Annotated in this window: 47 protein-coding genes and 2 riboswitches (1 of these 49 only partly in view); of the genes, 32 read left to right on the top strand and 15 right to left on the bottom strand. The window is 74.1% G+C overall.

Annotated elements, in window-relative coordinates:
- The 7 genes from ABZ479_RS31895 to ABZ479_RS31925 form a co-directional block, all read left to right on the top strand.
- A partial coding sequence (locus ABZ479_RS31895; RefSeq protein ID WP_500464805.1) for a serine/threonine kinase C-terminal domain-containing protein occupies positions 1-914 on the top strand: 914 nt, incomplete at its 5' end.
- A 121-nt stretch (positions 915-1,035) separates the two neighbouring features.
- Complete coding sequence (locus ABZ479_RS31900; RefSeq protein ID WP_500464806.1) at positions 1,036-2,904, top strand: serine/threonine-protein kinase; 1,869 nt, start codon at positions 1,036-1,038, stop codon at positions 2,902-2,904.
- Positions 2,905-2,985: 81 nt separating this feature from the next.
- Complete coding sequence (locus ABZ479_RS31905; RefSeq protein WP_500464807.1) at positions 2,986-4,863, top strand: serine/threonine protein kinase; 1,878 nt, start codon at positions 2,986-2,988, stop codon at positions 4,861-4,863.
- Between the two features lie 83 nt (positions 4,864-4,946).
- Positions 4,947-6,335 (top strand): serine/threonine-protein kinase, encoded by a 1,389-nt coding sequence (locus ABZ479_RS31910; RefSeq protein ID WP_500464808.1) that lies wholly within the window; start codon positions 4,947-4,949, stop codon positions 6,333-6,335.
- Between the two features lie 24 nt (positions 6,336-6,359).
- Entirely contained in the window at positions 6,360-7,874 is a 1,515-nt protein-coding gene (locus tag ABZ479_RS31915) for a serine/threonine-protein kinase (protein WP_500464809.1), read from the top strand.
- Positions 7,875-7,996: 122 nt separating this feature from the next.
- On the top strand, positions 7,997-9,598 hold the full coding sequence (locus tag ABZ479_RS31920; protein ID WP_500464810.1) for a succinic semialdehyde dehydrogenase: 1,602 nt from the start codon (positions 7,997-7,999) through the stop codon (positions 9,596-9,598).
- Entirely contained in the window at positions 9,598-11,382 is a 1,785-nt protein-coding gene (locus ABZ479_RS31925; RefSeq protein ID WP_500464811.1) for a GMC family oxidoreductase N-terminal domain-containing protein, read from the top strand. Before ABZ479_RS31920 ends, ABZ479_RS31925 begins: the two co-directional genes overlap by 1 nt.
- 523 nt (positions 11,383-11,905) lie before the next feature.
- On the opposite strand, the gene ABZ479_RS31930 is transcribed toward ABZ479_RS31925, so the two are convergent.
- On the bottom strand, positions 11,906-12,232 hold the full coding sequence (locus tag ABZ479_RS31930; protein WP_500464812.1) for a chorismate mutase: 327 nt from the start codon (positions 12,230-12,232) through the stop codon (positions 11,906-11,908).
- Between the two features lie 275 nt (positions 12,233-12,507).
- Here ABZ479_RS31930 and guaA point away from each other — a divergent pair, with 275 nt between their 5' ends.
- The 3 genes from guaA (at position 12,508) to ABZ479_RS31945 (ending at position 15,613) form a co-directional block, all read left to right on the top strand.
- Entirely contained in the window at positions 12,508-14,091 is a 1,584-nt protein-coding gene (gene guaA / locus ABZ479_RS31935; RefSeq protein ID WP_500464813.1) for a glutamine-hydrolyzing GMP synthase, read from the top strand.
- 89 nt (positions 14,092-14,180) lie between these two features.
- A complete protein-coding gene (locus tag ABZ479_RS31940) occupies positions 14,181-14,975 on the top strand; it encodes a class II aldolase/adducin family protein (RefSeq protein ID WP_500464814.1) in 795 nt (264 codons plus the stop codon).
- 95 nt (positions 14,976-15,070) lie between these two features.
- Positions 15,071-15,613 (top strand): DoxX family protein, encoded by a 543-nt coding sequence (locus ABZ479_RS31945; RefSeq protein WP_500464815.1) that lies wholly within the window; start codon positions 15,071-15,073, stop codon positions 15,611-15,613.
- On the opposite strand, the gene ABZ479_RS31950 is transcribed toward ABZ479_RS31945, so the two are convergent.
- A complete protein-coding gene (locus tag ABZ479_RS31950; RefSeq protein WP_500464816.1) occupies positions 15,551-15,814 on the bottom strand; it encodes a hypothetical protein in 264 nt (87 codons plus the stop codon). The two genes, ABZ479_RS31945 and ABZ479_RS31950, sit on opposite strands and share 63 nt — an antisense overlap.
- A complete protein-coding gene (locus tag ABZ479_RS31955; RefSeq protein WP_500464817.1) occupies positions 15,811-17,064 on the bottom strand; it encodes a PspC domain-containing protein in 1,254 nt (417 codons plus the stop codon). The genes ABZ479_RS31950 and ABZ479_RS31955 overlap by 4 nt, the downstream gene beginning before the upstream one ends.
- Positions 17,065-17,173: 109 nt before the next feature.
- Here ABZ479_RS31955 and ABZ479_RS31960 point away from each other — a divergent pair, with 109 nt between their 5' ends.
- Together ABZ479_RS31960 and ABZ479_RS31965 are read left to right on the top strand one after the other, a co-directional pair.
- Positions 17,174-18,475, top strand: a complete 1,302-nt coding sequence (locus ABZ479_RS31960; protein ID WP_500464818.1) for a PspC domain-containing protein — start codon at positions 17,174-17,176, stop codon at positions 18,473-18,475.
- Positions 18,472-19,143 carry a LuxR C-terminal-related transcriptional regulator gene (locus ABZ479_RS31965; protein ID WP_499606515.1) on the top strand — a complete coding sequence of 224 codons (672 nt, stop codon included), beginning with the start codon at positions 18,472-18,474 and terminating at the stop codon, positions 19,141-19,143. The genes ABZ479_RS31960 and ABZ479_RS31965 overlap by 4 nt, the downstream gene beginning before the upstream one ends.
- A gap of 18 nt (positions 19,144-19,161) precedes the next feature.
- On the opposite strand, the gene ABZ479_RS31970 is transcribed toward ABZ479_RS31965, so the two are convergent.
- Positions 19,162-20,229: a C40 family peptidase gene (locus tag ABZ479_RS31970; protein ID WP_500464819.1), complete on the bottom strand. Its 1,068-nt coding sequence runs from the start codon at positions 20,227-20,229 to the stop codon at positions 19,162-19,164.
- Between the two features lie 338 nt (positions 20,230-20,567).
- On the opposite strand from ABZ479_RS31970, the gene ABZ479_RS31975 reads away from it, so the two are divergent.
- Entirely contained in the window at positions 20,568-20,921 is a 354-nt protein-coding gene (locus ABZ479_RS31975) for a hypothetical protein (protein WP_499606517.1), read from the top strand.
- Positions 20,922-20,958: 37 nt separating this feature from the next.
- Here the strand turns inward: ABZ479_RS31975 and ABZ479_RS31980 are convergent, their stop codons facing one another.
- The gene (locus ABZ479_RS31980; protein ID WP_500464820.1) at positions 20,959-22,092 is read right to left on the bottom strand and encodes a C40 family peptidase; all 1,134 of its coding nucleotides are present in this window, start codon (positions 22,090-22,092) and stop codon (positions 20,959-20,961) included.
- A gap of 8 nt (positions 22,093-22,100) precedes the next feature.
- Positions 22,101-22,258: riboswitch (cyclic di-AMP (ydaO/yuaA leader) on the bottom strand.
- 250 nt (positions 22,259-22,508) lie between these two features.
- Between ABZ479_RS31980 and pcrA the strand changes: the two genes are divergently transcribed.
- Positions 22,509-24,950: a DNA helicase PcrA gene (gene pcrA, locus ABZ479_RS31985; RefSeq protein ID WP_500464821.1), complete on the top strand. Its 2,442-nt coding sequence runs from the start codon at positions 22,509-22,511 to the stop codon at positions 24,948-24,950.
- Between the two features lie 49 nt (positions 24,951-24,999).
- Here the strand turns inward: pcrA and ABZ479_RS31990 are convergent, their stop codons facing one another.
- Together ABZ479_RS31990 and ABZ479_RS31995 are read right to left on the bottom strand one after the other, a co-directional pair.
- Positions 25,000-26,403 (bottom strand): M23 family metallopeptidase, encoded by a 1,404-nt coding sequence (locus tag ABZ479_RS31990; RefSeq protein ID WP_500464822.1) that lies wholly within the window; start codon positions 26,401-26,403, stop codon positions 25,000-25,002.
- Positions 26,404-26,544: 141 nt separating this feature from the next.
- Positions 26,545-27,363 carry an esterase/lipase family protein gene (locus ABZ479_RS31995; RefSeq protein WP_500464823.1) on the bottom strand — a complete coding sequence of 273 codons (819 nt, stop codon included), beginning with the start codon at positions 27,361-27,363 and terminating at the stop codon, positions 26,545-26,547.
- A gap of 241 nt (positions 27,364-27,604) precedes the next feature.
- Between ABZ479_RS31995 and icmB the strand changes: the two genes are divergently transcribed.
- The gene (gene icmB / locus ABZ479_RS32000) at positions 27,605-28,018 is read left to right on the top strand and encodes a coenzyme B12-dependent isobutyryl CoA mutase small subunit (protein ID WP_500464824.1); all 414 of its coding nucleotides are present in this window, start codon (positions 27,605-27,607) and stop codon (positions 28,016-28,018) included.
- 88 nt (positions 28,019-28,106) lie between these two features.
- On the opposite strand, the gene ABZ479_RS32005 is transcribed toward icmB, so the two are convergent.
- Together ABZ479_RS32005 and ABZ479_RS32010 are read right to left on the bottom strand one after the other, a co-directional pair.
- Positions 28,107-29,645: a DUF5691 domain-containing protein gene (locus ABZ479_RS32005; protein ID WP_500464825.1), complete on the bottom strand. Its 1,539-nt coding sequence runs from the start codon at positions 29,643-29,645 to the stop codon at positions 28,107-28,109.
- A 55-nt stretch (positions 29,646-29,700) separates the two neighbouring features.
- Positions 29,701-31,065, bottom strand: a complete 1,365-nt coding sequence (locus tag ABZ479_RS32010) for an SWIM zinc finger family protein (protein ID WP_500464826.1) — start codon at positions 31,063-31,065, stop codon at positions 29,701-29,703.
- 164 nt (positions 31,066-31,229) lie between these two features.
- Between ABZ479_RS32010 and ABZ479_RS32015 the strand changes: the two genes are divergently transcribed.
- The 5 genes from ABZ479_RS32015 to sucD all read left to right on the top strand — a co-directional run bounded on the left by ABZ479_RS32015 (position 31,230) and on the right by sucD (position 38,278).
- Positions 31,230-32,318, top strand: a complete 1,089-nt coding sequence (locus ABZ479_RS32015; protein WP_499606525.1) for an ATP-binding protein — start codon at positions 31,230-31,232, stop codon at positions 32,316-32,318.
- Positions 32,315-34,663: a DUF5682 family protein gene (locus ABZ479_RS32020; protein ID WP_500464827.1), complete on the top strand. Its 2,349-nt coding sequence runs from the start codon at positions 32,315-32,317 to the stop codon at positions 34,661-34,663. The genes ABZ479_RS32015 and ABZ479_RS32020 overlap by 4 nt, the downstream gene beginning before the upstream one ends.
- Complete coding sequence (locus ABZ479_RS32025; RefSeq protein ID WP_500464828.1) at positions 34,660-35,844, top strand: VWA domain-containing protein; 1,185 nt, start codon at positions 34,660-34,662, stop codon at positions 35,842-35,844. The genes ABZ479_RS32020 and ABZ479_RS32025 overlap by 4 nt, the downstream gene beginning before the upstream one ends.
- Positions 35,845-36,199: 355 nt before the next feature.
- On the top strand, positions 36,200-37,375 hold the full coding sequence (gene sucC, locus ABZ479_RS32030) for an ADP-forming succinate--CoA ligase subunit beta (protein WP_500464829.1): 1,176 nt from the start codon (positions 36,200-36,202) through the stop codon (positions 37,373-37,375).
- A gap of 18 nt (positions 37,376-37,393) precedes the next feature.
- Positions 37,394-38,278, top strand: a complete 885-nt coding sequence (gene sucD / locus ABZ479_RS32035) for a succinate--CoA ligase subunit alpha (protein WP_431960236.1) — start codon at positions 37,394-37,396, stop codon at positions 38,276-38,278.
- 96 nt (positions 38,279-38,374) lie between these two features.
- Here sucD and ABZ479_RS32040 read toward each other — a convergent pair whose 3' ends face one another.
- Positions 38,375-39,355: a hypothetical protein gene (locus ABZ479_RS32040; protein WP_500464830.1), complete on the bottom strand. Its 981-nt coding sequence runs from the start codon at positions 39,353-39,355 to the stop codon at positions 38,375-38,377.
- A 112-nt stretch (positions 39,356-39,467) separates the two neighbouring features.
- Here ABZ479_RS32040 and ABZ479_RS32045 point away from each other — a divergent pair, with 112 nt between their 5' ends.
- Positions 39,468-40,862: a cell division protein PerM gene (locus ABZ479_RS32045; RefSeq protein WP_500464831.1), complete on the top strand. Its 1,395-nt coding sequence runs from the start codon at positions 39,468-39,470 to the stop codon at positions 40,860-40,862.
- Between the two features lie 30 nt (positions 40,863-40,892).
- On the opposite strand, the gene ABZ479_RS32050 is transcribed toward ABZ479_RS32045, so the two are convergent.
- The gene (locus ABZ479_RS32050) at positions 40,893-41,597 is read right to left on the bottom strand and encodes a hypothetical protein (RefSeq protein ID WP_500464832.1); all 705 of its coding nucleotides are present in this window, start codon (positions 41,595-41,597) and stop codon (positions 40,893-40,895) included.
- Between the two features lie 229 nt (positions 41,598-41,826).
- Between ABZ479_RS32050 and purN the strand changes: the two genes are divergently transcribed.
- Both purN and purH read left to right on the top strand, forming a co-directional pair.
- The gene (gene purN / locus ABZ479_RS32055; RefSeq protein ID WP_499606532.1) at positions 41,827-42,441 is read left to right on the top strand and encodes a phosphoribosylglycinamide formyltransferase; all 615 of its coding nucleotides are present in this window, start codon (positions 41,827-41,829) and stop codon (positions 42,439-42,441) included.
- Positions 42,438-43,991 carry a bifunctional phosphoribosylaminoimidazolecarboxamide formyltransferase/IMP cyclohydrolase gene (purH, locus tag ABZ479_RS32060; protein ID WP_500464833.1) on the top strand — a complete coding sequence of 518 codons (1,554 nt, stop codon included), beginning with the start codon at positions 42,438-42,440 and terminating at the stop codon, positions 43,989-43,991. The genes purN and purH overlap by 4 nt, the downstream gene beginning before the upstream one ends.
- A gap of 91 nt (positions 43,992-44,082) precedes the next feature.
- On the opposite strand, the gene ABZ479_RS32065 is transcribed toward purH, so the two are convergent.
- The gene (locus ABZ479_RS32065; RefSeq protein WP_499606534.1) at positions 44,083-44,667 is read right to left on the bottom strand and encodes a hypothetical protein; all 585 of its coding nucleotides are present in this window, start codon (positions 44,665-44,667) and stop codon (positions 44,083-44,085) included.
- Positions 44,668-44,724: 57 nt separating this feature from the next.
- Positions 44,725-45,420: an RDD family protein gene (locus tag ABZ479_RS32070; protein WP_499606535.1), complete on the bottom strand. Its 696-nt coding sequence runs from the start codon at positions 45,418-45,420 to the stop codon at positions 44,725-44,727.
- Between the two features lie 102 nt (positions 45,421-45,522).
- Here ABZ479_RS32070 and ABZ479_RS32075 point away from each other — a divergent pair, with 102 nt between their 5' ends.
- From ABZ479_RS32075 to ABZ479_RS32110, 8 genes are all read left to right on the top strand, one after another.
- Complete coding sequence (locus tag ABZ479_RS32075) at positions 45,523-46,377, top strand: bifunctional methylenetetrahydrofolate dehydrogenase/methenyltetrahydrofolate cyclohydrolase (protein WP_500464834.1); 855 nt, start codon at positions 45,523-45,525, stop codon at positions 46,375-46,377.
- On the top strand, positions 46,374-46,823 hold the full coding sequence (locus tag ABZ479_RS32080; protein WP_500464835.1) for a DUF3017 domain-containing protein: 450 nt from the start codon (positions 46,374-46,376) through the stop codon (positions 46,821-46,823). Before ABZ479_RS32075 ends, ABZ479_RS32080 begins: the two co-directional genes overlap by 4 nt.
- A gap of 84 nt (positions 46,824-46,907) precedes the next feature.
- Positions 46,908-48,125: an NADP-dependent isocitrate dehydrogenase gene (locus ABZ479_RS32085; RefSeq protein ID WP_500464836.1), complete on the top strand. Its 1,218-nt coding sequence runs from the start codon at positions 46,908-46,910 to the stop codon at positions 48,123-48,125.
- A 290-nt stretch (positions 48,126-48,415) separates the two neighbouring features.
- Positions 48,416-49,594 carry a sensor histidine kinase gene (locus ABZ479_RS32090; RefSeq protein WP_500464868.1) on the top strand — a complete coding sequence of 393 codons (1,179 nt, stop codon included), beginning with the start codon at positions 48,416-48,418 and terminating at the stop codon, positions 49,592-49,594.
- Positions 49,591-50,274 (top strand): response regulator, encoded by a 684-nt coding sequence (locus ABZ479_RS32095; protein ID WP_499606540.1) that lies wholly within the window; start codon positions 49,591-49,593, stop codon positions 50,272-50,274. Before ABZ479_RS32090 ends, ABZ479_RS32095 begins: the two co-directional genes overlap by 4 nt.
- Before the next feature lie 94 nt (positions 50,275-50,368).
- Positions 50,369-51,220, top strand: a complete 852-nt coding sequence (locus tag ABZ479_RS32100; RefSeq protein WP_500464837.1) for a helix-turn-helix domain-containing protein — start codon at positions 50,369-50,371, stop codon at positions 51,218-51,220.
- A gap of 84 nt (positions 51,221-51,304) precedes the next feature.
- A complete protein-coding gene (locus ABZ479_RS32105) occupies positions 51,305-52,216 on the top strand; it encodes a helix-turn-helix domain-containing protein (protein ID WP_500464838.1) in 912 nt (303 codons plus the stop codon).
- Between the two features lie 435 nt (positions 52,217-52,651).
- Positions 52,652-53,641, top strand: a complete 990-nt coding sequence (locus ABZ479_RS32110) for a malate dehydrogenase (protein WP_500464839.1) — start codon at positions 52,652-52,654, stop codon at positions 53,639-53,641.
- 78 nt (positions 53,642-53,719) lie between these two features.
- Here ABZ479_RS32110 and pdxR read toward each other — a convergent pair whose 3' ends face one another.
- Positions 53,720-55,201 carry a MocR-like pyridoxine biosynthesis transcription factor PdxR gene (pdxR, locus tag ABZ479_RS32115; RefSeq protein ID WP_500464840.1) on the bottom strand — a complete coding sequence of 494 codons (1,482 nt, stop codon included), beginning with the start codon at positions 55,199-55,201 and terminating at the stop codon, positions 53,720-53,722.
- A gap of 50 nt (positions 55,202-55,251) precedes the next feature.
- Here pdxR and ABZ479_RS32120 point away from each other — a divergent pair, with 50 nt between their 5' ends.
- Complete coding sequence (locus ABZ479_RS32120) at positions 55,252-55,770, top strand: carboxymuconolactone decarboxylase family protein (RefSeq protein ID WP_499606545.1); 519 nt, start codon at positions 55,252-55,254, stop codon at positions 55,768-55,770.
- 40 nt (positions 55,771-55,810) lie between these two features.
- On the opposite strand, the gene rocD is transcribed toward ABZ479_RS32120, so the two are convergent.
- A complete protein-coding gene (gene rocD, locus ABZ479_RS32125) occupies positions 55,811-57,016 on the bottom strand; it encodes an ornithine--oxo-acid transaminase (RefSeq protein WP_500464841.1) in 1,206 nt (401 codons plus the stop codon).
- Positions 57,017-57,146: 130 nt separating this feature from the next.
- A riboswitch (ZMP/ZTP riboswitch) is annotated at position 57,147 on the top strand; it runs 86 nt beyond the window's last position.

The raw sequence follows: 57,147 nt of genomic DNA on the forward strand, positions 1-57,147 counted from the left end.
ACGCGGGCCCGCTGGGGCCGGTGATCGCCGGGCTGCTGGTGCGGGAGCCGCAGGGCCGGTTGTCGGCGCCGGAGGCCGAGCGGATGCTGCGGGCGAGCGCCGCCGAGACCGAGACCGCGAGCGTCCCCCGCGAGAGCCTGACCCGGTCGCACACCGCGCCGACCACCGTCGTCCGGCCCCCGGAACCGGTCGCGCAGCCTGCGCCCCCGCACGCACCCACCCTTCCGTCGGGGGTCCCCGTCCCGGCGGAGCCCCCGCGGGCGCGGCGCCGCACCGGGGTCCGGGTGCTGCTCGCCGCGGTGCTGGCCGCCGCCCTCGCCGGCGGCGGCTTCTACGCCGCGCAGCACTTCGGCGGCTCCACCGGCACGCAGGGTGACCGGCCGGCCCCGAGCCACTCGGCGACCTCCTCGTCGCCGTCCTCCCCGGCGTCCTCCTCCCCGCCCCCCTCCCCGTCCGTTCCGGGCCCGTCGCCCGTGCCGGCCGGCTACCACCTCGCCGAGGAGCCCGAGCAGGGCTTCTCCGTCCCGGTCCCCGACGGGTGGACCCGCCAGGTGCAGGGCGAGCAGGTCATCTACGTCGACCCGAGCGGCCTGGCCGGCCTGCGGATCGGCACGCTGGACTACGCGGCGAGCGATCCGCTGGAGCACTTCGCGGAGGAGGAGCAGCAGACCATCCCCAAGGTGGCGGGGTACGAGCGGCTGCGGATGCAGAGCACCAAGTGGCGCGACCGCCCGGCCGCCATATGGGAGTTCACCTTCCAGGGCAAGGCCCGCGGCTTCCGGGCCATCGACCTCGGCTTCGGGGAGCCCGGCGGACGCGAGTTCGCCGTCTACCTCTCCGCGCCGACGGCCCAATGGGGTGATTTCCGGACGGTCTTCGACGACGCGGTGGCCGGACTCGTCGTCCACGACTAGCACACGGCGGGGCCGGGGTGGGACCACGGCCCCGAGTCAGGGATGATGGAGGTCTCCATCCCGCGGTCGCCGTTGGCAGGCGATGAGGGAGCTTCATCTTCAGCGACTGCAGAGGGAATTCATGGGCCAGGCGCACGACACCGACCAGCGGCTCATCGCCGACCGGTACCGACTCGGCGCCGTCCTCGGCAAGGGCGGCATGGGCACCGTCTGGCGGGCTGTCGACGAGACGCTCGGCCGTACGGTCGCCGTGAAGGAGCTGCGCTTCCCGCACAACATCGACGAGGACGAGAAGCGCCGCCTGATCACCCGCACCCTGCGCGAGGCCAAGGCGACCGCCCGCATCCGCAACACCGGTGCGGTGACCGTCTTCGATGTCGTCGAGGAGGACGACCGGCCCTGGATCGTCATGGAACTGGTCGAGGGCCGCTCGCTGTCGGACGCGATCCGCGAGGACGGGCCGCTCTCGCCCAAGCGCGCCGCCGAGGTCGGGCTGACCGTGTTGGACGTGCTGCGGGCCGCCCACAAGGAGGGCATCCTCCACCGTGACGTGAAGCCGTCCAACGTCCTGATCGCCGACGACGGCCGCGTCGTGCTGAGCGACTTCGGCATCGCCCAGATCGACGGCGACCCGTCGGTCACCTCCACCGGCATGCTGGTCGGCGCCCCCTCGTACATCTCGCCGGAGCGGGCGCGCGGCCAGAAGCCGGGCCCGCCCGCCGACCTGTGGTCGCTGGGCGCGCTGCTGTACGCCTCGGTCGAGGGCCGGCCGCCGTACGACAAGGGCTCGGCCATCGCCACGCTCACCGCCGTCATGACGGAGTCGCTGCAGACCCCGCGCAACGCGGGCCCGCTGGCCGACGCGATCCACGGGCTGCTCAACAAGGACCCGGAGCTGCGGCTCGACGACGCGGGCGTGCGCCCGCTGCTCACGGGTGTCGCCCACGCGCCGGACGTCCCGGTCGCCGAGGCCACGCGCACCATGCCGCTGCCGCCCTCCGACCCGCAGCCGACGCCCACCGACGCGCCCCCGGCCACCCGGGCCGCCGCCGCCGACCAGGCGGCGCTGCGGGCCGCGAAGGCCAAGCCGGAGCCCGAGGCGACCCCGGCGACCGCGTCCGCCCCGGTCACGCCCGTACCGGTGCCGGCGGCCGCCCCGGCCACCGCCCCGCGGCTGCCGCTCCTGGCGTCGATGGACGAGCGCCGCCGCCGCGCGGTGCTCTTCGCCGCGATCGTGGTCGTCCTCGTGCTGCTCGGGACGGGCATCGGCATCTGGGCCGGCCAGGGCGACGACGACCCGGGCGCCCGTCAGCCCGCCAATCCGTCCGCCCCGGCGAGCGCCAAGTCCGGTGACGACGGCGTCCAGGACGGCAAGTCCGGCGACGACAAGGGGGGCCAGGGGAGCGAGTCCGGCGACGACAAGGGCGGCGACGACTCCGGCAAGGGGAAGGGCGACGACAACTCCGGCAAGGGCTCGGACACTTCCTCCTCCGGGTCCGGCGACGGCTCCGGCAGCGGGAAGGACGGCTCCGGCGCGGTTCCGGCCGGCTGGACGACCTACACCGACTCCCAGGAGGGCTTCTCGATAGCGCTGCCCAGTGGCTGGGCCGCGAACAAGGAGCGGGCCGGCAACGGCTGGGTCTTCAACGCCCGCCGCAGCCCCCGGGTGCAGGTCGACTGGACCCACACCCCCGGCAAGAGCGCGGCGGACGCCTGGCGCCAGAACGAGGCCGGTGCCGCGGGCAGGTTCCCCGGTTACCAGAAGGTGGACATAAAGGACGTGAGCTACCGCGGCTACCGCACCGCCGCCGACTGGACGTTCACCTACATGTCCGGCGGCACCAAGATGCGCGCCGTCAACCGGGGCTTCGTCGTGGACGACGGGCACGGCTACGCCATCCTCTTCTTCGCGCCGGACGCCGAGTGGGACAGCAAGAAGACCACGGAGATGCGCGAGGCGCTCTTCAACACCTTCAAACCGGCCAAGTGAGGCCGCTCGGGCACGTATCGTGAGTCATTGCGGACTGTCCGCATCCACAACGGATCGGATCTGACGCTTTGGGGAGGCGTCGTGGACGACTACGCGGGACGCGTACTGGCCGACCGCTACCGCCTGCCGCGGCCGCCCGCCGACGAGTTCGAACTGGTGGAGACCAGGGCCTGGGACACGTTCAGCAACCAGGAGGTGCTGATACGCCAGGTCCTGCTGCCCGAGGTCGTCAGCGCCGAGCCGGGACCGCACCACGGGGACGGCGGGGACACCGCCCACCGGGCCCTGGAGGCGGCGCAGGCCGCGGCCGCGATACCCGACCACCCCCGGCTGGTGCAGGTCTTCGACATCTTCGTCGAGGACGGCAGTGTCTGGATAGTGAGCGAGCTGGTCGCCGCCCGCCCGCTGGCCGCGGTCCTCGCCGACAAGCGGCTGAGCCCCTACCGGGCCGCCGAGGTGGCCTCCGACGTGCTGACCGCGCTGCGCGTGCTGCACGCCCACGGCTGGGTGCACCGCAACGTCACCGGCCGGACCGTGCTGGTCTGCGACGACGGCCGGGCGATGCTCTCGGGGCTGGCCGTGGGCGCCGCCCAGGAGGCGCTGTGCGGCTACAACCCGGTGCCGGTACCCGCGATGGCCGGGGGCGGCGAGGCGCCCGGCGGCGGCTGGGAGGGCCCGCACTCCGCGCTGGAGCTCGAGCGCGCCCGTCAGGCCCGGCTCACCGTCGTCGGTCCCGTCACCGAGCGGTGGGCCCCCGAGCAGGCCACCGAGGTCCACGAGAACTGGCAGCTCGCCCCGCCCGTCGGCCCGGCCGCCGACCTGTGGGCACTGGGGTCGCTGCTCTTCCGCAGCGTCCAGGGGCATCCTCCGTTCCCGGAGGAGAGCACCGCGGAACTGGTCCAGCTGGTCATCGCCGAGCCGCCCGCGTACGCCGAGGAGTGCGGACCGCTGCGGCCCGTCGTTGAGTCGCTGCTGCGCCAGGACCCCGAGGAGCGGCCGGACGCCGAGGAGCTGCGCGGCTGGCTGCGCTCCCTCGTCCGCTCCGCGCCGGAGCCGGACGTGGGGCTGAGCACGGTGCCCGTGCCCGCCGACGACCCGCACAAGCTGCCCGTCGTACGCCGCCGGGGCGAACTGGTGCGCCGCCGCAAGGCCGCCGCCGACCCTGTGCCCGCCCACCCCGCGCACGGGCGCCACAAGCGCACCAAGGAACGGCGGCAGCGCTCGGGGCGCGGGCCGCGCAGCCTCGGGATCACACTGGTCGGGCTGGTGCTGCTGCTGATGGTCGCCGCCGTGGTGTACGCCGTGCTCTTCATGCCGCGCGGCGGGTCCACGGACGACGAGGGCGCGGCCGGTGCCACGCGGACCCTGCCCGCGCAGGTGCCCGGCGGTGACGAGCGGCCGCAGACGACCGCCCCGCCGCCCGGCAAGGCCACGCGCAGCTCCGCCCCGGCCACGAGTGCCCCGCCGGCCACGCGGTCGGCCCCGGCGGACGACGCCGCCACCACCGGCCTCGGCGGCGACTTCACGCTGCGCACCGACGCGGAGGGCTTCCGGCTCGCCGTCCCCAACGGCTGGCAGCGCACGCCCAGGAACGCCGACGGGCAGGTCCGCTACACCGGCGGCGACTACCAGCTGCTGGTCGTGCCCGGCCGTGACACCGTCGCCGACAAGGGCAGCGACCCGATCGTCTACCAGAACGACGAGCCCGAGCTTTCCGGCTTCCGGGCCTCCGGCTGGTCCTCGGCCTCCGGACTGCGCCGCCTGGACATGGGCGGGATCACGGCCGCGGAGGGCGAGTTCAGCTGGAGCGACGGCTCCGGGCGGCAGCTGTTCGCGCGCAACCTGGTGATGATCCGCGACGGCAGGTACCACGTCGTCCTGGTCATCGGGCCGGACGGCCGTCGCGCCGACGTCAAGCGGTACTTCGAGAAGGCCGCGGAGACCTACCGCACCACCTGAGCGCGGTGCCCGGACCGGAACCGCCCGGTCACGGCGCGCGTTGGAGAGGCCGTGGGTGCAGGGGAGTGAGCGGGAGCGGAAGCGTGCTGGCCGGACGGTACCGGCTCGGCGACGTCATCGGCCGCGGCGGCATGGGGCGGGTCTGGGAGGCCCAGGACGTCGTGCTGCGGCGTACCGTCGCCGTCAAGGAGCTGACCCTCGGCGCCCATCTCGCGGAGGACGACCGCGCCGTGCTCCAGGAACGGATGAAGCAGGAGGCCCGGGCCGCCGCCCGGATCAACCACCCCAACGTGGTGACCGTCCACGACGTCGTGGAACAGGACGGCCGGCCCTGGATCGTCATGGAACTGGTGGACGGCCGCTCCCTGGACGAGGCGGTGCGCGAGGACGGCCCGCTGTCCCCCAGGCGGGCCGCCGCGGTGGCCGCCGCCGTGCTGGAGGCGCTGCGCGCGGCGCACGCCGCGGGCGTGCTCCACCGGGACGTGAAGCCGGCCAACGTGCTGCTCGCCCGCGACGGCCGGGTCCTGCTGACGGACTTCGGCATCGCCGTCGTCGAGGGCGACTCGGCGATCACCCGCACCGGCGAACTCGTCGGATCCGTCGACTACCTGGCGCCCGAGCGGGCCCGCGGCGGCCGTCCCGGGCCGGAGTCCGACCTGTGGTCGCTGGGCGCCACGCTCTACGCGGCGGTCGAGGGGCGCTCGCCGTTCCGCCGCACGTCGCCGATCGGCACCCTGCAGGCCGTGGTGTACGAGGACCTGCCCGAACCCCGGGCGGCCGGCCCGCTGCGCCCGGTCATCGCGGCGCTGCTCGCGAAGGAGCCCGCCGCGCGCCCGCCGGCCGGGCAGCTGGCGACCACGCTCACGGCCATCGCGGCGGGCGGCCCACGGCGCCGCCGCCCCGGCGGGCGCCGCGCCGCGCTCGTGGCGGCCGCGGTCGCCGGGGCGCTGCTGGCGGGCACCGGAGGCGTCCTCGCGGTGGTCGAGGGGCGCGGCGACGGCACCGGCGACGCCACCGGGGTCCCGGCAGGCTACGTGCGCGTCCACGACCCGGCGGGCTTCAGCCTCGCCGTACCGCGCGGCTGGCAACGCCAACTGGACGGCGACCAGATCGACTACACGCCCGACGGCGGCGCCCACCGGCTCCGCGTCGGCGTCGGCCGCGCCGCGCCGGGCGTCAACCCGTACATGCACCTGCTCCAGCTGGAGGAGAGCGTGCAGGCGCTCCCCGACTACACCCGGGTGCGGCTGCACCAGAACACCTTCCGGGGCGGCGACGGCTGCCTGTGGGAGTTCACCTGGACCGACTCCAAGGAGCACCCGGGCCCGCGCCGTGCCGTCGACCAGGCGTACGTGACGGCCGACGGCCGCGAGTACGCCCTCTACATGGGCGCGCCGGCCGGTGACTGGGCGGCCTCCTCCGCCCGGTTCCAGGTGGCCCTGCAGACCTGGCGGCCGGAACCGGCCGGGTGACCGGTGGTGAGGCATCATGACCCCATGAGGGGCGACGGGGGGCGGCTGGTCGCCGGGCGGTACCGGATCACGGGGCGGCTCGGGCGCGGCGGCATGGGCACGGTGTGGCGGGCCGACGACGAACTGCTCGGCCGCCGGGTGGCGGTCAAGGAGCTGCACGCCGAGGGCGACGAGGACCGCGCCCTGCGGGAGGCACGCACGGTCGCCCGGATACGCCACCCCCATGTGATCGTCCTCTTCGACGTGGTCGAGCACGACGGCTCCCCGTGGATCGTCATGGAGCTCGTCGACGGCCGCTCGCTCGCCGACGTCCTCGCCCAGGACGGCCCGCTGCCCCCGCGCGAGGCCGCCCGGATCGGCGCCGCCGTCACCGGTGCGTTGCGGGCCGCGCACGAACGCGGCGTGCTGCACCGGGACATCAAGCCCGGCAACGTCCTCGTCGAGCACGGCACCGGGCGGATCGTGCTGACCGACTTCGGCATCGCGCGGGTGACCGGAGCGACCACGCTGACCGAGGCCGGGGACTTCGTGGGCTCGCCCGAGTACACCGCCCCCGAGCGCATGTCCGGGCAGGCCGCGGGGCCCGCCTCCGACCTGTGGTCGGTGGGCGTGCTGCTGTGCGCGGCGGTCGTCGGGCGGTCCCCGTTCCGCCGGGACTCGCTGGGGGAGGTGCTGCACGCCGTCGTGTTCGAGAAGATCCGGCCGCCGGAGCGGACCGGGCCGCTGCTGCCGGTCGTCGAGGCCCTGTTGCGGCGCGAGCCCGAGCGGCGGCCGACCGCGCAGGAGACGGAGGAACTGCTCGCCGCGTACGCGGAGACCGGCGTGCCGCCCACCGCGGTGCCCGCGCCCGCGCCGGGCACCGAGACGGAGCGCCATGACGCGCCGCTTGCCCGGCCCCGGCGCAGGCGGGGCCCGCTGGCGGCCGTGCTGGGCGTGGCGGTGCTGGCGGGGGCCGGCGTCGCGGCGGCCTCCCTGCTGCCGGACGGCGGTTCGACGGGCGGTGCCGCTCCGGACCGGACCGCCGTCACGAGCGGCGCACCCGCGCGGACCTCCCCGTCCGCCGCCTCCGCTCCGGCGGACCCCGCGTCGGCCGGCCCGTCGCTCCCCGCGGGCTTCCGCACCGTCGATGACCCCGCGGGCTTCTCGCTCGCCCTGCCGGAGGGCTTTTGGCGCTCCTTCGAGCCGCCGCGCGTCTTCTACTACTCCGCCGGCAAGGAGTTCCGCGTCGGCATCCGCACCCAGCGCCCGGACCCCCGCGGGCCCGAGGCGGTCATGCGGGCCCAGGACGCCGCCGGCCCGGCCGCCTACGAGGGTTACCGGGACGGCTTCGTCACCCCGACCACGCAGAACGGGCACCCGGCCGCGCTGTGGGAGTTCACCTGGGACGGCTTCACGCACGGCGTGCCGCGCCGCACCTTCGACCTGTGCTGGGAGGAGGGCGGCCGCCAGTACGACCTGTGGGTCTCCTCGCCGCTCCAGCAGGCCGAGCGGGGCCGCGACTACTTCGACACCGCCCGCGCCGCCTTCCGCGCGGGGTGAGCGCCCGCCCGGGGCGGGCGGGGCGCCTGTCGCGGCGTTCCTGCCAGCTTTTGCTGGCGTCATTGTGAAAACCGGCTACTGACGGGTATGCACGCGGTGTCACCGCGTCGTACGCTCCCGCCATGACGGACTCTCCTACTGCCGGTAACGGCAATCCGGTCGCCCCCTCCGGCACCAGGACCGCCGCCGACGTGGTGACCCCGGACCTCGTGGCACGGCTGACGCGAGGCGTGGCCGGCAGCGGCCGGACCGTGAACCACACACCGCTGACCGGCGAGAAGCTGGCGGAGCTCCCGGAGTCGACGCCGCAGGACGTGGCGGCGGCCTACGAGAGGGCGCGGGAGGCGCAGAAGGCGTGGGCGGCGACGCCGGTGCGCCGCCGCGCGGCCGTGCTGCTCCGCTTCCACGACCTGGTGCTGGCCCGGCAGTCCGAGGTGCTGGACCTGATCCAGCTGGAGACGGGCAAGGCGCGCCTGCACGCGCACGAGGAGGTGCTGGCGGTCGCCGTCGCCGCCCGGCACTACGGCGTCAAGGCCCCCTCGTACCTGAGGCCCAAGCGGCACACCGGCGCCATCCCGGCCCTCACCAAGGTGCGGGAGCTGCGGCACCCGCGCGGTGTCGTCGGCCAGATCGCGCCGTGGAACTACCCCCTCGAACTCTCCGTCGGCGACGCGCTGCCCGCCTTCGTCGCGGGCAACGCCGTCGTGATGAAGCCCGACACCGAGACCGCGCTGACCGCCCTGTGGGCGCGCGAGCAGTTGATCGAGGCCGGACTGCCCGCCGACGTCTGGCAGGTCGTCATCGGCGAGGGCCCGGTCGTCGGCCCGGCGGTCGTGGAGCACGCCGACTACGTGTCCTTCACCGGTTCCACCCGCACCGGCCGGGACGTGGCGACCCGCGCCGCGGCCCGCCTGATCGGCGCCTCCCTCGAACTCGGCGGCAAGAACGCCCTGCTGGTGCTGGAGGACGCCGACCTCGACAAGGCGGCCGAGGGCGCGGTCCGCGCCTGCTTCTCCTCGGCGGGCCAGCTGTGCATCTCCATCGAGCGGCTCTTCGTCCACGCCTCCGTCGCGGACGCCTTCCTGGAGCGCTTCACCGCGCGCACCCGGGCCCTGCGGCTCGGCACCGCCCTCGCCTACGGCGCCGGGATGGGGTCGCTGGCCGGGGAGCGCCAGTTGGAGACCGTCACCCGGCACGTGGAGGAGGCCGTCGCCAAGGGCGCCACCGTCCTCACCGGCGGCCGGGCCCGGCCCGACGTCGGCCCGTACTTCTTCGAGCCGACCGTCCTGGACGGCGTCGAGCCGCCGATGGCCGTGTGCGCCGAGGAGACCTTCGGCCCGGTGGTGTCCGTGTACCGCTTCACCGACGAGGACGACGCGGTCGAGCGCGCCAACGCGACGCCGTACGGCCTCAATTCCAGCGTCTGGACCAAGGACACCCGCCGCGGCGCCCGCGTCGCCGCGCGCCTGCGCAGCGGCACCGTCAACGTCAACGAGGGCTACGCCTCCGCGTACGGCAGCGTGCAGTCCCCGATGGGCGGCATGAAGGACTCCGGGCTCGGCCGCCGGCACGGCTCCGAGGGCATCCTCAAGTACACCGAGGCGCAGACCGTGGCGACGCAGCGGCTGCTGCCGATGGCCCCGTCCCTGGGCATGGACGACTCGGCGTACGCGGCCCTCATGAGCCGCAGCCTGCGGGTGATGAAGACGCTGAGGCTGCGCTGATGGAGGGGGAGCGGATGTCCTACGACTACGACGTGATCGTGATCGGGTCCGGCTTCGGCGGGGCCGTGTCGGCGCTGCGGCTGACCGAGAAGGGCTACACGGTCGGCGTCCTGGAGGCGGGCCGCCGCTGGACCCGGGAGTCGCTGCCGAAGAACTCCTGGCACGTCAAGGACTACCTGTGGGCCCCGGCGCTCGGCCTGTACGGCATCCAGCGCATCCACCTGCTGGACAACGTGATGATCCTGGCCGGCGCGGGCGTCGGCGGCGGTTCGCTGAACTACGCCAACACCCTCTACGTCCCGCCGAAGGCCTTCTTCGAGGACCGCCAGTGGGGCCGCATCACGGACTGGCAGGAGGAACTGGCCCCCTACTACGACCAGGCCAAGCGCATGCTCGGCGTGCGGCTCAACCCGACGATGACCCCCTCGGACGTCCACCTCAAGGCGACCGCCGAGCGGATGGGCGTCGGCGACTCCTTCCACATGGCCCCGGTCGGGGTGTTCTTCGGCGACGGCCGGGACGCCACGGGCGACGCGCGGGCGGTGCCCGGCGGCGAGGTCCCCGACCCGTACTTCGGCGGCGCCGGCCCGTCCCGGCGGGCCTGCACCGAGTGCGGGGAGTGCATGACCGGCTGCCGCCACGGCGCCAAGAACACCCTCAACGAGAACTACCTCCACCTCGCCGAGCAGGCGGGCGCCGAGATCCACGCGATGACCACCGTCACCGCCCTGTCGGAGAACCCCGAGGGCGGCCACGACGTCACCGTCGTCCCCACCGAGCGCCGCCGCAAGGCGGAGCCGCGCGTGCTGCGCGCCCGCCACGTGGTCGTCGCCGCCGGCACCTACGGCACCCAGACCCTGCTGCACCGCATGCGCGACGCGGGCCGGCTGCCGGGCCTGTCCGCCCGGCTCGGCGAGCTGACCCGCACCAACTCCGAGGCGCTGGTGGGCGCGCAGACCGACAGCCGCCGCTACCGCCGGCGCACGGGCGAGCCGCGGGTGGACTTCACGCGCGGCGTGGCCATCACGTCCTCGATCCACCCCGACGAGAACACCCACATCGAGCCGGTCCGCTACGGCAAGGGCTCCAACTCGATGGGCGGCCTGTCGATCCTCCAGGTCCCGCACGGCACCCGGCTGCCGCGCGGACTGGCCTACCTGGCGCACTGCGCGCGGCACCCGGTGCTGCTGATGCGGTCGCTGTCCAACCGCCGCTGGTCCGAGCGCACCATCATCGGGCTGGTCATGCAGTCCCTGGACAACTCGCTGACCACCTACCGCAAGCCCAAGGGCCTGGGGAAGGGCCTGCTCACCGCCCGCCAGGGGCACGGCGCGCCCAACCCCTCCTTCATCCCCGAGGGCGCCGAGGCCGCCCGCCTGCTCGCCGAGGAGATCAACGGCTTCGCGGGCAGCAACGTCGGCGAGTTGATGGGCACCCCGCTCACCGCCCACTTCCTGGGTGGCTGTCCGATCGGCGAGGACGCCGAGCACGGTGTGATCGACCCGTACCACCGGCTGTTCGGGCATCCGGGGATCCACGTGGTGGACGGCGCCGCGGTCTCCGCGAACCTGGGGGTCAACCCCTCGCTCACCATCACCGCCCAGGCCGAACGCGCCATGTCGCTGTGGCCCAACAAGGGCGACGCCGACCCGCGTCCGGCCCAGGGTGAGGCCTACCGGCGCGTCGCCGCGGTCGAGCCCAAGGCGCCGGCCGTCCCCGCGGAGGCCTTCGGCGCGCTGCGGCTGCCCGTGCTCCCCGTACCGCCGGTGCCGCCCAAGGCCTGACTCCGCCGGACGCCGACGGATGCCCGGACACGAGGAGGGGCCGCGCCCGCCGGGGACGCGGCCCTCGGGCCGCTGTTCCGGCCGCCGCCGGACCTCCCGGAGAGCGCCATGTGCGGCCCGACTCACTCGATCGAGGGTCGGATACCTGCTCAAGTGCCGCGAAATGAGTAGTGTGTTCCTCGCAGAGCGGCCGGTCCCGGGCGTCCCCGGAACCGACCGCCACTTTGAGGTGTGACCGGGCTGCTGTCCCCTGCCGTCCGGTCACTGATCACCGGAGCGAGGTCCCACGGCGCGACCGCATTGCTTCCACTCGCGCGGGCGCGCCTCATCGCTCCGGTGGCACCCCGCCCAGCTGCGTCTGAGCGGTGTCCACGCGTGGTCTTCGACGTCCTTGCTTCCCTGGCCCAGGGTGACCGCGCCTGGCTGGCACGGACACCGGATTCAACGAAGGCGTCCGTAGGCGGTCACGTGTCGTACGGGTGATGCCCCCCGAACGGGTCACAGGGCCGGTGCCGCGGGGGTTTCAGACCCGGCCGCGGCACAGCTCCAGCAGGGTCATGGCGAGTGCGGTGCCGGGCCTGCCCAGCGGGTCGTTGTAGCGGCGCAGGACGTCCATCTCGCGGGAGAGGTGGACACGGCGGCCACCGGACTCCATGCGGGCGCGCTGGATGCCGGCCGAGACCGTCATCCGTTCCCGCACCAGGGCGATGATCCGCGCGTCGAGGTCGTCGATCCGCTCGCGGGCGGCGGCGATGACGGCGGCGGGGTCGGCGGCCGGCGGAGCCGCGGGGTCGGTGGCGGGCGGTGCCGCGGGGTCGGTGGCGGGCGGTGCCGCGGGGGTGCTGCTCATGGGGTTCCTCCTGGGGGCCGGGCCCCCGGGCCGCCCGGGACGGGAAACGCCAGGCGCCCCGGGCCGTGTGGCCCGGGGCGCCTGGTGACGTCTGGATGCGTTCCTCGCTCAGACAGCACGACCATGGCAGCCGGACCAGCCGGTGCCATAGGTAAACGCGAAGTGCGTGCTGCTGAACATGGCGGACAGTGTGACTCCTCGGGCCGGGGAAGTAAAGCCGCGGGCCCCGGTAGAATCGGCAGGGACCCCACGTTCGACCCGCCGGAAGGCCCACCGTGGCATCAGCGACCCCAGCCGCCCCCGACACCGTTCTCGTCGTCGACTTCGGGGCGCAGTACGCCCAGCTCATCGCCCGCCGTGTGCGTGAGGCCCGGGTCTACAGCGAGATCGTGCCGAGCACCATGCCCGTCCAGGAGATGCTGGCCAAGCGGCCCGCGGCGATCATCCTGTCGGGCGGGCCCTCGTCCGTCTACGCCGAGCACGCCCCCCGGCTGGACCGTGCCCTCTTCGAGGCGGGCGTCCCCGTCTTCGGCATGTGCTACGGCTTCCAGTTGATGGCGATCACCCTCGGCGGCACCGTCGACAACACCGGCGCGCGCGAGTACGGCCGTACCCCGCTGCACGTCGGCAAGACCGGCTCCACGCTCTTCGAGGGCACCCCGGCCGAGCAGTCGGTGTGGATGTCGCACGGCGACACCTGCACGGCCGCTCCGGAGGGCTTCTCCGTCTCCGCCGCCACCGACCTGGTGCCGGTGGCCGCGTTCGAGAACGACGAGAAGAAGCTCTACGGCGTCCAGTACCACCCCGAGGTGCTGCACTCCGAGCACGGCCAGCAGGTGCTGGAGCACTTCCTCTACCGGGGCGCCGGCATCGCGCCGGACTGGACCACGCACAACGTGGTCGAGGAGCAGGTCGCCGCGATCCGCGCCCAGGTCGGCGACAAGCGCGCCATCTGCGGCCTGTCCGGCGGCGTGGACTCCGCGGTCGCCGCGGCCCTGGTCAACAAGGCCATCGGGGAGAAGCTGACCTGCGTCTACGTGGACCACGGCCTGATGCGCAAGGGCGAGTCCGAGCAGGTCGAGAAGGACTTCGTGGCGGCCACCGGCGTCCAGCTGAAGGTCGTCGACGCGCAGGAGCGCTTCCTGACCGCGCTCGCCGGGGTCTCCGACCCCGAGGAGAAGCGCAAGATCATCGGCCGGGAGTTCATCCGGGTCTTCGAGCAGGCCGCGAGCGAGATCGTCGCCGAGGCCGGCGCGCACGGCGAGTCGGTGGAGTTCCTGGTGCAGGGCACCCTCTACCCGGACGTGGTGGAGTCCGGCGGCGGCACCGGCACCGCCAACATCAAGTCCCACCACAACGTGGGCGGCCTCCCCGAGGACCTGCAGTTCCAGCTCGTCGAGCCGCTGCGCAAGCTCTTCAAGGACGAGGTCCGCATGGTCGGCCAGGAGCTCGGCCTGCCCGAGGAGATCGTCCAGCGCCAGCCCTTCCCGGGTCCGGGCCTGGGCATCCGCATCGTCGGCGAGGTCACCAAGGAGCGCCTGGACCTGCTGCGCGAGGCCGACGCCATCGCCCGCGAGGAGCTGACCGCCGCCGGTCTCGACCGCGACATCTGGCAGTGCCCGGTGGTCCTGCTGGCCGACGTGCGCTCGGTGGGCGTGCAGGGCGACGGCCGTACCTACGGCCACCCGATCGTGCTGCGCCCGGTCTCCAGCGAGGACGCGATGACCGCGGACTGGTCGCGGCTGCCGTACGAGGTGCTGGCCCGGATCTCGACCCGGATCACCAACGAGGTGGCCGACGTCAACCGCGTCGTGCTGGACGTCACCAGCAAGCCCCCGGGCACCATCGAGTGGGAGTAGCCCCCCGCGTGGGGCAGGCTTGGGGCGATACCGGGGAAACCTGGTATCGCCCCTGTCCATCTGCGGTACCTCGGGGTAACTTCCGCGCCATGACCGACACCGCGCCGCCGCAGCCCGTACCCCCCGACCGGCTCCATTTCGCGCTGCCGCCCACCTTCGAGGACCCCGCGGCCGAACGCCGCCACCGCAAGGAGCGGCTCGTGGTGGCGCTGCGCGCGTTCGCGGAGCTGGGGTTCGAGGACGGGGTGTCCGGGCACATCACCGTGCGCGACCCGGAGCTGGCGGACCACTTCTGGGTGAACCCCTTCGGCGTGCCGTTCCGGCACCTCACCGTGGGCGAGCTGATCCTGGCCAACCAGCACGGCGCCGTCGTCGAGGGCCGGCACCACGTCAACCAGGCGGCGTTCACCATCCACGCCCATGTGCACACCGCGCGGCCCGACGTGGCGGCCGTGGTGCACAGCCACTCGACCTACGGCCGGGCGCTGGCCGCGCTGGGGGAGCGGCTGGAACCGATCACCCAGGACGCCTGCGCCTTCTACGAGGACCACTCGCTGTTCGACGCGTACACCGGGGTCGTGGTGGACGAGGCCCAGGCGCGGCGCATCGCGGTGGTCCTGGGGGCGCACAAGGCGCTGGTCCTGCGCAACCACGGACTGCTGACGGTCGGCGAGACCGTGGACGCGGCGGCGTGGTGGTTCATGACGATGGAGAGGTCCTGCCAGGTGCAGCTGAGCGCGAAGGCGGCGGGCAAGCCGGTGTGGATCGCGCACGAGGACGCGATCGCCACCCGTGAGCAGTTGGGACATGATCTGGTCGCCTGGATCAACTACCAGCCCACCTATGAGCGGATAGTCCGCGAGAATTCAGAGCTTTTTGATTGAACGACGGCCGCTTCGCCTACGTATCTCCCAGGGCGCTCCTGGAGAATCGGTCCGGGAGGGAGTCCACGGCAGGTGCGTGCGAGAGGGCGGACGTCATGAGCGTGACGGGCACAACGGGCATGAACGGTATGCGGGACACGGAGCGGTACCCCAGTCAGGGTCCGTGGCGGGACACGGCACGGCGCTACGCCCTGCTGCCGCTGCGCATCTTCCTCGGCGTGACCTTCGTCTACGCCGGATTCGACAAGCTGATGTCCGACACCTTCTTCAACGACGGCGCCGCGGGCTCGCTCGTCGGCCTGCTGAACGGGATCCGCGACAGCGCCGCGATCCCGGCCATGGTCGACCTGGCCCTGAAGAACCCGCACGGGTTCGGCTACGCGATCGCCTTCGGCGAGATCGCCGTCGGCATCGGCACGCTGGTCGGCCTGCTCAGCCGGATCGCCGCCCTGGGCGGGGCGCTGATCTCGCTGAGCCTGTGGCTCACCGTCAGCTGGGCCACGCAGCCGTACTACTACGGCAACGACCTCGCCTACCTGATGGCCTGGCTGCCGCTGGTCCTCGCCGGCGCCCCGCTACTGTCCGTCGACGCCATGATCGCCGGACGGCGCGGCCGGGGACGGCGCGGCCTGGCCTGACCGCCGGGCGGCCCGCCCCCGGACCATCCGGGAGACGACCGAGCCGAGTGCCGCGAGCCCCAGACCCGCACAGGTCAGGGGCACCGCGGCCGCCGGGGACAGCGACACCTCGCCGGCCGCGTCGAGCAGGAACACCGCGGCCAGCCCCAGCAGGACCAGCCCGGTCAGCAGCGCCGAGGGCGCGAACGGATGCCTTCTCACGGGAACTGCACCACCTTCACCTGTCCGACGCCCATCTCCACGTCGAGTTCCACCGTGCCCCGCGACTTCCGGCCGTCCGCCGGGTCCAGGGTCACCTTCCGGTCGAGACCGGGGTGGACGTCGACGTCCTTCTCCTGCTCGCCCGGCAACTGCAGGTCGCCCACGCCCACCTGGACGTGCATCCGCAGCGTGACGTCCTCCGGAACCCTGACGACCAGCTGCCCCGCGCCGACCTCGGCCCGCGTCGAGACCGTGCGTCCGCCCGGCTCCAGCTCCGACAGGTCCAGCGTCGCCCGGCCGGTGCCCAGCTCGTACGAGTCCTGCACCGCGGAGAGCGTGGCGGGCGTCCAGGTGCGCTGCTTCCAGTCGGTGCCGACCGAGCGCGGCAGCGTCGTGGAGCCGACCAGCAGCGCGGCGGTCAGCAGCACCACGAAGACGGTGCCGCCGCCGAGCCGCCCCCACCAGGTGCTGACCACGAAACCCAGGCCGAAGACGGCCAGCGCGGAGCCGAGGCCGATCTGCACGCTGGTGGCCAGCGGCTCGGACGACCAGGACGCGGCCAGGCCGCCCGCCGCCGCGGCCGCGGCCAGGAAGAACACGAGCACGCCCAGCCAGGCGCCGTCGCGCCGCACCGCCCGGCGCCGGTCCCGCCACTCGCGGCGGTCGCGCTCCACGTCCGAGGGACCGTCGTCCGGTCCCCACAGGTATCCGCCCGGCCCCGGCACCGGCACCGCGTCCTCGACCGCGGTCTCCTTCCACCACGCCGACGTCGCGGGCTGCGGAGGCGGCTGGGTCGGGGGCGGCGCGACCGGCTGGGCGGGCGCCTCGGTCGCCTGCCGCCGGTGCACCGACCAGTAGACGGCGCCGGCGAAGGCCGCCAGCAGGCCCAGCGAGAAGGCCAGGTTCCCGCCGCTGCCCAGCATCGACAGGAAGAGCCCGCAGCCGACCAGCGAGACCAGCACCGCCGTCAGCGCCGTCCCCTCGACCCGCCCGGACAGCAGCCGGTGCGCCTCGCTCTCGGTCTCCCCCGCCGCGGGGACGAGCAGCCACGCCAGGCCGTACGCCACCAGCCCGAGACCGCCGGTGAGCGCCAGCACGCCGAGCACGATCCGGAAGACCACCGGGTCGATGTCGAAGTACCGTCCCGCGCCCTCGCAGACGCCGGCGATCACCTTCCGCTCGCGGCAGCGCGCCAGCCGCGGGCCCGGCGGCGACCCGGCCGTCTCCGTCTCCGTGTACTGCTCCGTCATGGGTCCATGGTGGCGGTCCCGGACGCGCGCCGGTATCCGGAACGACCCTGACCCGGCATGGGGGCCAACCCTGATACCCACCGTGCGCGAAACGTGTGACGATCGGGACATGCCAGCCGCCGGACCACCGACCAGCCCGCCCGACGGGGCGTCGTACTTCGCGTCGCCGGACCCGGCCGGATCGCCGGTCCGCAAGCTCTACCGCAGCTCCGAGGGCCGGATGATCGGCGGCGTCGCCCGCGGGCTGGCCGGGCACCTCGGACTGCCCGTGGCCTGGGTGCGCGTGGTCTTCGTGGTCCTGGCCACCATCCAGGGCCTCGGCATCCTGCTCTACGCGGTCTTCTGGTTCGTGGTGCCGCTCGGCGTCGGCGGGGTCGTCGAGGCCAAGGAACCGCGCGACGCGCGCTCCTGGCTGGCCGGACGCAGGCCCGACCGGGGCCAGATCGTCGCGCTGATCGCGCTCGCCATGGGCCTCGGCATCCTGCTGGACAACCTCAACCTCGGCAAGGCCAACGCCTATGTGTGGCCGCTGCTGCTGATCGGGCTCGGCGTCGCCCTGGTGTGGCGGCAGGCCGACAACGCCCGCCGTGCCCGCTGGGCCGAGCTGAGCCGGCGCAAGCGGCTGCTGCCCTTCGCGCGCGGCGCCGCCGGGGTGATCCTCGTCGGCGTGGGCGTGACCGGCTTCCTCGTCGTGCAGGGCTCGGTCAGCCACCTGGGCACCATCCTGCAGGCCGCGCTCGCCGTCCTGGTCGGGGTGGCGCTGATCGCCGGACCGTACCTCGTGCGCATGACCCAGGACCTGTCCGCCGAGCGGCTGGCCCGCATCCGTGCGCAGGAGCGGGCCGAGGTCGCCGCGCACGTCCACGACTCCGTGCTGCACACCCTGACCCTCATCCAGCGGCACGCCGAGGACCCGCGCGAGGTCGCGCGGCTGGCCCGGGCCCAGGAACGGGAGCTGCGCGCCTGGCTCTACCGGCCCGAGGGCAACGGCAAGGACGACGAACCGGCCACCCTCGCCGAGGCGGTGCGCCGCGCGGCGGCCGAGGTGGAGGACGCGCACGGCGTCCCCGTCGAGGTGGTGTGCGTCGGCGACTGCCCGCTCGACGAGCGCCTGGTGGCGCAGATGCAGGCGGCCCGCGAGGCCATGGTCAACGCCGCCAAGTACGGTGGGGACGAGCCCGTGCAGGTGTACGCGGAGGTCGAGGAGAGCAAGGTCTTCGTATCGGTCCGCGACCGCGGCCCCGGTTTCGACCTCGACGACGTACCGTCGGACAGGATGGGCGTCCGGGAGTCGATCATCGGCCGGATGCGGCGCAACGGCGGCGAGGCGCGGCTGCGCCCGGCACCGGGTGGGGGCACGGAAGTGGAGCTGGAGATGGACAGGGCCCAGGGACCAGGGAGGTCGTCATGAGCACGGAACGACGCGTGAGGGTCGTCCTCGTCGACGACCACCGGATGTTCCGCACGGGGGTGCAGGCCGAGATCGGCGAGACCGAGCGGACCGGCGTCGACGTGGTCGGCGAGGCCGCCGACGTGGACCAGGCGGTCTCGGTCATCACCGCGACGCGGCCCGGCGTCGTGCTGCTCGACGTCCATCTGCCCGGCGGCGGCGGGGTCGAGGTGCTCAAGCGCTGCGCCGGGCTCATGGGCGACGCGGAACAGCCCGTGCGCTTCCTGGCGTTGTCGGTCTCCGACGCCGCCGAGGACGTCATCGGCGTGATCCGCGGCGGCGCCCGCGGCTACGTCACCAAGACCATCACCGGCCCTGACCTGGTGAGTTCCATCTTCCGGGTCGACGACGGGGACGCCGTCTTCTCGCCCCGGCTGGCCGGCTTCGTCCTGGACGCCTTCGCCTCCACCGACGCCCCGCCGGTCGACGAGGACCTGGACCGGCTGACCCAGCGCGAGCGCGAGGTGCTGCGGCTGATCGCGCGCGGCTACGCGTACAAGGAAGTCGCCAAGCAGCTCTACATCTCGGTGAAGACCGTCGAGTCGCACGTCTCGGCGGTGCTGCGCAAGCTGCAGCTGAGCAACCGGCACGAACTCACCCGCTGGGCGACCGCCCGCCGCCTGGTCTGAGCCCTCGCGGCAAGGGCGTCACGCCGGACGCGTGGCGCCCGCGAAGGGCATCTGGTCGACCGGGGCGAGTTTGACGACGTCACCGGTGCGCGGGGCGTGGATCATCATGCCGTTGCCCACGTAGAGGCCGACGTGGCTGATCCCCGAGTAGAAGAACACCAGGTCGCCCGGCTCCAGTTGGGAGCGGGAGATCCGGGTGCCCGCGTTGATCTGGGTGTACGTCGTGCGCGGCAGCGAGACCCCGCCCGCCCGCCACGCCGCCTGCGTGAAGCCCGAGCAGTCGTACGCCGACGGTCCGGTGGCGCCCCAGACGTAGGGCAGCCCGAGGGCGCCGTACGCGAAGGAGACGGCGCGCGCGGCCCGCGCGTTGGGGGCGGCGGCAGGCGCCAGGCCGGTGCGGGAGCCGGTGGCGGCACGGCCGGCACGGGCCGGGTCGGCGGAACCGTGGCCGCCGGAGGAGAGCACCTCGGCGCGCTGGCCGGCGGTCAGCCGGCCCAGCAACTGCCGCGCGGAGGCCAGACGCTGCTCCACGGTGCGCTTGTGGCGGGCGAGTTCGGCGCGGGTGCCGCGCAGCTCCTCCAGCTCGGCGCCCGCTTCGGCGCGCAACTGCTCGATGTCCCGCCGCTGGGCCGACAGGGCGCGCAGCGCGGCGTTCTGGCGGCTGCTCATCCGGTCCAGCATCCCGGCGCGCTCCAGGTAGTCGCCGGGGGAGGAGGCGAGGGCCAGCTGGACGGCGGGGTCGATGCCGCCGCTGCGGTACTGGGCGGTGGCGAGGGAGCCGAGGCCGTCGCGGGTGCTGTTGAGGCGCTCGGTCCTGCGGGCGAGCTCGTCCTGGAGGCGCTCGATCCGCCCGGTGGCCGTGTCCGCCTTCTCCTTGGCGCCGTTGTACCGCTCGGTGGCCTGCTCGGCCTCCTCGTACAGCCGGTCCACCCTGGCCCTGGCCTCGTCCGTGGTCAGCCGGGGCTCCGCGTGCCCGGCCTCGCCGAACACCGTCACGGAGGCGGCGCCCGCCAGGGCGAGGCCGACGGCGGTGCGCGCTGCCGTGCCTGCGGGACCGCGGTCCCTGGGCCTTCTGTGCGACGCCACGCGCCGTCACTCCTTCCGGGCTGTCCGTACCTCCCCCCGGCGGTCCGGCGGCGGGCGGACGGGGACCGTCCACCGCCGGACCTTCGGCGGGGGCGGCCGTGCCGGGGACGGGGTCCGCGCGGCAGTGGGGATCGGCCACCTGGGGCAGGACGCTAAACCTGGACGCCGCGAGGGGGCTCCGGAGTGTGCGGGACTGGTCCGATTCGGCCGCGGACTGCCCGCGGATGACCGCTGTTCGACGGGTGACCTGGTCACTTCCGGTCCGTCCCTGACCGATGTGACGGAGAGCGGGACCTCGGTGCCGGGCGCTGGTATGGGCCTGGCTAGGGTCCTGAGCCATGGACGTACTCATCAACCTGATCGTCGGCCTGCACATCATCGGCATCGCCGCCCTCCTGGGCGGCTTCCTCACCCAGATGAAGGCCATGGGCCGCGGCGAGGCCCGTTTCGTGCCGGGCATGCTGCACGGCGCGCTGACCATGCTGGTCACGGGCGTGCTGCTGGTCGGCCTCAACCAGGCCGACGACCAGCCGGTGAACAACATCAAGATCGGCGTGAAGCTCGCGGTCCTGGTGGTGGTCCTCGGCCTGGTCTACGTCAAGCGGGACGAGGAGAAGGTGCCGGCGGCGGCCTTCGGCACCGTGGGCGCGCTGACCACCGCCAACATCTTCATCGCGGTGCTGTGGACCTGAGCCCGGCCAGCGGCCGGGCTCAGGCTCGGGCTCGGGCTCAGGTCATCCGGGCGTAGCCGTAGATCGGCATCTCCGTGATCGGGGCGATCTTCACCACGCTTCCGGTGTGGGGGGCGTGGATCATGTTGCCGCCGCCGATGTACAGGCCGACGTGCGTGATGTCGGAGTAGAAGAAGACCAGGTCGCCGGGTTGCAGCTGGTCCGCGCTCACCCGGGTCCCGAAGTCGACCTGGTCGTAGGTCACGCGGGGGATCGAGACGCCCGCGGCGCCCCAGGCGGCCTGGGTCAGGCCCGAGCAGTCGTAGGAGTTCGGGCCGGTGGCGCCGTACACGTACGGCTTGCCCAGCTGGGCCCGCGCGAACTCGATCGCCTTGGCCGCCTTGGCGGCGTAGGTGCCGGACGGGGCGGTGGAGCCGGTGGAGCCCGTGGACGAGCCCGACTCCTTGGCGGCCGCCTCCTGCGCGGCCTTCTCCTTGGCGGCGATCTCCGCGGCCTTCGCGGCGGCCTCCTCCCGGCGCTTCTTCTCCAGCGCCGCCAGCCGCGCCTTCTCCTGCGCGGTGAGGCTGTTGAGCAACTTCTGCGCCGCGGCGAGCTTCTGCTTGACCGAGGTCTTCTCCGCGTTCAGCCGCTGCTGGGCCTCGGTCAGCTTCTGCAGGCTCTCGACGGCCTCGGAGCGCTTGGCCGTCGTCTCGGCCTGCTCGGAGCGGAAGGTCTCCAGCGCGTGCTCCTGGCGGTCGGACAGGCGGTCCATCAGGTGCGCCTGGTCCAGGAACTGCTGCGGGTCGGAGGTGAGGAGGAAGGTCGTCGTCCCGTCCAGGCCGCCGCCGCGGTACTGCGCCGCGGCGTACTCGCCGATGGTGCGGCGGGCGGCGTTGAGCGTCTCGGTCCTGCGGGCCACCTGGTCCAGCAGCGCGTCGGCGCGCGTGCGCTGCCGCTCGGTCTGCTCCTTGGCGCCGTTGTAGCGCTCGGTGGCGGCCTCGGCCTGGTGGTAGAGCTTGTCGACCTGGGCCTTGACCTCGGTGATGGAGGGCTTGTCGGGTGAGGCGGGCGCCGCGCTCGCGCTCTCGCCGAAGAGGGTGACGGTCGCCAGTGCGGCGGTCGTGAGTCCCACCGCGGCCCGGGGGCCGGGGACGGTCAGCGCGCGCGGGCGCGGCTTGCGGTGCGTCGCCAAGTCAGGCGGCTCCTTCCGTGGACCGCCTACCGGGTTAGCTGTCGGGTTCGGGCTTCGGAAGGCCGCCCTACGGTGCGTACGGGCGCGCTGCGCTCGTACGGACCGATTCACCCCAAGGTCGTGGGTCCCCGGCTCCGGCGGTCGCCGGACTCAGCGGAGGCGGCCCGTGACGGCACGGTCGCCGCCGCGTGGAGCGGACCGCCTGATCCGGCACGGTAGTCAACTGCGGGGGTCCGTGGGAACCCTGGTGTTCGAATTGTCCGCAATCATTTCGTGACCTTCGTCATTCGGGGCCGCGAAAGGCCGTGACGCGTTCGCCCGGGACGGGCACCGGGCGACTTCCGGACGCCCCGGAGGGGGCGGGCTCGGGCAAGCGGCGCAACGCTGTCCGTCCCACGGCCTAGACTCGGGAGGCGATGAGCAGCCTCTTTGACGACAGCTTCCTGGCCGGCCTCGAACCGAAGGAGGAGGAGCCCCCGCCGCCTCCCGAGGAGGAGCCCGGCACGGTCCCCGACGACCTCTTCGAGGGGCGTTTCGACGCGCCCGTCGACCGGGACGCGTACTACCGGGACGGTGCCCACCGCCCCGTCGTGGACCCGGCCGCGCTGCTCGACGGGCTCAACGAGCAGCAGCGCGCCGCCGTCGAGCACACCGGCTCCCCGCTGCTCATCGTCGCGGGCGCCGGCTCCGGCAAGACCCGGGTGCTCACCCACCGCATCGCGTACCTGCTGGGCGCCCGCAAGGTCCACCCCGGCCAGATCCTGGCGATCACCTTCACCAACAAGGCCGCCGGCGAGATGAAGGAGCGCGTCGAGCAGCTGGTCGGCCCGCGCGCCAACGTGATGTGGGTCTCCACCTTCCACAGCGCGTGCGTCCGCATCCTGCGCCGGGAGTCCAAGAGGCTCGGCTTCACCTCCAGCTTCTCGATCTACGACGCGGCCGACTCCAAGCGCCTGATGGCCCTGGTCTGCCGCGACCTGGACCTGGACCCCAAGCAGTTCCCGCCGAAGTCCTTCAGCGCCAAGGTCTCCAACCTCAAGAACGAGCTCATCGACGAGGAGACCTTCGCCGACCAGGCCGAGAACCCCTTCGAGAAGAAGCTCGCCGAGGCCTACGCGATGTACCAGTCGCGGCTGCGCGAGGCCAACGCGCTCGACTTCGACGACATCATCATGACCACGGTCAACCTGCTCCAGGCCTTCCCGGACGTCGCCGAGCACTACCGGCGCCGCTTCCGGCACGTGCTGGTCGACGAGTACCAGGACACCAACCACGCCCAGTACACCCTGGTGCGCGAACTGGTGGGCACGGCGAGCGGAGACGCGCAGGAGGACGGCGAAGGGCCGGCCGAGCTGTGCGTGGTCGGCGACGCCGACCAGAGCATCTACGCCTTCCGCGGCGCCACCATCCGCAACATCCTCCAGTTCGAGGAGGACTACCCGCAGGCCCGCACCATCCTGCTGGAGCAGAACTACCGCTCCACCCAGAACATCCTGACCGCCGCCAACGCCGTCATCGAGCGCAACGCCTCCCGCCGTCCGAAGAACCTGTGGACGGAGGCCGGGCAGGGCCCGGTCATCACCGGCTACGTCGCCGACCAGGAGCACGACGAGGCGCAGTTCATCGCCGACGAGATCGACCGGCTCACCGACGCCGGCGACGCCCGCCCCGGCGAGGTCGCGGTCTTCTACCGGACCAACGCGCAGTCCCGTGTCTTCGAAGAGGTCTTCATCCGCGTCGGCCTGCCCTACAAGGTCGTCGGCGGGGTCCGCTTCTACGAGCGCAAGGAGGTCCGGGACGTCCTGGCCTACCTGCGCGTGCTCGCCAACCCCGAGGACACCGTCCCGCTGCGCCGCATCCTGAACGTGCCCAAGCGCGGCATCGGGGAACGCGCCGAGGCGATGGTCGACGCCCTCGCCTCACGCGAACGGATCACCTTCCCCGCGGCGCTGCGCCGGGTGGACGAGGCCTTCGGCATGGCCGCCCGCTCGGTCAACGCCGTCAAGCGCTTCAACGAGCTGCTGGAGGAGCTGCGCACCGTCGTGGACTCCGGCGCCGGCCCCGCCACCGTCCTGGAAGCCGTGCTGGAACGCACGGGCTACCTGGCCGAACTCCAGGCCTCCACCGACCCCCAGGACGAGACCCGCGTCGAGAACCTCCAGGAACTCGCGGCGGTGGCCCTGGAGTTCGAACAGGAGCGCACCGAGGAGGAGCCCGGCACGCTCGCCGAGTTCCTGGAGCGGGTCGCCCTGGTCGCCGACTCCGACCAGATCCCGGACGACGACGAGGGCGGCGGCGTCATAACGCTGATGACCCTGCACACCGCCAAGGGCCTGGAGTTCCCGGTGGTCTTCCTGACCGGCATGGAGGACGGGGTCTTCCCGCACATGCGCGCGCTCGGCCAGACCAAGGAGCTGGAGGAGGAGCGGCGGCTCGCCTACGTCGGCATCACGCGGGCGCGGCAGCGGCTGTACGTGACGCGGTCCACCATGCGCAGCGCCTGGGGCCAGCCCTCGTACAACCCGCCCTCGCGCTTCCTGGAGGAGATCCCGGAGCCGCTCATCGAGTGGAAGCGCACGGGTGCCTCCTCGGCACCCTCCGCCTCGGTGTCGGCGGCGGCCTCGATGCTGTCGCGTTCCCCGTCGAAGAGCGGCCCCTCCGGGTTCGCGACGCGGCGCACCCAGGACCGCCCGGTCATCTCGCTGGCGGTCGGGGACCGGGTCACGCACGACACGTTCGGGCTGGGGACGGTCGTCGCGGTCGACGGCAGCGGGGAGAAGGCGAAGGCCACCATCGACTTCGGCGACGAGCGGCCCAAGGTGCTGCTGCTGCGCTACGCGCCGGTGGAGAAGCTCTGACCGGACTATCGGGGTCCCGGTCCCGCCGTGGTGGGGCCGGGGCCGGGGCTCAGCGCGGGTCGATGCCGTGCTTCAGCATCCACTGCAGCGGGTCGATGGCCGCGCCGCCGGCCGGACGCACCTCGAAGTGCAGGTGCGGGCCCGTGGAGTTGCCCGAATTGCCGGAGTAGGCGATGACGTCGCCGGCCTTGACCGAACCCGAGCGGATCTTGGTGCTGCTCAGGTGGCAGTACCAGGTCTCGGTGCCGTCGGGGGCGGTCACTATCGCCATGTTGCCGTAGGCGCTGTTCCACTGGGTGCGCACGACGCCGTCGGTCGCGGCCATCACCGGTGTGCCGTAGTTCACCGGGAAGTCGATGCCGGTGTGGACCGACATCCAGTTCACGCCCGCCTGGCCGAAGTAGGCGCTCAGCCCGTGCTGCTTGACCGGGAGCAGGAACTTGGGGCGCAGCTGCTCCTTGAGGGCCGCCTCCGCGGCCTTCTTCGCGCGCTCCTGCGCCTGGCGCTCCTTGAGGTCGATGCGTTCCTGGTTGCGGCTGGCGCGGTCGGTGAAGTCGTCGACGTCCCGGTTGACCCCGGCGAGCTGCTGGTCGAGCTTGCTGGTCGGGACGTCGACCGCCGCCTCCGGGGCGCCGTCTGCCTGGGTGCGGCTGGTGTCGGGGTCGTCGGTGTTGACGGTGACGGCGGCCGCGCAGGCGACGCCCATCACCGCGACGGAAGGGACGGCGACCGTGAGCAGGGCCGAGCGCCGGGCCTGCCGCCGCCTGCGGCTCCCGCCGCCGCTTCCCCCGCGCGGGCGCGGCAGTGCGGCCACGGGGGCGCTCTCCTCGGAGTCGTGCTCCGGTTCCGCCTCCGGCTCGGTGTCGTCGTAGGCCTCGGGCTCGTACGCCTCGGGCTCGTAGCTGCCGGCCTCGTGGGGCTCGGCGTCGTGGGACTCCGGCTCGTAGTGCCCGGCCCGGTAGGGCTCGGCCTCGTAGGGGGCGGCCGCGTAGTGCTCCGGGGTGTGGGCCTCGGCCCCGTACCGCTCCGGATGCTGCTCGTAGGCGGCGGCCTCGGGAGCGGGAGCGTGGGCGTGCGCGGCCTCGGGCTCCTCGTAGGCGGCGTGGACGGCCGTGTGCTCGTAACCCGTGTAGTCGTACGCCGCCGTCGCCTGCGTCTGCGAGGGGTCCAGGTACCAGGTGCCGGTGGCCGCGCCCGTGTGGTCGGCGTAACCCGGGGTGCCGGTGGTCTGCCCGGAGGGCCAGTAGCCGGTCGCGGTGCTGTCGGCGGTGGCGTCGTAGGGGGCGGTGGCGTAGGACCCCGTGTCGTAGGCGGGGTAACCCTGGCAGGAGCCGAAGAGGGGATCGTCATCCGTGTGGGCGGCACCCATGGGCGCGTAGGAGGCGTCGGAAAGCCCCTCGTACCCATAGCCGCTGTACTCGGGGGCGTACCCCGCCGGATGACGGTCGTTCACCGCTTCTCTTTCGCCTCGGCAGCAGGAGAATTAGCGGCGACTGTATCCCCCTGCGGGCGACGCCCACAATCTTCGGCGGGATCTCGGTATCCCCGATGCCTTGTGTTCGACGGCCTTTCGATGCTTATGGGGGCAAGGCCGTCACGCGGCGTCCACGGCCCCCGACGCCAGCTCCTCGCCGAGCAGTGCCTGCCGGATGCCGGCGGCGATGGCCGCGTGGACCGGCATCGTCAGATGGCCGACCCCCGCGACGTGGACGTTGCGCGCGATGAGGTCCGGGTGGTCCAGGCGGGCGGCCTCGACCGGGCTCATCAGCTCGTCCAGATCGCTCCAGAACGCCACGAAACGGGTTCGGCAACCGGCCGCGGGCTTGGCGAGCTCCTCGATGAGGTCGGAGTTCGGCCGCATCTGGCGGACGATCGGGTGCGGGTTCAGCAGCGGCGCGGCCCGGGTCCCGGCGTGCGGGGTGCCGAGGGTGACCACGGTGCGCACCCGCGTGTCGCCGCCCAGGCGCTGGGCGTAGTAGCGGGCGATGAGCCCGCCGAGGCTGTGGCCCACGATGTCCACCCGGTGGTGCCCGGTCTGCTCGCAGATCTGTTCGACGTGGCGTCCGAGGAGGGCCGCCGCCGTACGGATGTCGCAGGTCAGCGGCGAGTAGTTGAGCGCCTGCACATGCGGCCAGCCGTGCCGCCGCAGCGACCGGCGGAGCATCGCGAACACCGAACGGTTGTCCACGAAGCCGTGCAGCAGGAGCACCGGGGGATGGCTCCGTCCCGCGGTGGGGAGGCGGGGCGGCTCCTCGGAGTCACCGACCGCCGGCTGCGGCCCGCGTTCCTGGAAGATTCCGGTCGGGTAGAGGAAGACATGACCGGTCAGGATGGCGATCTCGATCGCCGCGGCTCGTACGTAGGCCGCCTGGCGCACCAAGCGGTCTCCGACACCGAAAGACAGGACGCCCATGGCCTACCTCCCGTGGGCACACGGAGACGGCCCTGTCCCCCGTGCGCCGAGAACGCGACGGCCCGCGTCGCCTGCTGAACGGAGGACGACCACGGGCCGAACGCGTTTCTAACGTGAACGTGTCCCATGTGTGATTTCCCCCTCGGGGCCCTTCGTGAAACTGTCCGCACGGGGGATGCTGGCGATAACGTTCGTTCACACATGTGCCCGCTGAGCGCAGCAATCGTGTATGGAGGCAGCGATGGGAGTGTCCGGACCGATCCGTGTGGTGGTCGCCAAGCCGGGCCTGGACGGTCACGACCGCGGGGCGAAGGTCATCGCGCGGGCGCTGCGGGACGCCGGCATGGAGGTCATCTACACCGGTCTCCACCAGACGCCCGAACAGATCGTGGACACCGCGATCCAGGAGGACGCCGACGCCATCGGCCTGTCCATCCTCTCCGGTGCCCACATGACGCTCTTCGCCAAGGTGATCGAGTTGCTCCGCGAGCGTGAGGCGGAGGACATCAAGGTCTTCGGCGGCGGGATCATCCCGGAGGACGACATCGCCCCGCTGAGGGAGCTCGGCGTGGCGGCGATCTTCACCCCGGGCACCACGACCGGTGACGTCGTCACCTGGGTGAACGACAACATCCGCCATCCGGCCGAGGCCTGACCGTCGCCGCGGGGGTGCGGGCCGCGTCCCGCACCCCCGCCGGCCGGTCCCCGGCCGCCCCCCGTCGGCTGATGCCCGGCCGCCCCTCTCAGGCCAGCTCCGCGAGCATCGCGGCCCGCAGCCGCAGGGTGCCGACCAGCCGCTGGAAGGCCTCCGCCCAGTACGCCCCGGCGCCCGGTGAGGTGTCGGCGGACTCCGCGGGCACGGCGGCCAGTGGGGCCGCCCGGTCGGCCTCGGCCGGGTCCATGCAGCGCTCGGCCAGGCCCATCACCCCGCTGAAGCTCCACGGGTAGCTGCCCGCGTCGCGGGCGATGTCCAAGGCGTCCACCACCGCCGCCCCCAGGGTCCCGGCCCACGGCACGGCGCAGACCGCGAGCATCTGGAACGCCTCCGACAGGCCGTGCGCCCCGATGAAGCGGGCCACCCACTCCGCCCGCTCCGGGGCGGGGAGGATCGACAGCAGCTTCGCCGGGTCCCCGACCGGGCTGACCGCCGCCGCGGGGGCCGGGGTGGGGCCCAGCAGGGCACGGGCCCAGGCCGCGTCCCCCTGGCGCACCGCCGCCCGGCACCACGCGGCGTGCAGATCCGGCTGCCAGTCGTCGGCGACCGGCAGCGCGATGACCTCCTGCGGTGTCCGGCCGCCGAAGCGCTCCCGCCACGTGGCGAGCGGCGCTGCGTCCACCACCTGGCCGAACCACCACGCCCGCTCCCCGCGCCCGGCCGGGGGTATCGCCACCACGCCGTCGCGTTCCATGGCCGCGTCGCATTCGTACGGCGCCTCCACGCCGATCCGGCCGGCCGCCGGATCCCAGGCGACGCAGGTCCTGGCCCGTACGGCCATCCGGGCGGCGAGGGCGGAGCCGGGCAGGGCCGACAGCAGCTCGGCGGCGGTGGCCCGCACATTGCGGCTGCGGTCGGTGAGGGCCTGCTCCAGGAAGGGCTCGTCCTGCGGCGACAGGCCCTCGCGGAGCGAGTCCAGGAACATCAGCCGGTCCTCGGCGCGCTCGGCGGCCCATCCCGAGCGCAGCAGCTCCAGCGCGCGGCCCGGGTCGCGGGCCCGCAGCCGGGCCAGCAACGCCACCCGTTCGGCGAACAGGCCCTCCTCCCACAGCGTGCGCACGGCCTCCGGGTCGGCGGTGTCGGGCACGACGCCGGGCGCCCCGGCGCGCAGCGCGAACCGCCAGTCCGCGTTGAGCTCCGCCAGCCACAGTCCGCGCGGTCCCGCCAGGGCCAGGGCGTCCGGCCGCAGGTCGGTGCGCGCGCGGGCGGCGTCCAGCAGCGCGGGCAGCAGCTCCGGCGGGGCCGCCCAGCCGCGGGCGTTGGCCTCGCCGAGCCACTGGGGCAGCAGCTCGGCGAGGTTGGGGGCGGCGCCGCGCCGGCCGCCCCCGCCGCCGACCGAGCGGTCCGCCAGGAGCAGGGACAGCCTCCGTCGGGCCGCCTCGGGCAGCGGCGGCCGCGGGTCGTGGGGCGCCGCGGCCGGCCGCACCCCCGCCGTGGCGGGCCGCGCGCCGGCGCGGCGCCGCAGGACGGCGAGCGCGGCGGAGTCCAGCAGCTCCCCGGGCGTGCCGCCCCTGCGGTCGGTGCCGAGGAGCGCGGTGCCGACCAGGTCGGTCCAGGTTGTCGTCATCGGTCCTCCTTCGTCGTGGTGTGCACGTGGGCGGGCGGGGGGCTTCCGGGTGGGATCAGGTCGTCAGCGCTACGGGCTGGGCGTCCGGGCCGGGCCAGGCGGTGAGGGGACGCAGGCCCTGGTGGCCGAGTTCGCCGAAGAGGGTCACCGGGTGGCCGCCGGAGACCGCGGCGAGGCGCCACAGTCCCGTTGCGGTCCCGGTGCCGGCAGCCGCGACCGGGACGGCGTCGTTCCCGTCCGCGTCCGCCACCTGCCAGCCCGTGCCGCCCGGTATCGGCACGACACCGGCGAGCACGACCGGCCAGGCGTCCAGCCACGGATCGCCGGCCAGGGCCTGCCCGTACGCGCCGAGCGCCGCCGCGACCGGCACGCCCGGGGGTACGCGGCCCGGCAGCGGCGCGCCGTGCCGCGGCCCGAGCGCCGCCCGGAGCGGGCCGGCTCCCGGGTGGAAGGCCAGCTCCGCGTCGAGGCCGAGGCCGACCGGAAGAGCCGGCTCCGGTGCCCGTCCCGCCGCGCCGTAGGACAGCAGCAGTGCCGTCCGGCCCGTGGCCTCCCCGTGCAGCCAGGTCCTACGGGTGGTGAGACGGTCGTCGGCGGTGTCCTGCCGCGCCAGGACCAGCCAGCGGTCGCGCACCCTCGGCCCGGCGAGGAGCTCCGCCGAGTCCACGGTGAAACCGACCCGGGACCGGACGGTGGCCGCCAGGGGTGCGGGCAGCGCGTCCTGCCGCAGGCAGCCCCGGGCCAGCAGATGCAGCAGCGCCGTCTCCTCCAGCAGCCGGGACGGCCAGTCGCCCCCCGAGCCGGCCACCGCGCCCAGTTCGCGCACCCGCGCGGCGAGCCCGGGAGCCTGGGCGTCCACCATGCGCGCCGCCGTCTCCTCCCACGGCCGGTACCCCTCGCGTTCCGCGCCGGCCAGACCTCCCCGCAGCAGGTCCGCCAGCCGCCGCTCCAGCTCGCCGGCCCCGGCGGCCACCCGCCCCGCCCGGCGTTCGGCCCGTCTGCGCGCCGCCTGCGGGTCGCCCCCGGACCTCGCGCGCCCGCCGGGCTCCGTCCGTCCCCCGCGCGCGGCGCGCGCGTCCAGCCACTCGCTGACCCAGTCGGGCCGGCCACCCCCGTGCGCGGCCGGCCCGATCTCGCCCCCCGCCCACAGCAGGAGCAGCGCGACCGCGTGCTCGCACGGGAACGCGTGGCTGGGGCAGCTGCACCCGAAGGCGGGCCCCGCCGTGTCGACGACCGCCCGGTACGGCGCACCGCCGCCCGCGCACAGCCCCCACACCGCTGTGCCCGCACTCCCCGTCCCGGACCAGCGCACAGCCGCCGCCAGCTCCTTCCCGGCCCCGCGCGACGCCGCGTCGGGCGCGAGTGCCAGGACCTGGTCGGCGGTCCACCGCTCCGTCCGCTGTCCGTCCATCCCGTCCATGGCCACGACGCTACGGGCAGGCACTGACAAACCGGTCCGAGCTGCGGCTTCCTGACGGTGGAACGGGATTGTCAGTGGGGTGCGCGATGGTGGGAACGCGGACGTCCCACGGGGGCTGACGGGGCGTCCGCGCCATCCGCTCCATGGGAGAACAGGGGAGAACCATGTCCGTGGACACCGCACTCCGGCCGCACGCCGAAGACGCGTTCGCCCATGAGCTCAAGGCTCTCGCGGCGGCCGACGACCGGCCGCGCCCGGCCCGGTGGAACCTGTCGCCGTGGGCGGTCGCCACCTACCTCCTCGGCGGAGTACTGCCCGACGGCACGGCCGTCACCCCCAAGTACGTGGGTCCGCGGCGGATCGTGGAGGTCGCGGTCAGCACCCTCGCCACCGACCGGGCACTGCTGCTGCTCGGTGTCCCGGGCACCGCGAAGACCTGGGTCTCCGAGCACCTTGCCGCGGCCGTCAGCGGTGACTCCACGCTGCTCGTGCAGGGCACCGCGGGCACCCCGGAGGAGGCGATGCGCTACGGGTGGAACTACGCCCGGCTGCTCACCGGCGGCCCGAGCCGGGAGGCACTGGTCCCGAGCCCGGTCATGCGGGCGATGGCCGAGGGGCGCATCGCCCGGGTGGAGGAGCTGACCCGGATTCCCGCGGACGTCCAGGACGGCCTCATCACGATCCTCTCGGAGAAGACGCTGCCGATACCCGAACTGGGCACCGAGACCCAGGCGGTGCGCGGGTTCAACGTGATCGCGACCGCCAACGACCGGGACCGCGGCGTCAACGACCTCTCCAGCGCGCTGCGCAGGCGCTTCAACACGGTCGTGCTGCCGCTGCCCGCGACCGTGGAGGAGGAGGTCGACATCGTCAGCCGCCGGGTCGGTCAGCTCGGACGCTCGCTGGAGCTGCCGGCCGCCCCGGAGGGCGCGGACGAGATCCGGCGGGTGGTCACCGTCTTCCGCGAACTGCGCGGCGGGGTCACGGCCGACGGGCGCACGAAGGTGAAGTCGCCCTCCGGCACGCTCTCCACGGCCGAGGCGATCTCCGTGGTGACCAACGGCCTTGCCCTGGCCGCGCACTTCGGCGACGGCGTGCTGCGCGCCGGGGACGTCGCCGCGGGCATCCTCGGGGCGGTGGTCCGCGACCCGGCCGCCGACCGCCTGGTCTGGCAGGAGTACCTGGAGACCGTGGTCCGCGAGCGGGAGGGCTGGAAGGACTTCTACCGTGCCTGCCGCGAGGTGACGCCGTGACCGCCGCGGACGGGGTGGCGCTGCTGGGGGTGCGGCACCACGGCCCCGGGTCGGCCCGCGGTGTGCGGGCCGCGCTGGAGCTGCTGGAGCCGCGGATCGTGCTCGTCGAGGGCCCGCCGGAGGCGGACGCGGTGCTGGGGCTCGCCGCCGATCCCGGGATGCGGCCGCCCGTCGCGCTGCTCGCCCACGTCGTGGACGAGCCGTCCCGGGCCGGTTTCTGGCCCTTCGCCGAGTTCTCCCCCGAGTGGGCGGCGATCCGCTGGGCGGCCGGTCGCGGGGTGCCGGTCCGCTTCATCGACCTGCCGGCCGCGCACTCTCTCCTGCTGCGCGACGAGGCGGACGCGCCGCAGCGACCACAGGAAGAAGGAGAAGGAAGAGGAGAAGGGGACGGGGGAGCAGGGCAGTCCGGGGCGGCGGAGGACGCGCGGATCGACCCGCTCGCCGTACTGGCCCGGACGGCCGGCCACGACGACCCGGAGCGCTGGTGGGAGGACGCCGTCGAGCACCGCGGCCGGGACGGGCGGGATGAAGGGGAGGGGGACGGCGATCCGCTGGCCGCGTTCGGCGCGCTCGCCGAGGCCATGGGCGCGCTGCGCGAGACCTACGGCGACGGGGGACACCCCCAGGACACCGTGCGCGAGGCCCACATGCGGCTGCGGATACGGGAGGCGCGCCGCACGCACGAGCGGGTGGCCGTGGTGTGCGGCGCATGGCACGTGCCCGCCCTCGCCCGCACGGGCGGGGTCACCGCCGACCGGGCCCTGCTCAAGGGCCTGCCCAAGGCGAAGGTGGAGGTCACCTGGGTGCCCTGGACGCACCGCAGGCTCTCCCTGGCCGGGGGTTACGGGGCGGGCATCGACTCGCCCGGCTGGTACCGCCATCTGTTCGCCTCGCCCGACCGGCCCGTCGCCCGGTGGATGACCAAGGTCGCCGGTCTGCTCCGCGAGGAGGACCTCCCGGTCTCCTCCGCGCACGTCATCGAGGCGGTACGGCTCGCCGACACGCTCGCGGCCCTGCGCGGCCGCCCGCTGCCCGGACTCGGCGAGACCACGGACGCGGTACGCGCGGTGATGTGCGACGGATCGGACGTGCCGCTGGCGCTGATCCGGGACCGGCTGGTGGTGGGGGACGAGCTGGGCGAGGTCCCGGAGGGCGCGCCCGCGGTGCCCCTCGCCCGCGACCTGGCACGCGAGCAGCGCAGGCTGCGGATGAAGCCGGAGGCCCTGGCGAAGGAGGTGGACCTGGACCTGCGCAAGGACACCGACGCCGGACGCAGCCGCCTGCTGCACCGGCTGCGGATGCTGGGGGTCGGCTGGGGCGAGCCGAGCCGGTCGCGCACGGCCGCCACCGGCACCTTCCGGGAGAGCTGGCGGCTGCGCTGGGAGCCGGAACTCGCGGTGGCGGTCGCGGAGGCCGGGGTGTGGGGCACCACGGTGGAGTCCGCGGCCACCGCGTGGGCCGGGGACGCGGCGGTGAACGCGCGGACCCTCGCCGAGGTGACGGGCCTCGCCGAACGCTGTCTGCTCGCCGGGCTGCCGGACGCGCTGCCGACGGTCATGCGGGTGCTCGCCGACCGCGCCGCGCTCGACGCGGACGTCGCGCACCTCGCCCAGGCACTGCCGTCGCTCGTCCGCGCCCTTCGCTACGGAGACGTGCGGGGCACGGACGCCGGAGCCCTGCGCGGGGTCGCCGAAGGACTCGCGGAGCGGGTCTGCGTCGGGCTCCCGCCGGCCTGCGCGGGGCTCGACGCGGACGGCGCCGCCGAGATGCGCGGCCATGTCACGGAGGTGCAGCAGGCCCTGCTGCTCCTCGGCGACGACGCGTTGCGCGAGCGCTGGGCCGGCGCGCTGCGGAAGCTGGCCGTGCGCGACCGCGGCGTACCGGGACTGCTGCGGGGCGGCGCCGCGCGGCTGCTCCTGGACGACGCGCGCCTGGAGCCGGGAGAGGTGGCCCGGCTGATGGGGCTCGCGCTGTCCCGGGCCGCGGCGCCCCAGGAGGCCGCCGCCTGGGTGGAGGGCTTCCTCGCCGGCGGCGGGATGCTGCTGGTCCACGACGAGCGGCTGCTCGCACTGGTCGACGGATGGCTGTCCGCGGTGCCGGCGGCCGCCTTCGACGACGTGCTGCCGCTGCTGCGGCGTACCTTCGGCGGCTTCGACCCGGGGGTGCGGCGCACGGTGGGGGAGCTGGTGCGGCGCGGCCCGGGAGGCGGGGGAGCGGACGGCGGCGCCGGGGAGGGCCTGCCGGGTTTCGCCCCGCGGCTCGACGAGGAGCGGGCGGAGGCGGCGCTGTCCACCGTGCGGCTGCTGCTCGGGTCCGGCGGAGAGGACGGGGGACAGGACGTATGACGGACACGGGCAACGGCCCGGGCGTGGACGCCGACGAGCGGCTGCGCCGCTGGCGGATGGTGCTCGGCGGCGGCCCCGCCGACGGCACGGGGCGGCGCCTCACCGGCCGGGACACGGCGATGGACCAGGCGCTGGAGGCGCTGTACGGCACCACCCCGCGCGGCCCCGGGGCACCGCCGGCGCGCGGCGCCGGGCTGGGCGGCTCGGCGCCCCAGGTCGCCCGGTGGCTGGGGGACATCCGCCGCTACTTCCCCAGCAGCGTCGTGCAGGTGATGCAGCGCGACGCCGTCGACCGGCTCGGGCTGTCCGCGCTGCTGCTGGAACCGGAGATGCTGGAGGCGGTCGAGCCCGACGTCCATCTGGTCGGCACGCTGCTCTCGCTGAACAAGGCGATGCCCGAGACGACGAAGGAGACGGCCCGGGCGGTCGTCCGCAAGGTCGTGGAGGACCTGGAGCGGCGCCTTGCCACCCGGACCCGGGCCGCCCTCACCGGCGCGCTGGACCGCTCGGCCCGGGTGCTGCGGCCCCGCCACCGGGACATCGACTGGAACCGCACGATCCGTGCCAACCTCCGGCACTACCTGCCCGAGCACGGCACGGTCGTGCCCGAACGGCTCGTCGGCCACGGCCGCGCCGCGCGGGCGGTACGCAAGGACGTGGTGCTCTGCGTCGACCAGTCGGGCTCGATGGCGGCGTCCGTGGTCCACGCGTCCGTCTTCGGCGCCGTGCTGGCCTCGATGCGCAGCATCGACACCCGGCTCGTCGTCTTCGACACGGCGGTCGTCGATCTGACGGAGCATCTGGCCGACCCCGTCGACGTGCTGTTCGGCACCCGGCTCGGCGGCGGCACCGACATCAACCGCGCGCTGGCCTACTGCCAGTCCCTCATCGTCCGGCCCGCCGAGACGGTCGTCGTCCTCATCAGCGACCTGTACGAGGGCGGCATCCGCGACGAGATGCTCAAGCGGGTCGCCGCGATGAGGGCGTCCGGGGTGCAGTTCGTCGCGCTGCTGGCACTGTCGGACGAGGGCGCCCCCTCCTACGACCGCGCGCACGCGGCGGCGCTCGCCGCGCTCGGGGCGCCCGCCTTCGCCTGCACCCCGGACCTCTTCCCGGAGGTGATGGCGGCCGCCATCGAGAAGCGGCCGCTGCCCGTGCCCGACGCCGCCCCCGGCGGGTGACGCGGGGGGCCGGGTGGACGGGAGCGGCCTGGTCACCCTCGGTGAACGTCACGCGCCGGGGCGGCGTCGCAGGGCCCGCCGGAGCGCCGTTCGCCCCGGTCCCGGCCCCGTGCCCGGCGTCACGGGAAGCCGCCCGTTCGGCTGGTCTGTGACCGTTCTCACCGCTCTCGCACCATCTCCGATTTACTCGTGCCGCCCGCGCGGCGATAACCTGCGAGACGGACATGCCGCGTGCTCGGCCGACGTGTGCGCCCCCCGTACGACCGTTCGCATGGTTCGTTACGAAGACGTCAGCGACGACCGCCCCCGGCACGCACGCAGACAACGAACCCGCGATTACCAAGGACGGACGCGCGTGGACCTGTTCGAGTACCAGGCGAGGGACCTCTTCGCCAAGCACGGTGTACCGGTGCTGGCCGGTGAAGTGATCGACACGCCTGAGGCGGCGCGCGAGGTCGCGGAGCGACTCGGTGGCAAGGCTGTCGTCAAGGCGCAGGTGAAGACCGGCGGCCGCGGCAAGGCCGGCGGCGTGAAGGTGGCGTCGGACCCGGAGGACGCGGTCGTCAAGGCCGGCCAGATCCTCGGCATGGACATCAAGGGCCACACGGTCCACAAGGTGATGCTGGCCGAGCTGGCCCCGGAGATCGCCTCCGAGTACTACGTCTCCTTCCTCCTGGACCGCGCCAACCGGACCTTCCTGGCGATCGCGTCCGTCGAGGGCGGCATGGAGATCGAGGAGGTCGCGGCCACCAACCCCGCGGCCGTCGCCCAGATCCCGGTGGACGCCATCGAGGGCGTGACCCCGGAGAAGGCCCGCGAGATCGTCGAGGCGGCGGCCTTCCCGGCCGACGTCGCCGACCAGGTCGTCGAGATCCTGCAGACCCTGTGGAAGACCTTCCTCTCCGAGGACGCGCTCCTCGTCGAGGTCAACCCGCTCGCCAAGGTCGCCGACGGCCGCGTCATCGCGCTCGACGGCAAGGTCTCCCTGGACGAGAACGCCGACTTCCGCCAGCCGGAGCACGAGGCGCTGGTGGACCACGCCGCCGCCAACCCGCTGGAGGCCGCGGCCAAGGCCAAGGGCCTGAACTACGTCAAGCTCGACGGCGAGGTCGGCATCATCGGCAACGGCGCGGGTCTCGTCATGAGCACCCTGGACGTCGTCGCCTACGCCGGCGAGGGCCACGGCAACGTCAAGCCCGCCAACTTCCTCGACATCGGCGGCGGCGCCTCCGCCGAGGTCATGGCCAACGGTCTCGAGATCATCCTGGGCGACCCGGACGTCAAGTCCGTGTTCGTCAACGTCTTCGGCGGCATCACCGCCTGCGACGCGGTCGCCAACGGCATCGTCCAGGCCCTGGAGCTGCTGAAGTCCAAGGGCGAGGAGGTCACCAAGCCGCTCGTCGTCCGCCTGGACGGCAACAACGCGGAGCTGGGTCGGCAGATCCTGACCGACGCCAACCACCCGCTGGTCGAGCAGGTCGACACCATGGACGGCGCCGCCGAGCGCGCCGCCGAGCTGGCTGCGAAGTAAGGGACAGGTCACCACATCATGGCTATCTTCCTGACCAAGGAGAGCAAGGTCATCGTCCAGGGGATGACCGGTTCCGAGGGCACCAAGCACACCCGGCGCATGCTCGCCTCGGGCACCAACATCGTCGGCGGCGTGAACCCGCGCAAGGCCGGCACCAGCGTGGACTTCGACGGCACCGAGGTGCCGGTCTTCGGGTCCGTCGCCGAGGCCATGGAGAAGACGGGTGCCGACGTCACCGTCATCTTCGTCCCGCCGAAGTTCGCCAAGGACGCGGTCATCGAGGCGATCGACGCCGGCATCCCGCTGGCGGTCGTGATCACCGAGGGCATCGCGGTCCACGACACCGCCGCCTTCTGGGCGTACGCGGGCAGCAAGGGCAACAAGACCCGGATCATCGGTCCCAACTGCCCCGGCCTGATCACCCCCGGCCAGTCCAACGCGGGCATCATCCCGGCCGACATCACCACCTCCGGCCGCATCGGCCTGGTGTCGAAGTCCGGCACGCTGACCTACCAGATGATGTACGAGCTCAGCGACATCGGCTTCTCCTCGGCGGTCGGCATCGGCGGTGACCCGATCATCGGCACCACCCACATCGACGCGCTGAAGGCGTTCCAGGACGACCCCGAGACCGACCTGATCGTCATGATCGGCGAGATCGGCGGCGACGCCGAGGAGCGTGCCGCGGCCTTCATCGCCGAGCACGTCACCAAGCCGGTCGTCGGCTACGTCGCGGGCTTCACCGCGCCCGAGGGCAAGACCATGGGCCACGCCGGCGCCATCGTCTCCGGCTCCTCCGGCACCGCCCAGGCGAAGAAGGAGGCCCTCGAGGCCGCCGGCGTCAAGGTCGGCAAGACCCCGTCGGAGACGGCCCGCCTCGCGCGCGCCATCCTGCAGGGCTGATCCCCCCGCCTCCTCGACGGAGGCACGCACACGGGCCCGCTCCCTCCGGGGGGCGGGCCCGTGTGCGTCTGCGGGACGGCACGGAACGCGGCGCGCTCAGGGCGCGGGTGCCGAGGTGCGCTGCCCGACGGGTCCGCGGTCGGCGGCGACGCGGTCGCTGAGCGGCCCGAAGACCAGCCCGACCGCGGTCACCAGCGCGATCAGCACCGTCGCCACCACGGCGCCCACCGTGCGGATGCGCAGCCACTGCTCGCTCAGCTCGCGCACCATGGCCGCCGGGTACTCCGGCTGCGGCTGCTCGTCCAGCAGGTCGCCCAGCCGGACCGCCGCCCCCTCGCCCAGGGCCTCGCGCCCCCGGACGATGCGCCGCCTGGTCATGGAGGTGGTGGCCATGCACTCCGCCGCCGTGCGCCGCAGGCTCAGCCCGAGGCCGTCGTGGAGGAGCACGGCGTGCCGGGTGCCGCGCGGCAGCCGCTGGAAGGCACTGCGCTCCCGCGGCGGGGTGCGGTACCAGGGCAGCAGTTGCTGCCAGGGGGCCAGGGCGTGGTGGTGCGCCTCCGCGCGGATCCATCCGGCCGGGTCGGGGTCGACGGCGACCTCGGGCCACCGCTGCCAGGCCAGGTCGAAGGCGCGGTGCACGGCGTGCCGGGCCAGCGCCATGCTGCCGGTGAGCAGTTCGACCTGGCGGAGCAGGGCGGGGGCGTTGCGGGTGTACAGCCCGTCGAAGGCCGCCTGGGCGGCCTCGGCGATCCGTACGGCCTCGGCCGCCTGCGCCTGTGCCAGCGCCCGTTCCTGTGCCCGTACCTGCGCCCGCGGTCCCGGGACGGCCTGTTCGCCGGGCGGATCGGACGTGGGCGCGGTCGCGGACGAGGTCGCGGATGCCGGGTCGGTACGGCCGGAGCCGGGGGAGTCCGCCGCCCCAGCGGACACGGGCGGCTGCGCGGGCGCGGCGGACTCCCCCGGACCGGCCGCCGGTGCGGCCTGCGGGTCCTGCGCGGCGTTCCCGGCCGACGCCGGCTGGTGACGCCTTCGCTTCTTGACGGCCTTCGCGGCCTTCGTCGTGGGTGTGCGGCTCATGCGATCGACCACTCGGATCGAATGAAGAAACGCATAACGCCATATTCCGCGACACGACGGGCATTCGCATGCTGCCACGTCGAAAGGGGGTCTTGTTGGCAGCATGAGATCCGTGAGTGCCGCAAGCGCCCTGAGTCATGCCGTACACCGGATCCGGGCCGTCCACACGACCCTGCGCACCTCCGAGTCCGCCCCCGCCTTCACCGGCGGAGTCGTCGCGGCGGGCCTGGGCCTGGGCGGCTTCGCCATGCTCGTGCTCTTCCTGTGGGTCGTCTCCCCGTTCCCCGACAGCGGCCTGGACGGGGCGCTGCACGTCGCCGCCGACTGCTGGCTGCTCGCGCACGGGGGCGACCTCGTGCGCACCGAGACCCTCACCGGGGTCGCCGCGCCCGTCGGCGTCACGCCGCTGCTGCCCATGGCGTTCCCGGTGTGGCTGCTGTACCGGGCCGGGGCGGACGCCGTCGCGCCCGCCTCGGACGGCAAGGTCGCGCGGTCCGCCGTCGCATGGCTGATCGGCGGCTACCTGGCGGTGGGCGCCGGGGTGGTCGTCTACACCTCGTACGGGCCGGTGCGCAGCGACGCCCTCGCCGCCGCGCTCCACCTGCCCGTCGTGGCGGCCCTCGCGGCGGGTGCCGGGGCCTGGGCGGAGCGGGGACGGCCGCGGATCCCACCGCCCGCCTGGCTGTCCCGGGTGCCCGTGCGCGTGACGGTGCCGCTGCGGGAGGCCGTGGCCGTGCTGCGCTCGGCGGCGGGGGGCGTCTGCGTCCTCGTCGCGGGCGGCGCGGCGCTCACGGCGGTGACCCTGGCGCTGCACCCGGGCGCCGCGGGGGCGTCCTTCACGCGGCTGAGCGAGGCGCTGTCCGGGCGGCTGGCGGTGCTCGCGGTGGCGGTGGCGCTGATCCCGAACGCCGCCGTGTGGGGTGCGGCCTACGCGATGGGCCCCGGCTTCGCGCTCGGCACCCAGGCCGTGGTGCGCCCGGCCGGGGTGGTGGGGGAGCCGGTGCTGCCGGACTTCCCGCTGCTCGCGGCGTTGCCCGGGCCCGGGCCGGGGACGTCGCTGACCTGGGCGGCGCTGGCCGTGCCGGTGCTCGCGGGGATCGCGGTGGGGGTGCTCGCCGTGGAGCGCCGGGAGCCGTGCGGCCTCGGGCGCACCGCGGCGCACGCCGCCATGGGCGGGCTGGTGTGCGGGATCGCCATGGCGCTGCTCGCCGGGTTCGCGGCGGGGCCGCTGGGCACCGGGGCACTGGAGGAGTTCGGGCCGTCCTGGTGGCTCACCGGCGCCGCGGCGGCCGGGTGGACGGCGGCCGCCGGCACGCCGACGGCACTGCTGGTGCGCTGGGTGCGGGTCCGCCGCACGGCCGCCGCGACGGAGGACGGGCGGGCGGACGGGCAGGACGAGGGCGGGCCGGAGGAAGACCGGCCGTCCGACGTCCCGGCGGCTTCGGTGCTCCCGGGCGCGGCGGGCGACGGCGACGCGGCCCCGGGCGCCGCCCCGCCGGAGGTCTGAGCCTCCGTCCGGGGCGGGCGCGGCGACGCGTCAGGGCGTCTGGAGCACGTCGCGCAGCGGCGTCGGCAGCAGCTTCTCGCACGCGTCGCGCGAGGAGGAGGTCAGCGCGTCGCGGGTGCAGGCGTAGTAGTCCTTGTAGACCACCTGGGTCGTGAAGGTCACCGCCACGACGCACAGGGCCAGCCCGCCCATGATCAGACCGCCGAGCGCGGCGGGGCGCTGCGGCTTGCTGCGGGGGTCGGTGGGCCGCGGCGCCGGCGGGGTCGCCCCGCCCTCGGCCAGCAGCGCGGCCGCCTCGGCGCGGGCCTTGGCCCGCTCCTCGGGCTTCATCCGCAGCGCGTTGACGCTCCAGTACAGCGCGAGGGCGCCGAGCAGCAGCCCCACGTACGTCCAGCCGAGGAAGAGGGCGAAGAAGAGCCCCCACATCCCGCAGATCATCGCGTAGCGGGCACGCCGTTGAGCGGGGTCGGTGGGGTCGAAGCGGGGACCGTCCGGACGCCGGCCGCCGTAACCGCCACCGGGGCGGTCGCCGTAGCCGCCGTCCTGGCGGCCGGGCTGCCGGTCGCTCCACTGGCCGCCCCACGCCGGGGGCGGCGGGGGCGGGGTGGGCGGCGTGGGCTCGTCCCCGGAGTCGGAGGGCTGCTGCGGCCGGCGCGGCTGCCACGGCTGCTCGGGTGCGTCCTCCGGCGGCGGGGCGAACGGGTTGTCCTGCTCCTGGCCTCGGCCACTGCTCATGTTTGCCTGGGTCATCCCCTTGCCGTCGACTCCTCGAGTTGTCGGACGCGGCACTCCGCCGTTCTCACCCCAGACGCTACCGCCCGCGCGCTCCCCCGTCCCGTGGGGGCGGGCTGGTGTGCCGGTATCGTTGCTGACGGTCGACGGCCTCGTAGAGTTCCCCGGAATTCCGGCGATCTTCGAGTCGTACGATCCTCCAAAGCACCGGATCCCCGAGAGATGACCCGCAGTGGCCACAGTCTTTCCGCCCCTTTCCCGCCCCGCCCGACTCGTCGTGCTCGTCTCCGGTTCGGGCACGAACCTGCAGGCGCTGCTCGACGCGGGACTCCACGTCGTCGCCGTCGGCGCGGACCGGTCCGGCATCGCCGGGCTTGAGCGCGCCGAGCGGGCCGGGGTGCCGACGTTCGTCTGCCGGGTGGCCGACCACGGCGACCGGGAGGCGTGGGACGCCGCGCTGACCGAGGCGGTGGCCGGGTACGAGCCCGACCTGGTGGTCTCGGCGGGGTTCATGAAGATCGTGGGCAAGGAGTTCCTCGCCCGGTTCGGCGGCCGCCTCGTCAACACGCACCCGGCGCTGCTGCCCGGCTTCCCGGGCGCGCACGGGGTGCGCGACGCCCTCGCCTACGGCGTGAAGGTCACCGGCTGCACCGTCCACTTCGTCGACGACGGCGTCGACACCGGCCCGATCATCGCCCAGGGCGTGGTCGAGGTCCGGCAGGACGACACGGAGGAAGCGCTCCACGAGCGCATCAAGGAAGTCGAGCGCACGCTGCTCGTCGACGTCGTGGGGCGGTTGTCCCGCGACGGCTATCGCATTGAGGGACGAAAGGTTCTGTTGCCGTGAGTACCAAGCGGGAGATCCGTCGCGCACTGGTCAGCGTCTACGACAAGACCGGTCTGGAGGAGCTGGCCCGCGGCCTGCACGAGGCGGGCGTCCAGCTGGTCTCCACCGGCTCGACGGCCGGGCGGATCGCCGCCGCCGGCGTGCCGGTCACCAAGGTGGAGGAGCTGACCGGGTTCCCCGAGTGCCTGGACGGCCGGGTCAAGACCCTGCACCCGAAGGTGCACGCAGGCATCCTCGCCGACCTGCGGCTGGAGGACCACCGCCGGCAGCTGGAGGAGCTGGGCGTCGAGCCCTTCGACCTCGTCGTGGTCAACCTCTACCCCTTCCGCGAGACGGTCGCCTCCGGCGCCTCCGAGGACGAGTGCGTGGAGCAGATCGACATCGGCGGCCCCTCGATGGTCCGCGCCGCCGCCAAGAACCACCCGTCCGTGGCCGTCGTGACCAGCCCCGAGCGGTACGCGGACGTGCTCGCCGCCGTCCGCGGGGGCGGCTTCGACCTCACCACCCGCAAGCGCCTGGCGGCCGAGGCGTTCCAGCACACCGCGGCGTACGACGTCGCGGTCGCGAGCTGGTTCGCGAGTTCGTACGCCCCGGCGGACGACACCTCCTTCCCCGACTTCATGGGCGCCACCTACGAGCGCAAGAACGTGCTGCGCTACGGCGAGAACCCGCACCAGGCGGCCGCGCTGTACACCGACGGGGGCACGGGCCTGGCCAACGCCGAGCAGCTGCACGGCAAGGAGATGTCCTACAACAACTACGTCGACACCGAGGCCGCGCGCCGGGCGGCGTACGACCACGACGAGCCCTGCGTCGCGATCATCAAGCACGCCAACCCGTGCGGCATCGCGGTCGGCGACGACGTCGCCGAGGCGCACCGCAAGGCGCACGCCTGCGACCCGCTGTCGGCCTTCGGCGGCGTCATCGCCGTCAACCGGCCGGTGAGCGTGGCCATGGCCGAGCAGGTCGCCGAGATCTTCACCGAGGTCATCGTGGCGCCGGACTTCGAGGAGGGCGCGGTCGAGGTCCTCGCCCGCAAGAAGAACATCCGCGTGCTGCGCTGCCCCGAGGCGCCCGTGGCGCGGACGGAGTTCCGTCCCGTCGAGGGCGGGCTGCTGCTGCAGGAGAAGGACAGCCTCCAGGCCGCCGGCGACGCCCCGGCCACCTGGACGCTGGCCACCGGCGAGCCGCTGACCGCCGCCGAGCTGGCCGACCTGGCGTTCGCCTGGCGGGCCTGCCGGGCCGTGAAGTCCAACGCCATCCTGCTGGCCAAGGACGGCGCGACGGTCGGCGTCGGCATGGGCCAGGTCAACCGCGTCGACTCCGCCAAGCTCGCCGTCCAGCGGGCCGGCGAGGAGCGCGCGACGGGTTCCTACGCCGCCTCCGACGCCTTCTTCCCCTTCCCCGACGGGCTGGAGGTGCTCACCGGCGCCGGGGTCAAGGCCGTGGTGCAGCCCGGCGGTTCGGTGCGCGACGAGGCCGTCGTCGAGGCCGCGCGCAAGGCCGGCGTGACCATGTACCTCACCGGTACGCGGCACTTCTTCCACTGACCGGCCGCAGCGCCGGAACGCCGAAGGCCCCCGCCTGCGCGGGGGCCTTCGGGTTGCGGTCGGAGTCGCCCGGCGCCACCGGCGGGCCCGCTCAGTACTGCGGGCGCCGGAACCAGGCCGCCGTCTCGGCCTTGGCCGCGAAGACGATCAGCAGCACGCTGAGCGCGAGCGGTGCGATCAGCACGAACGCGCCGCTGAACATGGTCGCGACGCTGCTCAGCGCGACCAGCACGCCGATCACGATGGACCCGATCCGGGTGCCGTTGCCGCCGGTCCGGTACTTGGCGCCCATGCCGATCGACAGGACGGCGAAGGCGAGGAAGAGCACCCCCATGACGTAGACCAGGCCGATGGGCATGGCCAGTTCGTCGGTGTCGTCCACGCTCTTGAGCGCCGCCGCCCCCAGCAGGAGCAGCAGACCGCCCAGGATCTGCATCCCGCCGAGCACGAACAGCATGGCCCGCGCCGCCCGCGCCGACGACGGCATGACCTCGGGGCCGCCCGGGTACGCCGCGAACGGCGTTCCCTGCTGCGGCTGCTGGGGGTACCCGTACGGCGGCTGGGGCTGCGTCGGGTAGCCGTGGCCGGGCTGGGCCGGCGGCTGCTGCGGGTACCCGTACGGCGCTTGCGGTTGCTGCTGGCCGTAGGGGTTGCCGGGGCCGGGCGGGTAGCTCACTTCTGACTTCCTTCGCGAGGACGGGACCGGGGACGTGGGCGCGTTCTGGCCCGGGGCCTACTGGGCCTTGACGACGACCGAGTTGAGGATCTTGTCGGCGAAGGTCTGCTTCTTGTCGTCCCACAGCGGCCACAGGTAGCCGATGTAGCAGGCGGCGCCGTCCAGGCCGTGGCACAGCCGGCGGACGAAGGCCATGCCGAAGCCGAGCGGACGGCCGTCCAACTCCCGCAGCACGCTGATGCCGAGGGCCTTCTTGCCCGGCGTCTGGCCGGTCTTGCCCTCGCGGTAGCACAGGAACAGGCCGCCGGCCAGGGACAGCAGGAGGCCGAGGCCGATCAGGGCGAGGGCGCCGCCCGGCATGGCGGGCGCGGGGCAGGTGCCGTAGGTGCCGCTCGCGTCGCAGTCGCGGGCCGCGTCGACCACGACGGCGATGAACTGCCCGTAGCCGACGCCGACGAGGATCATCGGCACGAGCCCGGCGACCAGGAAGTCGATCAGCGTCGCGCCCACCCGGGCGCCCCAGCTCGCGAACGGCGGCATGCCCGGGACGGGACCGGCGGGACCTCCCGGGTAGCCGTAGCCGTACGGACCCTGGGCCTGCGGCGGAACGGCGCCGTAGGGCGGCTGGGGCTGCGTCGGGTAGCCGTAGCCGGGCTGGGCCGGGGGCTGCTGCGGGTATCCGTAGGGCTGCTGCGGTTGCTGCTGCGGAGGCTGCTGGCCGTACGGATTGCCGGGACCGGGCGGGTAGCTCACGTTGGCTTCTTTCGCGCGGATGGGACTGGGGACGGCCCACATCGTCCTGGTCGGCGTCATCCGCTGTCCAGCGTTGGTGTGCGGACCTGAGAAGATGGAGGTATGACCGCCCAGATTCTCGATGGCAAGGCCACTGCCGCCGCGATCAAGTCCGAACTGTCGACCCGCGTCCAGGCGCTCAAGGAACGGGGTGTCACCCCGGGACTGGGGACGCTGCTGGTCGGCGACGACCCGGGCAGCCGCTGGTACGTCGCGGGCAAGCACCGCGACTGCGCGGAGGTCGGCATCGCGTCCATCCAGCGCGAGCTGCCGGAGACCGCCTCCCAGGAGGAGATCGAGGCGGTCGTCCGCGAACTGAACGACAACCCCGAGTGCACCGGCTACATCGTCCAGCTGCCGCTCCCCAAGGGGATCGACACCAACCGCGTCCTGGAGCTGATGGACCCGGCCAAGGACGCCGACGGACTGCACCCCACCAACCTCGGGCGGCTGGTGCTCAACGAGCGCGGCCCGCTGCCCTGCACCCCCAACGGCATCGTGGAGCTGCTGCGGCGGCACGGCGTCGAGATCAACGGCGCGCACGTCACCGTGGTCGGCCGCGGCGTCACCGTCGGCCGCTCGATCGGGCTGCTGCTGACCCGCAAGTCCGAGAACGCCACCGTCACCCTCTGCCACACCGGCACCCGCGACCTGTCCGCCCAGCTGCGCCAGGCCGACATCGTCGTGGCCGCGGCGGGCGTGCCGCACCTGGTGAAGCCGGAGGACGTGCGGCCGGGCGCCGCCGTGCTGGACGTCGGCGTGAGCCGCGACGAGAACGGCAAGATCGTCGGCGACGTGCACCCGGGCGTGGCCGAGGTCGCCGGGTGGATCTCGCCGAACCCCGGCGGCGTCGGCCCGATGACCCGGGCCATGCTGCTGGCGAACGTCGTGGAGGCCGCGGAGGGCCGGTACGCATGACCGGCACGGGCCCCCGTACGGGAGGCGGAGCGGCGGAGCCGGAGGAGACCGGCGACGCCGGCCGCAGCCGCCGCTTCCAGGTGCTGACCCGGGGTACCGCACGCCCCGAGGGCGGCGGCCGGGCCATGGGCGCGCACGCCCCGGCCCCGGCCCGCCAGTGGCCGATCCTCGTGGTCTCCGGAGCGGTGCTGCTCGGCCTGGTGCTGGTGGCGGCCGACGTCACCCGGGCCGGCCTGGTGCTGGTCGGCTCGGCGCTGATGCTGGGCGGGCTGATGCGCCGGCTGCTGCCCTCGGTCGGCATGCTGGCCGTCCGCAGCCGCTTCACCGACATGATCACCTACGGGGTGCTGGGCGCCCTGATCGTGCTGCTGGCACTGATGGCGCAGCCCCATCCGGTGCTGGAGATCCCCTTCCTGGAGGACGTCGTCCGTTTCTCCGTGCGTTGATCCGGTTACGCTGTGTGGCGAGTGCCCTGACGTACGACGTGCACTCCGGGCACACGTCACGGCGTGAGAGGGAGAACGACTCCCATGACCAAGATCAAGGCAAGGAACCCGGTCGTCGAGCTCGACGGCGACGAGATGGCGCGGATCATCTGGCGCTTCATCAGGGACGAGCTGGTCCTGCCCCACCTCGACCTCGAACTGGTCCGCTTCGACCTGGGCATCGAGCACCGGGACGCCACCCACGACCGGGTGACGGCCGAGGCGGCGGAGGCGGTCGCACGGCACGGCGTCGGCGTGAAGTGCGCCACCGTCACCCCCGACGAGGCGCGGGTCGCGGAGTTCGGCCTGAGGGGGATGTACCGCTCCCCGAACGCCACCATCCGTGACCGCCTCGGCGGCGGGATCTTCCGCGAACCCGTCGTCCTGCGGAACGTGCCGCGGGCCGTGCCCGGCGGGTCGCGGCCCGTGGTGATCGCCCGGCACGCCTTCGGGGACCAGTACCGGGCCACCGAGCTGCGGATCCCCGGCGCCGGCACCCTCGCCCTGAACTTCACCCCGGCCGACGGCTCCGACCCGGTCGACCTGGAGGTCCACCACTTCCCCGGTCCCGGCGTGGCCCTCGGCATGGTGAACCTGGACGAGTCGATCCGCGAGTTCGCGCGCGCCGCCTTCCGCTACGGCCTGGCGCGCGGGCTGCCCGTCTTCCTGTCCACCAAGAACACGGTGCTCAGGAAGTACGACGGCCGCTTCAAGGACCTCTTCCAGGAGGTCTTCGACACCGAGTTCCGGCGCGAGTTCGAGGCGTCCGGCCTGGGCCACGAGCACCGGCAGGTCGACGACATGGCGGCCTCGGCCCTCAAGGGCGCCGGTGGCTACGTCTGGGCCTGCAAGAACTACGACGGCGACATCCTGTCCGGGGTCCTCACCCGGGGCGTCGGCTCGGCGGGGCTGATGACCTCGGTCCTCATGACCTCCGACGGCCGCACCCTGCTGTCCGAGGCGGCGCACGGCACGGTCACCCGCCACTACCGCAGGCACCAGGCGGGACGGCCGACCTCGACCAACCCCATCGCCATGGTCTTCGCGTGGAGCCGCGGCCTGGCCCACCGGGCCCGGCTGGACGACACCCCCGAGCTCGCCACGTTCGCCGGGACGCTGGAGAGTGCCGTCCTGGAGGTCGTCGAAGCCGGTCAGCTGACCCAGGACCTGGCGGTGCTCGTCGGCCCGGAGCAGCCGTGGCTGACGACCGAGCAGTTCCTGGCCGCCGTCGACGAGAACCTGCGCAAGCGGATGTCCGTCTGAGGCCCGTCCGCCGCCCGCGCGGTCACGACCCGGTGCCCCGTCCTCCCCCCGTCGGAGGACGGGGCACCGTCGTGTCGGGGTGCCCCCCTCTGGCCCCCGGGCCACGACGCTACGGCCGACGGGGCCGGGAGGTCGTCCCGTGCGGGTTTGACCTTTCGCAAGGGGACGTACAACTTCCGCGGTACGGCGGGGGACTGACGCACGCCCGTACGGCCGGGGCCTACGCTGCGCCCGTGGGGAACAAGGGGCTGGTCGACGTCCTGCTGGCGGTGGGCTTCACCGCCGCCGGCATGCTGCTGGGGCACGAACGGCCGCCCGACGACTGGATGCGCCTCGACCTGTTCGGCTACGCGCTGACCGCGCTGGTCAACCTGCCCATCGTGGTGCGCCGCTGGGCGCCGGTCGGCGTCTGCGTCTTCGTCTGCGCCGCCTGGACGCTCTACGTCGCGGCCGGCTACTGGCCGGTCGTCAACTCCATGGCGCCGCTGCTCGCGCTGTACACCGTCGCGTCCCTGCGCCCGGTGCGCACCGCGCTGGCCTGCGCCGCGCTGACCGGCGCGGTCTGGGTCTACGCCGGGCTGACCGCGGCGCAGGGCTCGATGGCCACGGTGGCCGCCCAGGCCGTGCTGTTCCCGCTGGTGATGTGCCGCTTCGGGCGCTCCGCCCGGGTGTCCGGCAAGCGCGAGGAGCGGCTGGCCCGGCTCACCGAGCGGTTGCGGACCGAACAGCAGGACCGGGCCCGGGAGGCGGTGGCGGAGGAGCAGGCGCGGATCGCCCGCGAGCTGCACGACGTCGTCGCGCACCACATGTCGGTGATCTCGGTGCAGGCGGGCATGGCCGCGTACGTCTTCCACACCTCCCCGCAGACCGCCCGCGGCGCGCTCGACACCATCTCCGACACCACCCGCGAGGCGCTCCAGGAGATGCGCCGCATGCTCAAGGTGCTGCGCGCCGGGCCGGGGGAGCCGCAGGAGGGCTGGGCCTCGTACGACCCGATGCCCTCCGTGACCCGGCTGGGCGAGATGATCGAACGGGTGCGGGCCGCGGGGCTCGCCGTCGAGCTGCGGACCGAGGGGGAACCCCGGCCGGTCGCCCCCGGTGTCGGCCTGTGCGCGTACCGGGTCGTGCAGGAGGCGCTGACCAACGTGCTCAAGCACGCCCCGCTCGCCCGGGCGCGGGTCCTGGTCGCCTACGAGCCGCACCACCTGACGGTGACCGTCACCGACGACGGCGCGGGCACCACGGGCGCCAGGGGCGCGGGCGGCGGCTCCGGGGCGCCACCGGGCCGATCCGATCCGGCCACAATCGGCCGGGGAACCGGTCACGGCTTGATCGGCATGCGGGAGCGCGCCAGGCTCTACGGCGGGACGGTGGACACCGGCCCGCTCGGCGAGGGCTTCGAGGTACGGCTCGTGCTCCCCACGTCCGCGCGGGGCACGGAGCGGCGAGGGGACTCATCGGACGCATGACCAGGGTGCTCGTCGTCGACGACCAGTTCCTGATCCGGGCCGGGCTCGTCGCGTTGCTGCACGCCGCCCCCGGCATCGAGGTGGTCGGGGAGGCGGGCGACGGCGAGGAGGCCGTGCAGGGGGCGGCGCGGACGGCGCCCGACGTGATCCTCATGGACATCCGGATGCCGGGGATCAGCGGGGTCGTCGCCACCGAGCGCATCCTGGCCGCCGCGGCCGACCCGCCGCCGCGGATCCTCGTCCTGACCACCTTCGACCTGGACGAGTACGTCTACACCGCGCTGCGCGCCGGGGCGTCGGGCTTCCTGCTCAAGGACGCCGGCCCCGAGCGCCTGATCGCCGCCGTCCACGCCGTCGCCGGAGGGGACACCCTCTTCGCCCCGAGCGTCACCCGGCGGCTGATCGAGGCCTACGCGCCGCCGCGTCCCGGCGCCCCGCCCGCCGGCGCCGACCGGGCCCCGCCCGCCGAACTGGCGGCGCTGACCGCGCGGGAGGTGGAGGTGCTGCGGCTGATCGCCCGCGGCCTGTCCAACCCGGAGATCGCCGACCTGCTCTTCATCAGCGAGGCGACCGTCAAGACCCATCTGAACCGCACCATGGCCAAGCTCGGCCTCGGCAGCCGTGCGCAGGCCGTCGTCCTCGCCTACGAGACCGGACTCGTCACCCCGCGGGGAGCATGAGGATTCTCCGGATTCCATGCATCGAGCGTATGTGCGTCGCTACCGTGGGTTGACCGACGGAGCCGGGGGGTGCGTGGTGGCACGGTGGGAGCCATTGCCCGAGACACTGGACGTCGCCGCGCGCCGTCTCGCCGTGCACTTGCGCAGGATGAAGGACCGCAGCGGGCTGAGCGTCCCGGCGCTGGCCGCGCGCACCGCGAGCAGCACCGGGGCCTGGGAGCAGTACCTCAACGGCGTGCGGATCCCACCGCGTGACGCGGTCGAGGTGCTGGGGCAGCTCAGCGGCGCCGACTACGACCGGCTGATGGCCCTGTGGGAACTGGCCGACCGCGGCGTCGCCGACACCATGAAGGGCTTCCCGTACGCCGATCCGCTCGACCCGCTCGCCCCCGTCGAGGGGATGCCCCGGCACGCCCTGCGGCGGCGGCGCAAGGCGCTGGTCGCGGTCGCGGGCGGGCTGGTGCTCGGCGGGGTGTTCGCGCTGCTCGTGGCGACCGGGGTGGCCACGGACGGGACCGGGCGGGCCGGGGCGCCGCCGGCGGCCCGTCCCACGGCCAGCGTGCCGGCGGCGGGCCCCGCGCCCTCCGCCTCGGGCCGGGCCGGGTCCGCCGCCACCTCCTGGCCCGGGTCGGCCCCCTCGGCGGGCACGAAGGACGCGGGGGCCTCCCGTACCGCTGCCGCCGTCTCCCCGGACGGCGGCACGCCCGTGGCACAGGTGGCGGAGACCGGCGAGGTGTCCTCCGCGCCCGGGCGCGATCCGCACACGGCGGCGCCCGGCACGGGCGGGACGACGACCCCGGCACCCGGCGGCGGCGCACCCACGACCAAGGCACCGCCGCCCGCGACGAGCGCCCCGGCGGCGCCGGCGCCCTCCGCCTCCCCGAGCCGCAGCCCCGGCAAGGGGCTCTGCCTGGGCCTGATCATCCTGGGCATCTGCATCGGATGACGGGCGCAACCGGACGGGCCGCCCGAAGCATCCCCATGAGTAGCCTTCCGGGCAGAACGACAACGGCATGAGGGGGAAAGGGAGATGGCCCGCTGGCGGCCACTGACCGACGACCTGGACCCGCGGGTACGGGAGTTCACCGAGCAACTGCGCCGCCAGGTCGACCGCGGCGGCCTGAGCGTCGCCGCGCTCGCCGAGGCGACCGGCTACAGCAGGAGTTCGTGGGAGCGGTACCTGAGCGGCCGCCTGCTGCCGCCCCGCTACGCGGTGGTCGCGCTCGCCGAGGCGACGGGCGCCGACCCCGCGCACTTCACCACCATGTGGGAGGTCACCGAGCGGGTCTGGAGCCGCGCCGAGGGCCGCCACGACGTCACGATGGAGGCACTGCGGATCGCCGAGGCCCGTGCCGCGCTGGGGGAGTTCGGCCCGGCCCCGGGCCCGGCGGCGGCACCGGCACCGGCGGAAGCGCCCACCGCCCCCGGCGTACGGCGGCGTCGGCTCGTGCTCTTCGCGGCGGGCGTGGTGGGCGTCGTGGCCGTCGTACTGGCGGTGTTCGGCGCCACCGCGCTGACCGGCGGCGGCGAGGGCGACGACCGCGCCCGGCCCGGCCCGACCCGTACCGCCCGGGCGGCCGCACTGCCCGCGGGCGTGAAGTGCACCGGCCGGGACTGCACCGGCAAGGACCCCGAGGGCATGGGCTGCGGCGGAGGCAACGCCCGCACGGCCGCGGCGGCCTGGGTGGGCGGCGCGTACGTCGAGATGCGCTACAGCCGCGTGTGCGCGGCCGTCTGGGCCCGCATCTCCGCCGGGGCCCCCGGCGACACGGTCAGCGTCACGGAGGCGGGCGGCGCCCGCCGCTCCCAGCGCAGCCGCATCGGCCGGGACCCGGAGGCGTACACCTCGATGCTCGCCGTCCATGCCCCCGGCGCCGCCCGCGCCTGCGCCACCCTGACCACGGGCCCCCACGGCTGCGCCGCACCCCCCCCGCCGGGCTGACGCGCGCGACGCCGTCACGCCGGGGGCGGCATGCGCCCGGGCGTCCGGGTGCGGCGGTGTGACGGTGCGTCGGCTGCGCCGGTGCCGGTGGCCGCGTGATGGGGCTCGGGGCGCCGGGTGCGGTCCACGCGCTCGCGGGCGGGCCCGCCTCCCGTGACCTTCCGCCCCGCCGACGTCACCGCCGCGGCGGACGCGGTGACCGGAGCTCCAAGGGGGGTGCGGGGTGCCGCGTACGTGCTCCCCGGCGGGTGGGCCCGTCGAGGTCGGGGGCGCGGCGGTGCGGCGGTGACCGGGGCCACACCCGGGGTGGCTTCTGCTGCGACGGCACGGGTATAGCCTGGCGTGGGTCTCTTGACGCCGAGAGATCCCCGTTCCGCGGCAAGGGACGCTGCCGGGGCGGCAAGGGATCCAGCAGGAGAAGGCCAGGAGAAGGCAATGACTCGCACTCCCGTCAACGTCACCGTAACCGGAGCCGCCGGCCAGATCGGCTACGCGCTGCTCTTCCGCATCGCCTCCGGCCACCTGCTCGGCCCCGATGTCCCGGTGAAGCTGCGGCTGCTGGAGATCACCCCGGCCCTGAAGGCCGCCGAGGGCACCGCGATGGAGCTGGACGACTGCGCGTTCCCGCTGCTCAAGGGCATCGACATCTCCGACGACCCGAACGTCGCCTTCGACGGCGCCAACGTGGGCCTGCTCGTCGGCGCCCGTCCCCGCACCGCCGGCATGGAGCGCGGCGACCTGCTGGAGGCCAACGGCGGCATCTTCGGCCCGCAGGGCAAGGCCATCAACGACCACGCCGCGGACGACATCCGCGTCCTCGTCGTCGGCAACCCGGCGAACACCAACGCGCTCATCGCGCAGTCCTCGGCCCCGGACGTCCCGGCCGACCGCTTCACCGCGATGACCCGCCTGGACCACAACCGCGCCATCTCGCAGCTGTCCAAGCGGACCGGCGTGCCGGTGAGCGAGATCCGCCGCCTCACCATCTGGGGCAACCACTCCGCCACCCAGTACCCCGACATCTTCCACGCCGAGGTCGCCGGCAAGAACGCCGCCGAGACCGTCAACGACGAGAAGTGGCTGGCCGAGGAGTTCATCCCCACCGTCGCCAAGCGCGGCGCCGCGATCATCGCGGCCCGTGGCGCGTCCTCCGCCGCGTCGGCCGCCAACGCCGCGATCGACCACGTCTTCACCTGGACCAACGGCACCGCCGAGGGTGACTGGACCTCCGCCGGCGTCGTCTCCGACGGCTCCTACGGCGTGCCCGAGGGCCTCATCTCCTCCTTCCCGGTGACCGCGAAGGACGGCAGGTTCGAGATCGTCCAGGGCCTGGACGTCAACGAGTTCTCCCGTGCGCGCATCGACGCGTCGGTGAAGGAGCTCGAGGAGGAGCGCGAGGCGGTCCGCGGCCTCGGCCTCATCTGAGAACCGGACACCGAGTCCCACCGGCGGCCCTCCGCCGCGCCCCGCACGGGCGCGGCGGAGGGCCGCTTCGCGTGCTCCTCAGACCGTGTGCGCGGCGAGCAGGGCGCACAGCTCGTCCAGCGCGCCGGCGAAGGCGTGCTCGGGCGGGGCGCCGTAGCCGACGACGATCGCGTCGTCGTCCGTGCCGCCGAACTCGGCGACGGCCTGCAGCGCGAGCCCGCGCTCCCGCGCCCGGGCGACCAGCGCCGTGCCCGAGGTGCCGGGCGGCAGGCGCAGCACGGCGTGGAGGCCTGCGGCGATGCCCGACACCCGCACGGCGGGCGCACGGGTGGCGAGCGCGGTGACGAGGCGGTCGCGGCGGCGGCGGTAGTGCAGCCGCATCCGGCGCACATGGCGGTCGTAGCCGCCGGAGACGATCAGCTCGGCGAGGGTCAGCTGGTCGAGGACGGGGGACTGGTGGTCGGCGAGCACCTTCTCGGTGATCACGGGTTCCACCAGGGCGGGCGGCAGGGCGAGCCAGGCCAGCCGCAGCCCGGGGGCGAGGCTCTTGCTGGCCGTTCCGGCGTACACGACGTGCTCGGGCGCGAGGCTCTGCAGGGCGCCGACGGGTTGCCGGTCGTAGCGGAACTCCCCGTCGTAGTCGTCCTCGATGACCAGGCCGCCGGTGGCGCGGGCCCACGCCACGGTCGCCGTGCGCCGCGCGGGCGAGAGCGGGGCGCCGTACGGGAACTGGTGTGCGGGGGTGAGCAGCGCGGCGTCGACGGCGGCGTCGAGTGCGCAGACCTGCGCGCCGTCGTCGTCGACGGCCAGCGGGACGGTGGTGAGCCCGGCCCTGCGCAGGATGCGCAGGGTGTGCGGGTAGGCGAGCGCCTCGACGGCGACGCGGCGGGCCCCCATGGTCCGCAGGGCACGGCCGACCAGCCCGGCGGCCTGGACGAAGCCTGTGCACACCACGACGAACTCCGGTGCGGTGCGCACCCCGCGCACCCGGCCCAGGTACGCCGCCAGGGCCTCGCGCAGTTCGGGGCGGCCGCGCGGGTCGGTGTAGCCGAGGGCGTCGTTGGGTGCGGCCGCCAGGGCGCGGCGCGCGGCGGCGGACCACGCGGCGCGGGGGAAGGAGCCGAGGTCGGGCGAACCGGGCCGCAGGTCGTACGGAAAGTGCTCCCGCTGCCGCGGCGGTCCGGCCGGGGGCTCCGCGGTGCCGGCTCCGGTCGCGCCGCCGCCCGGGTGCGGTGCGGCGGTGCCGGCGCGGGCACGGCCGCCGCGGGACGGGGCCGCGGCCGGTCCGGCCGGGCGCCAGCCGTCGCCGACCCGCGTGCCGGAGCCCTGGCGGGCGGACAGCCAGCCCTCGGCCACCAGTTGTCCGTAGGCGTCCGCGACGGTGTTGCGGGCGATGCCCAGGTCCCCGGCGAGGGTCCGGGAGGACGGCAGCCGGGTGCCGGGGGCGAGCCGGCCGTCGCGCACGGCCTCGCGCAGCGCCTTCTCCAGCCCGGCCCGCGCACCGGTCCCGCCGGTGAGGTCCAGATGGAGGTCGACTCCTGAAATGGCCCAGTCGTTCACCCCTCAAGTGGACCACGGCCCGAGGCCACCCGGTCACTACGGTGTGTCACATGACGATGATCACGACCCCTGCCGGTGCCGCCGCCGACCTGGGCCCCGACGACCTGGTGCCCGCGCACGCCCCCCGCATGCTGCTGGGCAAGGCCGCCCCCGACTTCTACAAGGCGATGATCGCCCTGGACGCCGCCGCGTCCGCCGGCCTCGACCCGGTGATCAACGAGCTGGTCAAGGCCCGCGCCTCGCAGCTCAACGGCTGCGCCTACTGCGTGGACATGCACATCGCCGACGCCCGCAAGCTGGGACTGACCGAGCAGAAGATGCACGGGCTGAGCGTGTGGTGGGAGACCCCGTTCTACACGGTGCGCGAGCGCGCCGCGCTGGCCCTGGTGGAGGCGGTGACCCGGCTGGGTCAGGGCGGTGTCCCGGACGAGGTCTACGACGAGGCCGCCCGGGTCTTCGACGAGGACGAGCTGCCCCGGCTGATCGCCATGTGCGTGACCATCAACGCCTGGAACCGCATGGGCGTGACGACGCGGCTGTCCCCGGCGGCCCGCCCCGACGGCGTCTGACCGCCGGGACGCACCTCCTCCGGACCCCGCACCCCGGGGTTCAGGCCGACAGCACGGCCCGCAGCTGGTCCAGACCCCAGTCCAGGTCCTCCTTGGAGATCACCAGCGGCGGCGCGAGCCGGATCGTGGAGCCGTGGGTGTCCTTGACCAGGACACCCCGCTCCAGGAGCCGTTCGGAGATCTGCCGGCCGGTGCCGTGCTCCGGGGCGATGTCCACGCCCGCCCACAGGCCGCGGCCGCGGACCTGCGTGACGGCCCCGCTGCCGGTCAGCAGCGCCAGCTCGTGGTGCAGGTGGTCGCCGAGTTCGGTGGCCCGCTGCTGGTACTCGCCCGTGCGGAGCATCGCGAGGACCTCGAGCGCCACCGCGCAGGCCAGCGGGTTGCCGCCGAAGGTGGAGCCGTGCTCACCGGGGCGGTAGACCCCGAGCACCTCCGCCGAGGAGACGACCGCCGAGACGGGGACGACGCCCCCGCCGAGCGCCTTGCCCAGCACGTACATGTCCGGGACGACGCCCTCGTGCTCCGACGCGAAGGTCCGGCCCGTCCGGCCCAGGCCCGACTGGATCTCGTCGGCGACGAAGAGGATGCCGCGCTCCTCGGTGAGCCGGCGCACCCCCGCCCAGTAGCCGGCCGGCGGCACGAGGACCCCCGCCTCGCCCTGGATGGGCTCCATCATCACGGCCACCGTGCGGTCGTCCAGCGCCGCCTCCAGCGCGGCCAGGTCGCCGTAGGGGACGACCTCGAAGCCGGGGGTGTACGGACCGAAGTCCGCGCGGGCCTCGGGGTCGGTGGAGAAGCTGATGATCGTGGTCGTCCGCCCGTGGAAGTTGTCCGCCGCGACGACGATCTTCGCCTGGCCGTCCGGCACGCCCTTGACCCGGTAGCCCCACTTGCGGGCCGTCTTCACCGCCGTCTCGACGGCCTCCGCGCCGGTGTTCATCGGCAGCACCATCTCCATGCCGCACAGCTCGGCCAGCTCCGTGCAGAAGCGCGCGAAGCGGTCGTGGTGGAACGCCCGTGAGGTGAGCGTCACGCGGTCGAGCTGGGCCTTGGCGGCCTCGATGAGACGGGCGTTGCGGTGCCCGAAGTTCAGCGCCGAGTAGCCGGCGAGCATGTCGAGGTACCGGCGGCCCTCGACGTCCGTCACCCAGGCGCCTTCGGCGGAGGCGACGACGACCGGGAGGGGGTGGTAGTTGTGGGCGCTGTGCGCCTCGGTGGCGGCGATGTGCTCGGCGGCGGTCGACACGTGAGTGCTCCGTTCGTGGTACGTCGGGAGTTGTGGCGCTGGGCCCGGTGGGGCCCCTTTCTATCGTCGCTCGTCCCGGATGCGAAGAAACCTCGCGCCGGGCGGCGCCCCGACCGGCGTTGCTAGGCTGG

The organism is Streptomyces sp. NPDC005722 (assembly GCF_040630935.1).
Classification (GTDB): domain Bacteria; phylum Actinomycetota; class Actinomycetes; order Streptomycetales; family Streptomycetaceae; genus Actinacidiphila.

What these genes read in the sequence shown, in the direction of transcription:
- ABZ479_RS31900 (WP_500464806.1), top strand. Translation starts at nt 1,036, where the DNA reads ATGGGCCAGGCGCACGACACCGACCAGCGGCTCATCGCCGACCGGTAC.
- ABZ479_RS31915 (WP_500464809.1), top strand. Translation starts at nt 6,360, where the DNA reads ATGAGGGGCGACGGGGGGCGGCTGGTCGCCGGGCGGTACCGGATCACG.
- ABZ479_RS31920 (WP_500464810.1), top strand. Translation starts at nt 7,997, where the DNA reads ATGACGGACTCTCCTACTGCCGGTAACGGCAATCCGGTCGCCCCCTCC.
- ABZ479_RS31925 (WP_500464811.1), top strand. Translation starts at nt 9,598, where the DNA reads ATGGAGGGGGAGCGGATGTCCTACGACTACGACGTGATCGTGATCGGG.
- ABZ479_RS31930 (WP_500464812.1), bottom strand. Translation starts at nt 12,232, where the DNA reads ATGAGCAGCACCCCCGCGGCACCGCCCGCCACCGACCCCGCGGCACCG.
- ABZ479_RS31940 (WP_500464814.1), top strand. Translation starts at nt 14,181, where the DNA reads ATGACCGACACCGCGCCGCCGCAGCCCGTACCCCCCGACCGGCTCCAT.
- ABZ479_RS31945 (WP_500464815.1), top strand. Translation starts at nt 15,071, where the DNA reads ATGAGCGTGACGGGCACAACGGGCATGAACGGTATGCGGGACACGGAG.
- ABZ479_RS31955 (WP_500464817.1), bottom strand. Translation starts at nt 17,064, where the DNA reads ATGACGGAGCAGTACACGGAGACGGAGACGGCCGGGTCGCCGCCGGGC.
- ABZ479_RS31960 (WP_500464818.1), top strand. Translation starts at nt 17,174, where the DNA reads ATGCCAGCCGCCGGACCACCGACCAGCCCGCCCGACGGGGCGTCGTAC.
- ABZ479_RS31965 (WP_499606515.1), top strand. Translation starts at nt 18,472, where the DNA reads ATGAGCACGGAACGACGCGTGAGGGTCGTCCTCGTCGACGACCACCGG.
- ABZ479_RS31975 (WP_499606517.1), top strand. Translation starts at nt 20,568, where the DNA reads ATGGACGTACTCATCAACCTGATCGTCGGCCTGCACATCATCGGCATC.
- pcrA (WP_500464821.1), top strand. Translation starts at nt 22,509, where the DNA reads ATGAGCAGCCTCTTTGACGACAGCTTCCTGGCCGGCCTCGAACCGAAG.
- ABZ479_RS31995 (WP_500464823.1), bottom strand. Translation starts at nt 27,363, where the DNA reads ATGGGCGTCCTGTCTTTCGGTGTCGGAGACCGCTTGGTGCGCCAGGCG.
- icmB (WP_500464824.1), top strand. Translation starts at nt 27,605, where the DNA reads ATGGGAGTGTCCGGACCGATCCGTGTGGTGGTCGCCAAGCCGGGCCTG.
- ABZ479_RS32005 (WP_500464825.1), bottom strand. Translation starts at nt 29,645, where the DNA reads ATGACGACAACCTGGACCGACCTGGTCGGCACCGCGCTCCTCGGCACC.
- ABZ479_RS32010 (WP_500464826.1), bottom strand. Translation starts at nt 31,065, where the DNA reads ATGGACGGGATGGACGGACAGCGGACGGAGCGGTGGACCGCCGACCAG.
- ABZ479_RS32015 (WP_499606525.1), top strand. Translation starts at nt 31,230, where the DNA reads ATGTCCGTGGACACCGCACTCCGGCCGCACGCCGAAGACGCGTTCGCC.
- ABZ479_RS32025 (WP_500464828.1), top strand. Translation starts at nt 34,660, where the DNA reads ATGACGGACACGGGCAACGGCCCGGGCGTGGACGCCGACGAGCGGCTG.
- sucD (WP_431960236.1), top strand. Translation starts at nt 37,394, where the DNA reads ATGGCTATCTTCCTGACCAAGGAGAGCAAGGTCATCGTCCAGGGGATG.
- ABZ479_RS32040 (WP_500464830.1), bottom strand. Translation starts at nt 39,355, where the DNA reads ATGAGCCGCACACCCACGACGAAGGCCGCGAAGGCCGTCAAGAAGCGA.
- ABZ479_RS32050 (WP_500464832.1), bottom strand. Translation starts at nt 41,597, where the DNA reads ATGAGCAGTGGCCGAGGCCAGGAGCAGGACAACCCGTTCGCCCCGCCG.
- ABZ479_RS32075 (WP_500464834.1), top strand. Translation starts at nt 45,523, where the DNA reads ATGACCGCCCAGATTCTCGATGGCAAGGCCACTGCCGCCGCGATCAAG.
- ABZ479_RS32080 (WP_500464835.1), top strand. Translation starts at nt 46,374, where the DNA reads ATGACCGGCACGGGCCCCCGTACGGGAGGCGGAGCGGCGGAGCCGGAG.
- ABZ479_RS32085 (WP_500464836.1), top strand. Translation starts at nt 46,908, where the DNA reads ATGACCAAGATCAAGGCAAGGAACCCGGTCGTCGAGCTCGACGGCGAC.
- ABZ479_RS32090 (WP_500464868.1), top strand. Translation starts at nt 48,416, where the DNA reads ATGCTGCTGGGGCACGAACGGCCGCCCGACGACTGGATGCGCCTCGAC.
- ABZ479_RS32095 (WP_499606540.1), top strand. Translation starts at nt 49,591, where the DNA reads ATGACCAGGGTGCTCGTCGTCGACGACCAGTTCCTGATCCGGGCCGGG.
- ABZ479_RS32105 (WP_500464838.1), top strand. Translation starts at nt 51,305, where the DNA reads ATGGCCCGCTGGCGGCCACTGACCGACGACCTGGACCCGCGGGTACGG.
- ABZ479_RS32110 (WP_500464839.1), top strand. Translation starts at nt 52,652, where the DNA reads ATGACTCGCACTCCCGTCAACGTCACCGTAACCGGAGCCGCCGGCCAG.
- ABZ479_RS32120 (WP_499606545.1), top strand. Translation starts at nt 55,252, where the DNA reads ATGACGATGATCACGACCCCTGCCGGTGCCGCCGCCGACCTGGGCCCC.